This window comes from Clostridiales bacterium, from assembly GCA_030016385.1.
In the GTDB taxonomy this organism is placed as follows: domain Bacteria; phylum Bacillota; class Clostridia; order Clostridiales; family Oxobacteraceae; genus JASEJN01.
The window spans coordinates 1-57,671 of record JASEJN010000011.1; the positions used below are offsets into that span (position 1 = coordinate 1).

The 57,671-nt window shown below is 37.1% G+C and carries 70 protein-coding genes and 2 tRNA genes (1 of these 72 running past the window's edge); 67 read left to right on the forward strand and 5 right to left on the reverse strand.

The features are described from left to right. Positions 1–185: transposase (locus QME45_04095; protein MDI6617846.1), on the reverse strand; the 185-nt coding region annotated here is incomplete at its 3' end. 476 nt (positions 186–661) lie between these two features. On the opposite strand from QME45_04095, the gene QME45_04100 reads away from it, so the two are divergent. Together QME45_04100 and QME45_04105 are read left to right on the forward strand one after the other, a co-directional pair. Beyond that, entirely contained in the window at positions 662–796 is a 135-nt protein-coding gene (locus tag QME45_04100) for a hypothetical protein (GenBank protein ID MDI6617847.1), read from the forward strand. 186 nt (positions 797–982) lie between these two features. Next, positions 983–1,579 (forward strand): hypothetical protein, encoded by a 597-nt coding sequence (locus QME45_04105; protein ID MDI6617848.1) that lies wholly within the window; start codon positions 983–985, stop codon positions 1,577–1,579. Positions 1,580–1,589: 10 nt separating this feature from the next. Here QME45_04105 and QME45_04110 read toward each other — a convergent pair whose 3' ends face one another. Beyond that, on the reverse strand, positions 1,590–2,783 hold the full coding sequence (locus QME45_04110; GenBank protein ID MDI6617849.1) for an AraC family transcriptional regulator: 1,194 nt from the start codon (positions 2,781–2,783) through the stop codon (positions 1,590–1,592). A gap of 665 nt (positions 2,784–3,448) precedes the next feature. Between QME45_04110 and QME45_04115 the strand changes: the two genes are divergently transcribed. From QME45_04115 to QME45_04175, 13 genes are all read left to right on the forward strand, one after another. Then, entirely contained in the window at positions 3,449–4,744 is a 1,296-nt protein-coding gene (locus QME45_04115; GenBank protein MDI6617850.1) for a sugar ABC transporter substrate-binding protein, read from the forward strand. A 72-nt stretch (positions 4,745–4,816) separates the two neighbouring features. Then, positions 4,817–5,710, forward strand: a complete 894-nt coding sequence (locus QME45_04120) for a sugar ABC transporter permease (GenBank protein ID MDI6617851.1) — start codon at positions 4,817–4,819, stop codon at positions 5,708–5,710. A gap of 47 nt (positions 5,711–5,757) precedes the next feature. Then, complete coding sequence (locus QME45_04125) at positions 5,758–6,582, forward strand: carbohydrate ABC transporter permease (GenBank protein ID MDI6617852.1); 825 nt, start codon at positions 5,758–5,760, stop codon at positions 6,580–6,582. A 16-nt stretch (positions 6,583–6,598) separates the two neighbouring features. After that, positions 6,599–7,594 (forward strand): BadF/BadG/BcrA/BcrD ATPase family protein, encoded by a 996-nt coding sequence (locus tag QME45_04130; GenBank protein ID MDI6617853.1) that lies wholly within the window; start codon positions 6,599–6,601, stop codon positions 7,592–7,594. 17 nt (positions 7,595–7,611) lie between these two features. After that, positions 7,612–8,880, forward strand: a complete 1,269-nt coding sequence (locus tag QME45_04135) for a neutral/alkaline non-lysosomal ceramidase N-terminal domain-containing protein (GenBank protein ID MDI6617854.1) — start codon at positions 7,612–7,614, stop codon at positions 8,878–8,880. A gap of 17 nt (positions 8,881–8,897) precedes the next feature. Then, on the forward strand, positions 8,898–10,019 hold the full coding sequence (locus QME45_04140) for a M20 family metallopeptidase (protein ID MDI6617855.1): 1,122 nt from the start codon (positions 8,898–8,900) through the stop codon (positions 10,017–10,019). Then, positions 10,020–10,751 (forward strand): SIS domain-containing protein, encoded by a 732-nt coding sequence (locus QME45_04145; protein MDI6617856.1) that lies wholly within the window; start codon positions 10,020–10,022, stop codon positions 10,749–10,751. Between the two features lie 144 nt (positions 10,752–10,895). Continuing rightward, entirely contained in the window at positions 10,896–12,374 is a 1,479-nt protein-coding gene (locus QME45_04150; protein MDI6617857.1) for a family 10 glycosylhydrolase, read from the forward strand. Between the two features lie 114 nt (positions 12,375–12,488). After that, entirely contained in the window at positions 12,489–14,606 is a 2,118-nt protein-coding gene (locus tag QME45_04155; GenBank protein ID MDI6617858.1) for a family 10 glycosylhydrolase, read from the forward strand. Between the two features lie 71 nt (positions 14,607–14,677). Further along, a complete protein-coding gene (locus QME45_04160; protein ID MDI6617859.1) occupies positions 14,678–16,258 on the forward strand; it encodes a glycoside hydrolase family 3 protein in 1,581 nt (526 codons plus the stop codon). A 102-nt stretch (positions 16,259–16,360) separates the two neighbouring features. After that, entirely contained in the window at positions 16,361–17,215 is an 855-nt protein-coding gene (locus QME45_04165) for a sugar phosphate isomerase/epimerase family protein (GenBank protein MDI6617860.1), read from the forward strand. A 1-nt stretch (position 17,216) separates the two neighbouring features. Beyond that, positions 17,217–18,242: a Gfo/Idh/MocA family oxidoreductase gene (locus QME45_04170; protein MDI6617861.1), complete on the forward strand. Its 1,026-nt coding sequence runs from the start codon at positions 17,217–17,219 to the stop codon at positions 18,240–18,242. A gap of 137 nt (positions 18,243–18,379) precedes the next feature. Further along, positions 18,380–18,455: transfer RNA gene (locus QME45_04175), tRNA-Arg, on the forward strand. 94 nt (positions 18,456–18,549) lie between these two features. Here QME45_04175 and QME45_04180 read toward each other — a convergent pair. From QME45_04180 to QME45_04190, 3 genes are read right to left on the reverse strand one after another with little or no spacing between them, the layout of a single operon-like run. After that, positions 18,550–19,740 (reverse strand): site-specific integrase, encoded by a 1,191-nt coding sequence (locus QME45_04180; protein MDI6617862.1) that lies wholly within the window; start codon positions 19,738–19,740, stop codon positions 18,550–18,552. Positions 19,741–19,751: 11 nt separating this feature from the next. Then, the gene (locus QME45_04185; GenBank protein MDI6617863.1) at positions 19,752–20,093 is read right to left on the reverse strand and encodes a hypothetical protein; all 342 of its coding nucleotides are present in this window, start codon (positions 20,091–20,093) and stop codon (positions 19,752–19,754) included. 16 nt (positions 20,094–20,109) lie between these two features. Beyond that, positions 20,110–20,508 (reverse strand): helix-turn-helix transcriptional regulator, encoded by a 399-nt coding sequence (locus tag QME45_04190; protein MDI6617864.1) that lies wholly within the window; start codon positions 20,506–20,508, stop codon positions 20,110–20,112. A gap of 162 nt (positions 20,509–20,670) precedes the next feature. Between QME45_04190 and QME45_04195 the strand changes: the two genes are divergently transcribed. From QME45_04195 to QME45_04450, 52 genes are all read left to right on the forward strand, one after another. After that, entirely contained in the window at positions 20,671–20,910 is a 240-nt protein-coding gene (locus QME45_04195) for a helix-turn-helix transcriptional regulator (protein MDI6617865.1), read from the forward strand. Then, positions 20,910–21,134: a helix-turn-helix domain-containing protein gene (locus QME45_04200; GenBank protein MDI6617866.1), complete on the forward strand. Its 225-nt coding sequence runs from the start codon at positions 20,910–20,912 to the stop codon at positions 21,132–21,134. Before QME45_04195 ends, QME45_04200 begins: the two co-directional genes overlap by 1 nt. 10 nt (positions 21,135–21,144) lie before the next feature. Beyond that, positions 21,145–21,468 (forward strand): hypothetical protein, encoded by a 324-nt coding sequence (locus QME45_04205; protein MDI6617867.1) that lies wholly within the window; start codon positions 21,145–21,147, stop codon positions 21,466–21,468. A 45-nt stretch (positions 21,469–21,513) separates the two neighbouring features. After that, positions 21,514–22,242, forward strand: a complete 729-nt coding sequence (locus tag QME45_04210) for an ERF family protein (protein MDI6617868.1) — start codon at positions 21,514–21,516, stop codon at positions 22,240–22,242. Continuing rightward, the gene (locus QME45_04215) at positions 22,243–22,437 is read left to right on the forward strand and encodes a hypothetical protein (GenBank protein MDI6617869.1); all 195 of its coding nucleotides are present in this window, start codon (positions 22,243–22,245) and stop codon (positions 22,435–22,437) included. A gap of 97 nt (positions 22,438–22,534) precedes the next feature. Beyond that, positions 22,535–23,287, forward strand: coding sequence for a PD-(D/E)XK nuclease family protein (locus tag QME45_04220; protein MDI6617870.1), 753 nt, complete (start codon positions 22,535–22,537; stop codon positions 23,285–23,287). 1 nt (position 23,288) lies between these two features. Further along, complete coding sequence (locus tag QME45_04225) at positions 23,289–24,143, forward strand: hypothetical protein (GenBank protein MDI6617871.1); 855 nt, start codon at positions 23,289–23,291, stop codon at positions 24,141–24,143. Continuing rightward, positions 24,140–24,667 carry a replicative helicase loader/inhibitor gene (locus tag QME45_04230; GenBank protein MDI6617872.1) on the forward strand — a complete coding sequence of 176 codons (528 nt, stop codon included), beginning with the start codon at positions 24,140–24,142 and terminating at the stop codon, positions 24,665–24,667. The genes QME45_04225 and QME45_04230 overlap by 4 nt, the downstream gene beginning before the upstream one ends. Further along, a complete protein-coding gene (locus QME45_04235; protein MDI6617873.1) occupies positions 24,667–24,936 on the forward strand; it encodes a hypothetical protein in 270 nt (89 codons plus the stop codon). The genes QME45_04230 and QME45_04235 overlap by 1 nt, the downstream gene beginning before the upstream one ends. Positions 24,937–25,085: 149 nt before the next feature. Then, positions 25,086–25,319 (forward strand): hypothetical protein, encoded by a 234-nt coding sequence (locus QME45_04240; GenBank protein MDI6617874.1) that lies wholly within the window; start codon positions 25,086–25,088, stop codon positions 25,317–25,319. Beyond that, positions 25,316–25,489, forward strand: a complete 174-nt coding sequence (locus tag QME45_04245) for a hypothetical protein (protein ID MDI6617875.1) — start codon at positions 25,316–25,318, stop codon at positions 25,487–25,489. Before QME45_04240 ends, QME45_04245 begins: the two co-directional genes overlap by 4 nt. 85 nt (positions 25,490–25,574) lie before the next feature. Continuing rightward, entirely contained in the window at positions 25,575–25,808 is a 234-nt protein-coding gene (locus QME45_04250; GenBank protein ID MDI6617876.1) for a hypothetical protein, read from the forward strand. Continuing rightward, entirely contained in the window at positions 25,805–26,191 is a 387-nt protein-coding gene (locus QME45_04255) for a hypothetical protein (GenBank protein ID MDI6617877.1), read from the forward strand. Before QME45_04250 ends, QME45_04255 begins: the two co-directional genes overlap by 4 nt. Next, a complete protein-coding gene (locus QME45_04260; GenBank protein ID MDI6617878.1) occupies positions 26,181–26,321 on the forward strand; it encodes a DUF2292 domain-containing protein in 141 nt (46 codons plus the stop codon). Before QME45_04255 ends, QME45_04260 begins: the two co-directional genes overlap by 11 nt. Positions 26,322–26,399: 78 nt before the next feature. Further along, positions 26,400–27,062, forward strand: coding sequence for a putative HNHc nuclease (locus QME45_04265; GenBank protein MDI6617879.1), 663 nt, complete (start codon positions 26,400–26,402; stop codon positions 27,060–27,062). Next, entirely contained in the window at positions 27,062–27,517 is a 456-nt protein-coding gene (locus QME45_04270; protein MDI6617880.1) for a transcriptional regulator, read from the forward strand. Before QME45_04265 ends, QME45_04270 begins: the two co-directional genes overlap by 1 nt. 251 nt (positions 27,518–27,768) lie before the next feature. Continuing rightward, positions 27,769–28,167 carry a hypothetical protein gene (locus tag QME45_04275; GenBank protein ID MDI6617881.1) on the forward strand — a complete coding sequence of 133 codons (399 nt, stop codon included), beginning with the start codon at positions 27,769–27,771 and terminating at the stop codon, positions 28,165–28,167. A 24-nt stretch (positions 28,168–28,191) separates the two neighbouring features. Beyond that, positions 28,192–29,508, forward strand: a complete 1,317-nt coding sequence (locus QME45_04280; GenBank protein MDI6617882.1) for a site-specific DNA-methyltransferase — start codon at positions 28,192–28,194, stop codon at positions 29,506–29,508. Beyond that, positions 29,495–29,854: an IS630 transposase-related protein gene (locus QME45_04285; GenBank protein ID MDI6617883.1), complete on the forward strand. Its 360-nt coding sequence runs from the start codon at positions 29,495–29,497 to the stop codon at positions 29,852–29,854. The genes QME45_04280 and QME45_04285 overlap by 14 nt, the downstream gene beginning before the upstream one ends. After that, positions 29,854–31,062, forward strand: coding sequence for a PBSX family phage terminase large subunit (locus QME45_04290; protein MDI6617884.1), 1,209 nt, complete (start codon positions 29,854–29,856; stop codon positions 31,060–31,062). The genes QME45_04285 and QME45_04290 overlap by 1 nt, the downstream gene beginning before the upstream one ends. Next, complete coding sequence (locus QME45_04295; protein ID MDI6617885.1) at positions 31,059–32,501, forward strand: phage portal protein; 1,443 nt, start codon at positions 31,059–31,061, stop codon at positions 32,499–32,501. The genes QME45_04290 and QME45_04295 overlap by 4 nt, the downstream gene beginning before the upstream one ends. Continuing rightward, positions 32,494–33,471, forward strand: a complete 978-nt coding sequence (locus QME45_04300) for a hypothetical protein (protein ID MDI6617886.1) — start codon at positions 32,494–32,496, stop codon at positions 33,469–33,471. Before QME45_04295 ends, QME45_04300 begins: the two co-directional genes overlap by 8 nt. A gap of 89 nt (positions 33,472–33,560) precedes the next feature. After that, a complete protein-coding gene (locus QME45_04305; GenBank protein ID MDI6617887.1) occupies positions 33,561–34,517 on the forward strand; it encodes a hypothetical protein in 957 nt (318 codons plus the stop codon). Then, positions 34,514–34,780 (forward strand): hypothetical protein, encoded by a 267-nt coding sequence (locus QME45_04310; protein ID MDI6617888.1) that lies wholly within the window; start codon positions 34,514–34,516, stop codon positions 34,778–34,780. The genes QME45_04305 and QME45_04310 overlap by 4 nt, the downstream gene beginning before the upstream one ends. Positions 34,781–34,886: 106 nt before the next feature. Then, positions 34,887–35,180: a hypothetical protein gene (locus QME45_04315; protein MDI6617889.1), complete on the forward strand. Its 294-nt coding sequence runs from the start codon at positions 34,887–34,889 to the stop codon at positions 35,178–35,180. A 237-nt stretch (positions 35,181–35,417) separates the two neighbouring features. Continuing rightward, positions 35,418–35,981, forward strand: a complete 564-nt coding sequence (locus QME45_04320; protein ID MDI6617890.1) for a phage scaffolding protein — start codon at positions 35,418–35,420, stop codon at positions 35,979–35,981. Positions 35,982–35,999: 18 nt separating this feature from the next. Beyond that, on the forward strand, positions 36,000–36,992 hold the full coding sequence (locus tag QME45_04325; GenBank protein ID MDI6617891.1) for a phage capsid protein: 993 nt from the start codon (positions 36,000–36,002) through the stop codon (positions 36,990–36,992). A 64-nt stretch (positions 36,993–37,056) separates the two neighbouring features. Further along, the gene (locus QME45_04330) at positions 37,057–37,722 is read left to right on the forward strand and encodes a hypothetical protein (protein ID MDI6617892.1); all 666 of its coding nucleotides are present in this window, start codon (positions 37,057–37,059) and stop codon (positions 37,720–37,722) included. 12 nt (positions 37,723–37,734) lie between these two features. Then, positions 37,735–37,914, forward strand: coding sequence for a hypothetical protein (locus QME45_04335; GenBank protein MDI6617893.1), 180 nt, complete (start codon positions 37,735–37,737; stop codon positions 37,912–37,914). Next, positions 37,886–38,146 carry a hypothetical protein gene (locus QME45_04340; GenBank protein ID MDI6617894.1) on the forward strand — a complete coding sequence of 87 codons (261 nt, stop codon included), beginning with the start codon at positions 37,886–37,888 and terminating at the stop codon, positions 38,144–38,146. Before QME45_04335 ends, QME45_04340 begins: the two co-directional genes overlap by 29 nt. Next, on the forward strand, positions 38,143–38,505 hold the full coding sequence (locus QME45_04345; GenBank protein ID MDI6617895.1) for a hypothetical protein: 363 nt from the start codon (positions 38,143–38,145) through the stop codon (positions 38,503–38,505). The genes QME45_04340 and QME45_04345 overlap by 4 nt, the downstream gene beginning before the upstream one ends. Further along, on the forward strand, positions 38,502–38,834 hold the full coding sequence (locus tag QME45_04350; GenBank protein ID MDI6617896.1) for a hypothetical protein: 333 nt from the start codon (positions 38,502–38,504) through the stop codon (positions 38,832–38,834). The genes QME45_04345 and QME45_04350 overlap by 4 nt, the downstream gene beginning before the upstream one ends. Beyond that, entirely contained in the window at positions 38,834–39,175 is a 342-nt protein-coding gene (locus QME45_04355) for a hypothetical protein (GenBank protein MDI6617897.1), read from the forward strand. Before QME45_04350 ends, QME45_04355 begins: the two co-directional genes overlap by 1 nt. 13 nt (positions 39,176–39,188) lie before the next feature. Further along, positions 39,189–39,731: a hypothetical protein gene (locus tag QME45_04360; protein MDI6617898.1), complete on the forward strand. Its 543-nt coding sequence runs from the start codon at positions 39,189–39,191 to the stop codon at positions 39,729–39,731. 32 nt (positions 39,732–39,763) lie between these two features. Further along, the gene (locus tag QME45_04365) at positions 39,764–40,195 is read left to right on the forward strand and encodes a hypothetical protein (GenBank protein MDI6617899.1); all 432 of its coding nucleotides are present in this window, start codon (positions 39,764–39,766) and stop codon (positions 40,193–40,195) included. Positions 40,196–40,199: 4 nt separating this feature from the next. Next, on the forward strand, positions 40,200–40,367 hold the full coding sequence (locus QME45_04370; protein MDI6617900.1) for a hypothetical protein: 168 nt from the start codon (positions 40,200–40,202) through the stop codon (positions 40,365–40,367). Between the two features lie 38 nt (positions 40,368–40,405). Then, a complete protein-coding gene (locus QME45_04375) occupies positions 40,406–40,975 on the forward strand; it encodes a hypothetical protein (GenBank protein MDI6617901.1) in 570 nt (189 codons plus the stop codon). A gap of 51 nt (positions 40,976–41,026) precedes the next feature. Beyond that, the gene (locus tag QME45_04380; GenBank protein MDI6617902.1) at positions 41,027–42,100 is read left to right on the forward strand and encodes a hypothetical protein; all 1,074 of its coding nucleotides are present in this window, start codon (positions 41,027–41,029) and stop codon (positions 42,098–42,100) included. Positions 42,101–42,168: 68 nt separating this feature from the next. Next, a complete protein-coding gene (locus tag QME45_04385) occupies positions 42,169–44,619 on the forward strand; it encodes a hypothetical protein (GenBank protein MDI6617903.1) in 2,451 nt (816 codons plus the stop codon). A 1-nt stretch (position 44,620) separates the two neighbouring features. Further along, positions 44,621–46,096: a phage tail family protein gene (locus QME45_04390; GenBank protein MDI6617904.1), complete on the forward strand. Its 1,476-nt coding sequence runs from the start codon at positions 44,621–44,623 to the stop codon at positions 46,094–46,096. Then, positions 46,096–48,522 carry a phage tail spike protein gene (locus QME45_04395; protein MDI6617905.1) on the forward strand — a complete coding sequence of 809 codons (2,427 nt, stop codon included), beginning with the start codon at positions 46,096–46,098 and terminating at the stop codon, positions 48,520–48,522. Before QME45_04390 ends, QME45_04395 begins: the two co-directional genes overlap by 1 nt. Before the next feature lie 15 nt (positions 48,523–48,537). Then, positions 48,538–48,981, forward strand: a complete 444-nt coding sequence (locus QME45_04400) for a hypothetical protein (GenBank protein ID MDI6617906.1) — start codon at positions 48,538–48,540, stop codon at positions 48,979–48,981. A 17-nt stretch (positions 48,982–48,998) separates the two neighbouring features. Continuing rightward, the gene (locus QME45_04405) at positions 48,999–49,253 is read left to right on the forward strand and encodes a hemolysin XhlA family protein (GenBank protein MDI6617907.1); all 255 of its coding nucleotides are present in this window, start codon (positions 48,999–49,001) and stop codon (positions 49,251–49,253) included. Between the two features lie 18 nt (positions 49,254–49,271). After that, on the forward strand, positions 49,272–50,435 hold the full coding sequence (locus QME45_04410; protein MDI6617908.1) for a LysM peptidoglycan-binding domain-containing protein: 1,164 nt from the start codon (positions 49,272–49,274) through the stop codon (positions 50,433–50,435). Between the two features lie 14 nt (positions 50,436–50,449). Continuing rightward, positions 50,450–50,791, forward strand: coding sequence for a hypothetical protein (locus QME45_04415; protein MDI6617909.1), 342 nt, complete (start codon positions 50,450–50,452; stop codon positions 50,789–50,791). Between the two features lie 918 nt (positions 50,792–51,709). Next, a complete protein-coding gene (locus tag QME45_04420; GenBank protein ID MDI6617910.1) occupies positions 51,710–51,862 on the forward strand; it encodes an aspartyl-phosphate phosphatase Spo0E family protein in 153 nt (50 codons plus the stop codon). Positions 51,863–52,391: 529 nt separating this feature from the next. Continuing rightward, positions 52,392–53,846, forward strand: a complete 1,455-nt coding sequence (locus QME45_04425; GenBank protein MDI6617911.1) for a ComEC/Rec2 family competence protein — start codon at positions 52,392–52,394, stop codon at positions 53,844–53,846. Positions 53,847–53,990: 144 nt separating this feature from the next. Then, positions 53,991–54,455 carry a tRNA adenosine(34) deaminase TadA gene (tadA, locus tag QME45_04430; protein ID MDI6617912.1) on the forward strand — a complete coding sequence of 155 codons (465 nt, stop codon included), beginning with the start codon at positions 53,991–53,993 and terminating at the stop codon, positions 54,453–54,455. Positions 54,456–54,487: 32 nt separating this feature from the next. Beyond that, positions 54,488–54,961, forward strand: coding sequence for a transcription elongation factor GreA (gene greA / locus QME45_04435; protein ID MDI6617913.1), 474 nt, complete (start codon positions 54,488–54,490; stop codon positions 54,959–54,961). 93 nt (positions 54,962–55,054) lie between these two features. Further along, positions 55,055–55,146 (forward strand) — tRNA-Ser (locus tag QME45_04440). A gap of 315 nt (positions 55,147–55,461) precedes the next feature. Beyond that, positions 55,462–56,757 carry a sugar ABC transporter substrate-binding protein gene (locus QME45_04445; protein MDI6617914.1) on the forward strand — a complete coding sequence of 432 codons (1,296 nt, stop codon included), beginning with the start codon at positions 55,462–55,464 and terminating at the stop codon, positions 56,755–56,757. A gap of 218 nt (positions 56,758–56,975) precedes the next feature. Then, a protein-coding gene (locus QME45_04450) for a sugar ABC transporter permease (GenBank protein MDI6617915.1) crosses the window boundary here: on the forward strand, positions 56,976–57,671 show its 5' portion. Its footprint extends 195 nt past the window's final position; the window shows 696 of its 891 coding nt (coding positions 1–696); the start codon lies at positions 56,976–56,978; its stop codon lies off the right edge, out of view.

Sequence of the window (57,671 nt, forward strand, 5' to 3'; positions counted from 1 at the left end):
TTCAATTTTTCTACTCTTTCGGTGAAGAATGCAATAGGATCATCATATTGTTTTTCGAGATTATCGAGATATCCAATCTTCTCAATGGTAACGGTTCTTGCGTGGCCCCTTTGTTTATCATAGAAGCCGTCGACGATTGACAAATAGATCCTGCCGTTTTTTTGTTTAGATTTTTTAAGATGCATGATTATTACCTCAAATAAAAATTATATATAGATTATACCATAATTCACCATATTTCGCAATAGGAAAAATATCAATCTTTGAAAAATTTTTATGCCTCAAATACACTAATAATCACCATCTCAGGCATTTACATTTGAAAAGTTACTGCAAAACTACGGGGAAATGGGTTCGCGAATTTGCCGTGCAATGGGTCCCTTATCCTGTTGCCTTTGTGTAATAAGTTGTATATAATATATAATAGAATAAAAAGTCATAGAGCATCATAAATATACAGCTAAGGGAATATTTTATATTAGGTTTCTTTATCTTTGCCTGTAAAGCGGATGTCCCAAGTCAGTGCTAATGAATATTATTGCTTAATATAACCTGTATTTTTAAAAAGTATAATTTTTAAAAGAATAAGTGCATATTATTTATTGTTTTATATAAAAATTATAGATATTATACCAAATTTTTTACAATAGGGGGGAAAGGCTTGAAAAAGAATAAAAAGCTTTTAAAGGTTGATGATGATAAAAAAAGCGGGCAGCCTGAAAAAGACAAAAGAGAGTCTGAAGATTTAGATGACTTTATTTTTCGGGAAGAAAGCCATAAACGTTCTGAAAAATAGCTTAGATAAAGGCAGCTGATGCTGCTTATTTTTTTATAAAATAAAGTTAGAATACATTCAAATCTTTTGAAGAATATTATCCAAATATAAAATATATGCTCATAAAGTTGTACAAAAAAGAAGGATTTTGAAAAGTTTTATATAATATTCTAATAGACTTTTTTCTGCAGAAAGGGCTGAGAAGATATGGAAAAGGAATTGATAATCGCCATATTATCGTGCGCAGCTTCGCTGTTTCTATTTTTGGGTATCATCAATGTCTTGAAACACCAGATCTATTTTGAAAATATTCCGGGATGGATTAACGCAATAATTGCGATAATAGTGGTATTTATATTGATAAATAAAAGAAAGTTCTTCTTTGGGACGCTGCCAGTGACAGGGGCTGTGGTAGGGTTTGTTTTGTCGATATTATGGAATATCAGGGATTCGATATTTATGCATGGTTTAATTAAATTAGTATTTTCTTTTAGATTTCTATTTTTTATCGCTTCGATATTAGAAGCCATAGCGAAAAAAACTGCTATAATGAGTTTCTGGCAATCGAATATAAAATATAGAACCCTTGGATTTAAAACTTTTATTATCCTGCTGACCATAATTGTATTTGCATCGGGTATTGTACTTTTACTGTTCCCTGACGCATACCTTGGGAAAAAGAGCTATGGTTTCAGTATGAGAAGGAAGACTCCTTTATTTTCAAGGTTGTTAGGTGGGGCTATTGGAATATTGCTGGTGTTTGCGGGTACCGCCCTTTCATTTCTTATGTTTTCGCTATCTTAGATCAAGGTATCTATTTCCTTATCGATTTAGCGTATTCCGTCGGGGTAATGCCGAACTTTGATTTAAAAAGTCTGGAAAAGTAATGTACGCTTTTAAATCCTGCTATTTGAGCAATTTGAGTGAAGTTATAGCCGGTGGAGCGTATAAGTTCCTTGCTTTTCTCCAGCCTGAAGTTATTTATATAGTTTATTATTGTAATGCCCATATTTTCTTTAAATATCGTTGACAGATATGATTTGCTTATGTGTATATGGCTGGAAATATCATCCATATTAATTTTTTTGTTTATATTTTCATTTATAAATTTTACTGTCTGAAGCACTAACGAATTCAGGTTATGCTGTTTCATATCCGTATTGAGGGATGCTGTAAAATTGCAGCTTTTGCGATTTCTAATGAGTTTTATAATTATCTCTTTAAAATAACAGATCATCAGATCGCTTGAGTAGTAGTTACGGCCGGCATTTCTGAACTCATATGTTATATCATCAACCAATTTTTTCAAACTATTATCGAACTGAAATACATTATTAGTGAGTATATCCGGATTTTCAAAATCCATGATAAACGATATAGTAACAAAACAAACGCCGTTTTCCTTGCCGGACCACTGGCTGTGATACTGGTTTTTTCCATAAAAAATTGCTTCTCCCTGTCTTAGATTATACAATTTGTTATCAATACTTGTATGCAATACGCCATAGTCTACATATGTAAACTCCCAGAAATCATGTTTTTCGCCTTTGAATTTGAATCCCTTTCCTTTATCCTGGTAAAACAGCGTAAGTATTTCTTTGATATCTATGCTTGGGGAAATATTATTGTATGAAATAGGATTTGGCAGAAAACATTTCATAAGGGTATATAGTTTGTTATGGGCTATCTGGATTTTGCAATATTTGTACATCGGGATAATATTGTAATACAGATTTTTGTTCAGGCAGACTGTTTTATCAAGCAAAAACAGGCTTATATCACAGGATGCAGGCTGTGTAAACACGCATAAAAGCGAAATGCCTGCTGAAGGATTAATGATTATATTCATGTCGCCTGTAAAATAAAAAAAGTCGAGAGAACTCGATGATATTTCGTATTCTTGAATATCTATATTTATAGGGTTGCCAAGATTGCAAAACTGGTTCAGATTGTTATTTATTATGGTGCCAAAATTCTTAAACGTAAGTTCATTTAAATTTTTAATCATATTATCACCATAACCGATTAAATATAAATTAAATATATTATATATGATGCATACAATTTTACAAGAGACAATAATTACGGTGATATTTTTCAAATAATCTGGATATACCCATAAATTATTAAGTTTTCCGATCTTTAAGACATCATGGGTTGCTCTAATACGGCTGTATTTCATAAATTTGCAAAATACGTATATATGTTGCTGAGATAATATTTTCCAAATATAAAATATGCACCCATCTATAAAACAATAGAATTGTGCAAATTGATTATAGAATTATGTAAATACATTTCTGCAGTTATGTATTAGTATAACATTAATGAAAGTATTATTTTTATAGTTGCGATCGATGTAATAAACTATTTTGTAATTTGGGGTTTTAGGACAAGTATAAGTTGTTCAAAACGTCGCATTTCATATTACAAATTTATGTTACAAAAAATGATGTTCCGTATTTACAATCTTTATTTTCTTGCCTGGCAGCTGACATTTTGATTCGAATGACTTTAAATTTATCACAATATATATGGGTATTGCCTTTTAAAACATTGTATCGAATTGCAAGATGTATTTTTATATTTGATAGAAACCGCATTAAGGTAAAATTACAAATAATACCCGGCGGTTCCATATATCATTAAAAAATTTAAAGGAGGGGTTTTACAATGAAAAAGGCATTATTACTGAGTCTGGTATTAATACTTATTGCTGGTTTATTTGTCGGATGTGGCAGCTCTAAAACTGCTACAAAGAATAATAAGGTTACAATAAGGTTCTGGCAGGCGGGGGGCGATGACAAAGCGTCCATTCCAAAGATGAAAGAAATAATAAAAAAATTTGAAAATGAAAATAAGGATATAGAAGTGGAGTTTCAAGCTACTCCATGGAGTGAAAATCCGCATGATAAATTTTCAACATCTATTGCTGGTGGTAATATAGCTGATCTTCTCATAGTAGGCAGCCCCTTTGATACAGTGCTGGCAAATAACGGAGCTGTAATTTCTCTTGACCAATATATAGATTCCAGCTTCAAGAGCGATATGATGGAGACATTTTTAAATCAGTCTGTATATGAAGGAAAGAGGGCTGAAATTAACAAAAAGATAATATCGCTCCCTATATATGGCTCTACAAGGACTATCATTTACAATAAAGATTTGTTAAAGGCAGAAAATATTCCTGAACCTGTAGATAAAGGCTGGTCAATGGATGATTTCAAAAAATATGCACTGGCTCTGACAAAGGATACGAATGGTGACGGGGTAATCGACCAGTATGGATTCGGGACGTCAGCTAAGTATACATCTCAGTTTTTACCGTTTATCTGGGATCTTGGCGGAGAAATATGCAATGCCGATATAACAAAGGCGACGACTACGACTCCTGAGTGGAAGGAAGGAATTTCATATTTTGTAGATTTAATTAAAAAAGCCAGCCCTCCGGGATCTGTCAACTTAGATCTCCAGGAAATTCAAAAATTATTCTCTCAGGGCAAGGTCGCTATAATGATCGATGCAATGGATTTTGCAAATAAAATAATAAACGAACCGAGCATTAAAGATAAAGTCGGCATAGGTCAGATGCCGATTGGTAAAAAACAGACATCTTTTGCAGGTGCGGATGTATTTGTAATTACAAAACAGTCGAAACATCCTGCCGAAGCATGGAAGCTTTTAAGATTTATATTGAATACCGATAACGAAAGCGAATATTGCAAGACTGTAGGATTCATGCCTGTATTGAAATCATCTGCCAGGGATCCATATTTTACAGGCGATATAGTAAGAAAGGGATATTCTCAGGCACTAACTTATGGAAAGTTTTATGTAAAGTCAGATAAATCAAGCGCTGTAACGACCATATTAAAAGCCGAAGTACAGAATATAATCGGCAATAAAAAGACTGTGGATAAGGCGTTGACCGATATACAAAACCAAGTCAATACAGCTCTGGCCCAATAGGAGATATATAAGCAGGTGTGTTGATTTTTAATACACCTGCTTGCTAAATTTTAAAATAGGCGGTGAAAGGTAATGATCGTATGCAGCAAAAAAGAAAAGATTAATTATTATTTTTTTTTAGTGCCGGCATTTTTAGTTTTTTCAATTTTTATATTCTGGCCTTTAATTCAATCGTTATATCTTTCTTTTTTTAAATATAACATTATTAATATAAATACACCTCAATTTGTAGGACTTAAAAACTATAGCTTTATACTCCATGACCAGATATTCTGGACCAGCATAGTCAATACTGTTATATATGTATTGGGTACTATTCCACTAAAACTTTTATTCGGATTGCTTCTTGCTCTGGCCGTAAATAGCAAGTTTATAAAATTCAAAACTTTTTACAGGACCAGCTTTTACATGCCGGTTATATGTTCAATGGTTGCTGTTTCTATAGTATGGTCTCTTTTATTCAATCCCGGGCCTAACGGCATAGTAAATATCATTCTTTCCAAGTTTAAGATAAATCCTCTTGGATGGGGTTCGGACAGTAATCTTTCCCTTTTAACCGTAATGCTTTTAGGTATCTGGAAAGAGATAGGTTATGTAATGATGATATATCTTTCGGGGCTTATGGCAATACCGCAGGATATATATGAAGCCGCATCCCTTGACCCTGTGAGTTCATTTCAAAAGTTCATGTACCTTACGCTTCCGCTTTTAAGGCCGACTACGATATTTTTGCTGATAACGGAAATGATAGGCTCATTTCAGGTATTTACGCCGATCTATGTAATTACGGGTGGCGGTCCTGGATACAGCAGTACGACTATAATAAATTATTTATATAATAAGGGGTTCCAGGAATATAGTATGGGCCAGGCTTGTGCGGTTGCATATGTTCTATTTGCAGTACTGTTACTATTGACGATACTTCAAAACAAGTTTTCAAAATCCGAAGAAGTGTCATACGATTAAGGCAATGTCATAATTTAAGTTAAAGTCGAAGGAGGGAATGATATTTGATGAAAAAAGCTTTGCTTTATATAGCTTTAACTGTCATTGCATTTTTCATGCTGACTCCCTTATTATGGATGCTCGCGACATCGTTTTCCCGGGATTCAGTAGTTGTATCTACAAGCTTGATACCAAAGAATTTTACATTAAAAAATTATATAGAGGCATGGAACTTTCCGAGAGTTTTTAGCGATGAGATAACCCTGGGAACGTTCTTCAAAAATAGCATTATAACCACTTTTTTTATAACTGCGCTCGGGCTATTCATCGATTCTCTTGCAGGGTATGTACTCGCGAGAAAAAGGTTTTTGGGGCGAAAAATATTTTTTTATTTAGCGCTTATAACGCTTATGATACCATTTTATGTGGTTGTTGTGCCGATGTTCTTGATCATGAAAAATTTGAGATGGATAAATACTTACCAGGGGTTAATTACTCCGTCCATAGCTTCAGGATTTGGAGTTTATATGTTTAAACAATATTTTCAGACAATACCCTATGAGCTTGAAGAAGCGGCTAAGATGGATGGATACTCTGATTTTAGAATATATTTTTCGATAATCATACCTTTGTCGATACCGGCCTTTGGTACTATGGCGATACTAAAATCCATGTGGGCATGGGATGAATTTTTCTGGCCTCTTATTATAACGACTGATATTAAGATGAAAACTCTCCAGGTTGCCCTGACTATGTTCAGAGGTCTCAATGTAACCCAGTGGGGGCTTTTGACCGCCGGGATGACTATGGCAACGATACCGATAATTATCATTTATATATTTTTACAGAGATATTTTGTATCCGGTTTGACTGCTGGATCACTTAAGGCTTGAAGAAAGGGTGGAACATATGAAAATTTTTGCAGGATATGATTGTGGCGGAACTAAGACGAAATGCGTTATAGCCGATGAGGATGGTAAAATACTCTCATGCGGCATAGGAGGCCCTTCCAATTTTCTCTCATGTGGTTATGATATAGCACAATGCTCTATAATGCAGAGTACAGCGTATGCACTTAAAAATGCAGGCCTCGAAATCTATAGCAAGATTCATAGCGCTTTCTTCGGATATGCGGGTATAGAGCTTTTTTCGAAGAATGAGAGGATATGGAATTTCCTCAAGAACTGTATAGATGTGGATCAAATAAATGTCAACAATGATGCTTATATAGCGTGGTATAGCATAACGTATGGGGAATCAGGCATTATATCGATTTCCGGTACCGGTGAAGTGACGGTTGGCATATGTGAAGACGGAAAATGGAAAAAGTGCGGGGGATGGGGATATCTTATAGGTGACGAAGGCTCAGGTTATGCTATAGGGAGAAAAGCAATCAATTATGCTGTAATGTCATATGACGGAATAATACCCAAAAACAGATTTGAAGATGAAATAATAAATTTCTATTCTTTGGATGCAATGAGGGATATCATACGCCTGATATATAAAGATCCAAGCAAATCCAACACATTAATTGCAGGTGCGGCGAAATGCGTATTCAAGCTCCTTTATGAAGGAGATGAAATAGCTGCGAGCATAATCGACGAGGCGACTTTGCATATCGCAAAATCGATTTTGACTGTACATTCAGCGCTGGATTTAGATAAACAATTTATAAGGATCGGGCTTTCAGGTGGAGTATTCAAATCCGGCGAAAAGATTTTTGATATAGTAAATAATAAACTGGATTCCATGGGGCTGGAAGATTACGAACTTGTTATCCCATCTATACCACCTGAAATATCAGCCCTCATACTATCCTATGGGCAGACGGATATCAGGATAAATAAGACATTAGGGCAAAACTTAATGGAACAATATAAAATACTGGAAACTTCTCGTTAACTGGCAGGTGTATTAAAATGATTTTAAAAAGCGGATATTCAAGAATGTTAATAACGCCGGAAAAGTCCATGTATCTTGCAGGATATGATAAGAGAGAGCAGAAATCCATGGGAGTTCACGATGAACTTTATGCAAGCTGTCTGATATTTCAATGCGCCGGCAAAAAGCTGGTATTGATTTCAATGGATATCCTCGGTGTCGATGAAATCTTAAGTTACAAAATAAAAAAAGCAATTTCAGATTTTGATAAAAGCATTGGCATGGGCTGTATATTTGTTTTTGCAACACATACTCATAGCGGACCTTCAACTGTTTTCTATGGAAGAAAAACTTACGATGAAGAGTATTGCGATTTTATAGCTTCAAGATGCAGGGATGCTTTTATAATGGCGATGGGGGATGCTAAAGATTCGGTTATACTATCGAATACAATGAATATCTATGGCATTGCGTCTAAAAGAAATATCCACAAAATTGAAGAAAATGATGAGGGAATAAAGTGCACCATCCTTAAAATAAAGAGGAATGGTTATAATACCATGCTCATAAATTTTCCCTGCCATATGACAGTACTCAATGAAAACAATTTGCTATATTCAAAGGATATGGTTTATGGCCTGCAAGATGCTTTATGTAAAAGGGGAATGTTCAATTTGCTGTATGCCAACGGAGCTGCAGGCGACATAAGTACGAGATTTTATAGAAAAGACGCTTCTTTTGCAGAAGTGAACAGGCTTGGAGCTATATTTGCAGATCAAATATTGAGTGCATGTGATTATAACAAGTTAAGTGCTGATGATATTCTATTCAAAAAGACTGGGTTTTTACTTAAATATAAGAGGAATCTTACAGATAGTGAGAAAGATGCCAAAAGAGATGAGATAAAAAGACATATTTCTAAAATCGGGGATATGAGATTAAAGAGGGATATGGAATCAGCCCTTCTCATACTTAACCGGCCTGATAAAAACTTCGACAACATTTTCGGCATTGTGAAAATGGGAAACGATTATTTCAAAAAAGTTGAAATACAATATGCTTTAATGGGTAGGATTGCATTTATTGGGATTCCGTTTGAAATTTATTATAGTACCGGAGAAAGAATAAAAGATATTTTAAAAATGAAATATGGGTGCGATACTGTTTTTCTGCTCGGATATTGTGGAGGATATTTCGGCTATCTTCCTCCTGAAAGTGATTTCTCAAGTATATGTTATGAGACAATTGCATGTCCGTTTGAAAAGGATGGAGAGGGGAAGCTTTTTTCAGCAGTCGAAAATTTATAAATCATCGGAGGATATTTATGGAAATCAATATAGATAATGCTTTTAGATTGTTAGGAGATTTTGTAAATATGGACAGCGGGAGCCATGATAAGGCCGATGTCGACCGGTTTGTGGATCGCGTTGAGAGGGAATTTAAACTGGCGGGCATGTATACAAAGAGGATAGCCATGAAAAATACCGGGGACTGCCTTCAATGTACTTTTGGGTCTGGAAGGCGGAAAATACTGTTACTCGGCCATATGGATACTGTATTTAAAACCGGCACTGCAGCCGTAAGGCCTTTTATAAAAAAAGGTGATATTCTTTGCGGACCTGGAGTCCTGGATATGAAAGGAGGGATCGTAGTTCTTCTTTACGCAGTCAAAAATGTAATGAATATGCTGCCGAAGGATACTGAAATTGTAGTATTTTTAAATTCTGATGAAGAAATAGGTTCTAATTATAGCAAAGGCAAAATTCAGAGTATAGCTCAAAATTGTGTGGCAGGTCTATCGTTTGAATCGGCAAAACCTGGAACTCTTACCACCGAAAGAAAGGGTATCATGAGCTTTGTTCTGGACGTAAGGGGTTTAAGCGCCCATTCTGGAGTGAATTATGAAAAGGGGAAAAGTGCCATAAATGAATTGGCCCATAAAATATGCAGTCTGTATTCTCTTTATGATAAGAGAAAGGAGATAACTGTAAATATAGGGACAATAACCGGAGGCGAAGGGATAAACATTGTAGCAGGCCATGCACAGGCAAGAGGCGAGATAAGATATTTTGACATGGAAGATGAAATACCGTTAAAAAAAGTCGTTCAAAAAATCACACGTGAACCATTCGTTGAAGGAACTACAACGGTACTCAGTTTTCTGTCGGACAGGCCTCCTCTTAAACAGGATATAAAAAGCGGCGAGTTATTTAATATAGCAAAATATGAAGCATTAAAGCTCGGAAGGGATTTAGTTGGAAGAAAGACAGGCGGAGGAGGAGATGTTTCCTTCGCAGCCTGTAAGGGCATACCTGTTTTAGATGGGCTTGGTCTGGAAGGGGAAAATTCACATACTGAGGAAGAATATGCGCTTGCCGATAGTTTCTATTTTAAGATAGAACTCGCAAGCAAAATAATACTCGATATTGCAAATGGAGGTATTTAAATGAACTGGAATTATGCTGGTTTCATCAGGAATATTATAGATGAAATTATGAATACGCAGTCAAATGTTATTGAAAAAGTATCGGATATATGCGCAAAGACAATTAAAAACGGGAAAATGCTTTACTTCTTTGGTACAGGGCATTCACATTTGATATGCGAGGAACCTTTTTACCGGGCAGGAGGTCTGGTTTCTATTTATCCGATCCTTGAACCGTCTTTAATGCTGCATGAAGGAGCGTATAAGAGCACTTTGATCGAAAGGATGGACGGTTTGGGCGAGATACTGCTCGATGAGAGCGGAGCATCAAAGGGTGATGCACTTTTCCTGATATCGAATTCAGGTCGGAATAATGCCGTTATTGAAATGGCGCTGAAAGCTAGGGATAAAGGAATTGTAACGATAGCTCTTACTTCCCTTAAGCATTCGAGAGGAGTTGAATCGAGACATAAAAGCGGGAAAAAGCTCTATGAAGTTGTGGATTTTTGTATAGACAACTGTGGCATACCCGGGGATGCTTGCGTGGAGTATGAAGGTTTCAACCAGAAAGTGGGACCTACATCCACTATTGCATGCACACTCATTGTAAATACGATTATCACAAATATCGTGGGAAAGTTACTTGATACGGGGATTACTCCTCCTGTATTCATGAGTGCCAATACTGATGAGGGAGATGCATTCAATAAAAAACTGCTTGCAAGATACAAATCGAGGATAAAGATTTTATAAAGAATAAAATGGATAGATAACCTGAAATATGTGCTGACAAAAGCCGATTCGAGAATGTTAAAAAATAATATAAATATGGAGGAGATATAAGGAAGATGCATACTTTTCAGTTTTAATCCAGAAATGACAGAAGGGCTTGAGAAAATGACAGTCCAGGGGTTGCTATGGGCGGCAAAATCCGATTCCGGCGAATTCAATGTAAAGTTCGGCGAAACAAAGGATACGAAAACCAAGGGGGTATGGCTCTGGGGAAGTACTGTATACAATCAAGGGGCAAATGGTGCAAAAACAGTAACTGATCAGATGAAACAATATGGATTTACGGATATTTTCCTGCTTGTAAAAGGCACAAGTGGTGCTGTAGGATATGACAGTAAAACAGCTCTTAAGGTTGCCCATACGGATAGGGATGTATTACAGGAAGTTATAGATGAAGCCCATAAAAAGGGAATTAAGGTTCATGCCTGGTTTTGTATAGATTGTGATGCTGCATGGGCCGCGGTTCATCCGGAAGATATGATGGTACACATTACAAAGGGACCGGACCCTAGCAAAAATAGAATATCGCCGCTTTCGCCTGCATACAGAGAATATACTGAAAATCTCATAAGGGAAGTTGTGCAAAATTATGATATAGACGGTATCCAACTCGATTATATAAGATATCCCCATATCGCATATGGTTTTAATGAAAACTATGAGATTGCAAAGGCAAAAGATGCCGGGATAAATGTAGACAATGTCAGGGATGTGATTAATCAGACATACTATAACACGGATAGCGACGGCAAGGCGATTTTTGAATCTTATGACCGTGGTGATAAAGATGTCGTCGGCTGGGTAAATCTCAGGAGGAATGCTGTGGACTCATTTGCCGGTGAGATTAAGGATATTGTAAAATCGGTCAGGCCCAAAATAAAGTATTCCGCAAGCTTAATGCCGGAAGGGGCCTATGATGCGACATTTCTTGTGGCTCAAAATGACTCGAAGACATTCGCCGAGGTGCATTACGGGCAGGATTACAGCGACGCAGCAAAAATTTACGATTTTGTAGTTCCGATGCTTTACTGGAATGATTATGGAAAATCGCCACAATGGGCCGATGCTTTATATAAAAATACGGTAAATATATTTGGAAGGAACAGGGTAATAGCAGGTATTCAGGCATACTCGCCGACAAAGAGTGCGGACCTTTGCGATACAGTTAATTATATAAGGGAAAGCAGCGGAGAGGGGATTGCACTTTTCAGATATGGTACATTTGGTTTAAGTTCCATTGATATAAAAGGTAAGGGATGCAAGGAAAATATCATGGATATAACAATGACCGACCCATTGAACCCTGATAATTCCGCCAATGTGGATATTACAAAGGTTGAGATAGATATGAAGGGCGGCATTACAGCAAGGAAGGTACTGGGGAATATCGATGGCTGTCAGATTAAACTATCAGATGATGGAAAGATGGTCACGATAACAGGAATGCCGTGTATACCTCAAAACGGCACATTAAAACTATCAGTTGTCGTTGACGGGAAAAATGATACGGGGCGTGAACCGGCACAGGTAAGATTCTATGTGACAAACAAGTATTCTGAAGTAAGAGTATATAACAAGTATTAATAAATGGGCACACCCTTTGTATCATATAAACAATATGAGCCCAAGGGATGTGCTTTTATTCGTGATTCAACATGGCGATAAATAAATGCAGGCATGAAGGAGGGAACAAATTGTATGAATACAGCAGTTCTATATGTTGTGGGAGCGACTTCACAAAACAGTTGTGGCAGAATAATTGATGTCTTTGAGGCTTATGGCATAAATGCACGGCAGATCACGACTGGAGAAATTTTGGATGGAAAATTGCATGGTTTCGATGCAATTGTAGTTCCAGGAGGAAGAGCGACAGGAATAGCTGAGGCCCTTGGCAAAGAAGGATGCAATGAAATCGAAAGCTTTGTTAAAAATGGAGGAGGATATGTTGGAATATGTGCAGGTGCATTCTTGGCAGCCCGGGGGTACAATGATCCCACATCGAAAGTTATGCTTGTAAATGCAGAAGCTTTAGATATAATGCACTGGGATAGGGGATCGGGGGATGTTCAGGTAAAAGTTATGGATTCGGATCATCCGGTAATGCAGGGTTATTCAGGGGCAATAACAGTGAACTATGAAAACGGGCCTCTTCTTATACCTGCAAAAGATGATGATATACCTCCATATATTGATCTTGCAGCATATATAAGCGATGTGCATCAAAATAAAGATGCCGCGAGAGGCATAATGCCCGGTTCGTCAGCCGTAACCGTATCTGGATATGGGAAGGGGAGATGTGTTCTTTTTAGTTTTCATCCGGAATCTACTCCCGGACTTGAAAGGATGCTTGTACATGGCTTTTTATGGGCGGCAAAGCGTTCATTGGATCATCATCTGTTGGGAAACGGAAAAATAAACACTTTTAAAGTTAAAGGTGCCTGGCTATGGGGTAGCACTGTTTATAACAACGGTCCGGACGGTGCGAAAATAATAACGGGGCAGATGAAACGATACGGTTTTACAGATATATTCTTGCTTGTAGATGGAGAAAGTGGTTCTGTCGGTTATAACAGCGAAATAGCCCTTTCAGTAGCTCATCCTGACAGGGATATATTAAAAAATATCGTTGAAGAGGCTCACAAAAAGAATCTGCGGGTTCATGCATGGTTTGTGATAAACTCCGACATGCAATGGGCGCATAATCATCCGGACGATGCTATGCGATATATAGATGGAAGGGCTGACGAGAGTGGGAAAAGGGTATCTCTTTTGTCAATATCCTACAGGGAATATGTTAAAAAACTTATATGTGAAGTAATAAGAAATTACGATGTGGATGGCATACATGTCGACTATATAAGATATATGGATGCTGAAATCTGCTTTAATGAAAGAAATGAAGTCTCAAGGGCAAAGGCGCTTGGAATAAATATGAAGAGAGTAAAAGAATTTATGGACAAGACATTTTATATAGAAAAAGATATGAAGTCCATATTTGAAGCGTATGATAATGGAGATAAGGATATTAGGGATTGGATAAATCTTAGAAAAGATGCCGTAAATTCTTTTGCAAGGGAAATCAGAGACATCGTAAAGGGGATGGACCCTGAGATAAAATATTCCGCAAGCCTTGTGCCTTGGGGAGCATATGATTCCAATTTTTTGGCAGCGCAGGAAAATTCAAATACATTTGCGGATGTGGAGTATGGTCAGAATTATAAAGATGCATCATCCATATATGATTTTATTATACCGATGACATACTGGAATGATTTTAAAAAATCACCCCAATGGGTAAGCAAGCTTTATGAAAATGCGAGGAGCATATTTGGAAAGGACAGGGTGCTTGCCGGAATTCAGGCTTATTCCACAGATAAAACCGGTGACCTATGCGATACCATTTACTCTATAGATGAAATAGGCGCAGATGGAGTGGTACTTTTTAGATATGGTGCATTTGGTTTGGGTTCAATATGTATGAAGAATATAGATGCAGATAAGAATATTTTAGATATTGTCATGACCAATACATTAAGTCCCGATTACGCTGCGGATACAGACATAACGAAGGTTGAAATATATATGATGGGAGGCCTTGCCATAAAAAAATTGCCCGATGTGATCAACGGGTGTGAAGTAAATATTTCTGATGATAAAAAAGTAATTATAATAACAGGCTCTCCCTGCATGGTCAGAAATGACAGCATAAGATTTTCTGCTTTTGTAGAAGGAGAAAATAAAACGGGACGTGAATGTGCACAGATCAAATTCTTTTTGGCAGATAGGTGCAGGGAGATAAGAGTGTTAACAAAATAATATTCTTCAAGTAATTTTGATTTATCCTATGGTTATGGATTCAGCCTGATAATTGGGGGAGGTTATTAGAGATGGATATAAAAAAATTGAGCCTTGATGAAAAAATAGGTCAGATGATTATGGCGGGTTTCCCATCGAAATATTGCGATGACCATTTTATGAAATTGGTACGGGAATATAACGTCGGAAATATAGATTTATTCGGACGGAATATAGGTTCGATTCGAGAAACGGTAAGTCTTACACATGACATTCAGGAAAATATGATAGAAAATATGGGGATACCGGCATTTATCGGTATGGATCAGGAAGGCGGAATGGTTTCAAGGATCAAAGAAGGAGCAGCTTTTTTCCCAGGGAATATGGCCTTTGGAGCAGCAAATATCAAGGGTGGTACTTTTGAAGAGGGGCGGATAATAGGGGAAGTGCTGCGCAATATGGGGATAAATTTGGATATTGCGCCTGTGCTTGATGTGAACTGCAATCCTGAAAATCCCATAATAGGTACCAGATCATATGGCGATAATCCTCTAAAAGTTGCTTCGTTGGGGATGGATTTTATAAAGGGTATTCAAAGCAGAAATGTTCTATCCGCCGCGAAGCATTTCCCGGGGCATGGTGATACATCTGCAGATACACATTTATCCATGCCTTATATCTCATATGGCATGGATAGGCTGAATAAAGTTGAGCTTTATCCTTTCCGGAAAGCAGTTAATGCAGGGGTCGACGGGATAATGACGGCTCATATAGTTTATACCGCTCTGGAGGATAAAGGACTTCCTGCGACTTTATCTTATAATATTCTTACCAGGCTTTTAAGAGAAGAAATGAATTTCAAAGGTATTATTATAACCGATTGTATGGAAATGGATGCGATCGCCAGGAATTATGGGATTGAAAAAGCGTCGGTAATGGCGGTAAAAGCGGGGGCAGATATGATATGTATATCCCATCATCTCGATGTGCAGATAAAAAGCATAGATGCCATTAAAAATGCGGTTTTAAAAGGCGATATTGCGGAGGATAGAATCGACGATTCAGTACAAAGGATAGTTGACATGAAAAACAAGTATAATATATTGAAAAATCCGTTCCCCGATATAAAAAAAGCTGAAGCCAGCTTGGAAAATCCGGTATATCTAAATTTCTCGAGGGAAATCAGCCAAAAAAGTATTACTCTTGTAAAAGACGACAACAATCTCATACCATTGAAGGGCGATGGGATTGTTTCCATCGCTCCTGAACCTCTGAGCCTGACAGGCGTTGAAGACGAGGAAAAAAGGAAGTATGCTTTTTCATATGCTGTAAAAGAAAAATTTGGAGGAAAAGCTTTTATAATACCATTAAATCCGGAAATGGATTTGATTCAGAAAATTTCAGCCGAGTGCAAAGATGCTTTTAGAGTAGTAATAGGTACATATAATGCCAACTCCAATCCGGGGCAGCTTGAGCTGATAGATAAAATAAAGAAATGCAACAAGAATGTAATCGCGGTAATTTTAAGGAGTCCTTATGATTTGCTGTCCATACATGGCATTTCCACATGTGTATGTACATACGAATATACACCGAATTCAGTCTCGAGTGTTTTGAAAGTGCTGGACGGCGAAATAAAACCATCAGGCAATCTGCCGATAAATATTTTTTAAAATTATGCAAATTTAGTGCACAATTATTTAAATACATTATAATAATATTGTATTATAATAATATTGATAAAAATACTAAATTATTTCATAGGAGGAAAAGCTATGAAAAAAGCTGTTAACATCTGGTCTTTTAAAGAAGGTACACCCATAAAAAAATGCATACTTGCTGCAAAAGAAGCAGGTTATGAGGGAATAGAGCTTGCCCTTAATGAAAGCGGGGAGCTTGGACTTGAATGCAGCGAAAGGGAACTTTTGGATATTAAAAGTTTTGCGAAGGAAGTTGGCATAGAGCTTCCCAGCTTTGCCACAGGATTGTACTGGAAATACTCGTTTACAAGCAGCGATAAAAGTATCAGGGAAAAGGCTAAATATATAGCTAAAAAACAGCTGGAATTTGCAGCGACTTTAGGCGCCGATACGATACTTGTCGTTCCCGGTGCGGTAGGTGTCGACTTTATCCCGGGTGCAGAAGTTGTAAGCTATGACAGGGCGTATGATTTGTCATTGGAGGCGATAAACGATTTAAAAGATGATGCCGAAAAATGCAACATCGCCATAGGAATAGAAAATGTATGGAATAAATTCCTGCTGTCTCCACTTGAAACGAGGGATTTTATAGACAAGATCGGGAGCGATTTTGTAGGAGTTTATTTCGATGTGGGAAATGTAATATATACAGGTTATCCTGAGCAATGGATAAGGATATTGGGTAAAAGGATTAAAAAAGTACATTTTAAGGACTTCAGAAGAAATGCAGGCAATATAGGGGGCTTTGTAGATCTTTTAGAGGGGGATGTAAATTTTGCAGAAGTTGTAAAAGCTCTCAAGGAGATCGGGTATACAGACTATGTAACCGCTGAAATGAGCCCGTATAAAAATGATAATGAAAATCAGGTAGTAATTAATACATCTTTATCTATGGATAAAATACTTGAAAGGAAAAAAGGGAGGATTTAGGATGTTAAAGGCAGGATTAATAGGTATAGGTTTTATGGGAAGGGGGCACCTTGATAATTATATACGTTTTGAAAAGGAGGGATTCCCTGTAAAGCTTGCGGCCATATGCGATATAGATCCGGACAAGTTCAAGGGCATATTTATAAAGGGAAACCTTAATGTAGGAAATAGCAAGTATGATTTTTCAAAATATCATCTGTATACAGATATCGACGAAATGCTGGATAAAGAAGATATTGATTGCGTGGATATAGCCCTTCCTACATATTTGCATGCAAAAGCTTCTGTAAAAGCTCTCAATAAAGGTCTCAATGTATTTTGTGAAAAACCTATGGCATTAAATCGCAATGAATGCAAAGAGATGATTGATGCTGCAAACAAAAATGGAAAGAGGCTTATGATTGGGCATTGCCTGAGATTCTGGCCTGGATATGAGTACCTGAAAGAATGTGTTGACAGCAAAAAATATGGAAATGTAAATGAAGCTTATTTCTTCAGAGGGGGCTCAACACCGAGCTGGTCCTATGGAAACTGGTTGTTGAAAGGAGAGCTAAGCGGCGGAGCCCTTCTTGATCAGCATATACACGACGTTGATGAGATAAACTGGCTGTTTGGAATGCCCTTATCGGTTTCAACATTTGGTAAAAAAGTCATAAAGGGCAGCGGCTTTGATATTGTATCTACCAATTATATTTATGATGACCGGAAAATCGTAACTGCACAGGATGATTGGACATTGAACGGGGATTTTGGATTTGAGGCGTCTTACAGGGTTGCATTTGAAAAAGCCAACATTGTCTTTGAAAGAGGAGCTTTGAAAGTAAACCCTCATAATGAAAAGGGCTTTACCCCGAATATAGAAAAGGAAAGCGCATACTATAAAGAAATGAAATTCTTCTATGAATCCATAATAAATAATACTTCAAATGAAATCGCACCTCCACAAAGTGCAATGGAGACAATAAAAATTGCCGAAGCAGAAATTAAATCCGCAAATGAAGGTGGAAAGCTTATAAGTGTAGAGTAATTCCGATTACCGACTGAAAGCGCGTCTCCGAGGGCGCATGAAAAGCAGGCATCTGTATCTTTGGGCTCTAAAATTTGTTTGACAACTGGAAGCAATGTGAGTATAATTTATAAGTGTCAAAAAAATATTATGAGTTTGCGCCTGTAGCTCAGGGGATAGAGCAACGGTTTCCTAAACCGTGTGTCGGATGTTCGATTCATCTCAGGCGCACCAAAAAAGGCTCTGATGCAAGCGGCATACAGAGTCTTTTATTTTGCCTATATAGTTTACATAATATTAAATTGGGGACAAATTGGGGACAGTTTTTTTATTTTGCGTCTGAAAGCAGAGTATTGATTTTTTCAGCCGCCGTTTTATTTGCCGTTTGCAGCGCATGTGCGTATATATTACCCGTAGTAGATATATTCGCATGGCCAAGTAATTTAGATACAGTTTTAAGGTCCATCCCAGAGCTTAACAGCATAGTGGCATTGGTATGCCGCAGCTGATGAAAGGTTATTTTTTTTAAGTTATGGCTTTTTAAAAATTTCGGGAACCAACGGCTAAAGGTATATGTGTTCATCGGGGACCCATTGCGCTGCGTAAATACAAAATCGGTATTATTCCACAGGCTACCCATTTTTAACCTATATTCATTTTGCTGCAATTTATAATTTTTTAGCATGGATAAGGTTATAGCAGGCAGCACAAGCACACGGTTAGATGTAACGGTTTTAGGACTTTTTTCAAATGTCCCCATTTTGGGCAGATATTGAGTGGCTTCAACTATACTAATTATGCCTGTTTGCATATTAATATGTCCCCATTTGAGGCCCATTAATTCACCCAAACGTAAACCGGTACTAATATCAATGTATACAGCAAGTTTATATTTCAATTTTGATTCCGGCAGGGTATCGAGAGCCGCTAACAATGCCTTAATATCAGCTTCCTCGTAAAATTTTGCTTCACATTTTGGGACCTTAGGCGGTTTAATATTGGCGGCAGGATTTACAGCCAATAAATCCCATTCTTTTACAGCCGTTTCAAATATTGCATGGATTAAGCGGTGGTGGTGTTTTATCGTTTGCGCAGATAAGCCGCCGGGCTTACCATCTTTCCTAATACCACTTTCCTGAAGATTTTTATAAAATTCCACCAAGTGCAGCGGTTTGATTTTTTCAATTTTCAGGTGGCCCATAGCCGGCAGTATACGGCTATTTAACATTTCTTTATAACGGAATAAAGTTTTTGGAGCAAGATTTGTTTCCCCATAATCTTTTATCCATTTAGTGCATAAATCATTAAAGGTCATTTTAGCAGGCTCGATGTAAGTATTTGAATCAACTTCAGCGACGAATTTTGCAAGTTCAATTTTAGCTTTCCGCATTTTAGCAGCTTCAGTTTTCCCATCAATCGTTATTGTTTTTTTAAACTTTATACGCTTCCCATTTGAGGACCCACCAGGGACAACTAATCGATACGTATTTATGCCTCGCTTTTCAATCGACCCGGACATCGTTCCACCTCCTATTTGATTAAGTAATGTAATATATTGCCAGCAATTTTATCCGCATTTTTCTCTAACCTTGAATACTGGGTATTTAGCCCGATGTAATAGCTTTTTTTAGGGCAATCGCATAAAACATGTTTTAATTCATGCAATAGAACCATACATTGCAGCTCATGGCTAATACATGTATTTAATATAATATGAATATGTCCTAAGCGGCTTATGTACGTAAACCCGTATATGGCGGCATCTATGTATGCGATAGATACTCGTATATCATATGCCGCCATAAGTTCGGTAAACGGGATATTGCCTTTTTTAAGGGATTCAATCAAATGCATGTCCAACATTTTATGCATTTTAATCACTCCTTTTTTACTCAGCACTTGCAGATTCTTCATCTTCAATTATTTTGATAATTTTGACAATTTGTTTTATGGCTTTGGGTGAAAGTTTCCGAGTTTGTTTGAAAAATAGGCGTAAATCTTCCCTTGCTCTTAAGGCATTCCAAAATTCCATCAATTCGGGATCCGATTTAATAGCGTTTGCAATTTCGTCAGCTGGTTTTTTCACGTCAGTAAGCCCAAGTATGTAATCAGTGGATACGCCAAAATAATCAGCTAATTGCTGCACAAATTCAGCTTTGGGCTCCCTCATATTATTTTCATACCGAGATAATGTTGCCTTTGTAGTACCTAATATATCCGCTAATTTTTCCAAGCTGATACTTTTTTCCTTCCTTAACACCCTCATTCGTTCCGAAAAAGTTGCCATTTATAACACCTCCTTACATGCCATTATAGCTATTTGTTGCCAATAAGGGAAGAATCGTTACCAAATATATAAGATTTTTTTAAAATACTATTGACAAGTAACCAAAAGTAGTCTATTCTAATAATCAGAAGGGTTACCAAATATATAACGGAGGTGAGAATAATGAAGAAAAATCCAAATTATAAATTGAAAGCATTAAGAGTAGAGCATAGGTTGACGCAAACGGATATGGGTAATTTATTGAATATAAGTAAGGTAGCCTATAGCTTTAAGGAAAACGGTAAAAGAGACTTTACCGAATCAGAAATAAGATATATTTGCAGTCACTTTAAGGCAAACCCAAACGATATTTTTTTTAATGATGTTACCGATGGGATAACACAATATGGAGGTGAGAAATAATGAATATAGCTCCAGTAACAATGTCCATGCAGGAGGCAGCAAATTATATCGGTATTAGCTATGAAATGTTAAGGCAGATGGCACTTAGGAAAGAAATACCATGTATATGCTGCGGGAATAGAAAGTTATTCAGACAAGCGACAATTGATGCATGGATGACTGAACAAGAAAAGAGTAAGGACAATATTGATGACAGCTACGGAAAATTAAGAAAAATATATTAGGAGGGATAAAATGCAGAATGCAACGGATATAAAAGTGGTAATAACAACAGGATTAAGCTGGGAGTTTGACGATGTACTAAAAGCAAAGTTTGAATTCAATACAGAGAACTTTGCTGAAATAAATAACGGAGTAATAACGCTGTATGCAGATAAGCCAAAATGTTTAACTACGGATATAAACAATATTTGCAGATATATAGACAAGGTTAAAAACGTTTATATGGAGAGCGGGATGCCGGCAGAGGCGGCGGATACACTTATGAAGGAGATAAATAAACAGAAGGAGGAGGATGCAAGGGAATGTTTAAAATGGTTGCGTATAAAGGAAGCATAAAGGATTTTAGGATATTTTTAAAGAGCATAAAAGGAGATGAACAAAATGGAACAAACAAAGCCAAAAAATATATATCAAAAATTGATTGAGGTGAGAAAAGCAGTTCCATATTTGCAGAAGACAGAGAGTGGAAACCAATATAAATATGTTGGCAGCTCAGGAGTATTAACAGCAGTAAGAGGGGAATTAGATAAACAAGGCCTATTACTTATCCCGAGGGTAAAAAGCGTAAAGGTGACAGGCGACACAGTAGAAAAAACAGATAACTACGGTACTAAGCATACTACAACATGGTTTACAGAGCTAACAATGGAGTACACATGGATAAATGCCGACAACCCGGAGGAAAAAATAGTTTGCGAATGGTATGGGCAAGGCGTAGATATAGCAGGAGAAAAGGGAGTCGGTAAGGCTTTAACATACGCAGAAAAATATTTCTTGCTTAAGTTTTTTAATATCGCAACAGACACGGATGACCCGGATAAATATCAGGAACTCGGCAACAATGAACTCCACATAAACCATGAACCAAAGCTGATAAGTAAGCCTGCTGGAGATACAATAACAGAAAAACAAGCTAAGCGGTTGTTTGCAATAGCAAAAGGCAACCAAGATTTAGTAAGGAATACAATCGGGAAATATGGATATGAACGCACATCTGAAATTAAAAAGGCTGAATATGAAAATATTTGTAACGAAATAAGCGATAACGTAAAAATGCAAATATATGATGATATCCCATTTATGGGCGATGCGGGAGGAGGAGAAAATTAAATGAGAAACATTTTAGAACGTATTTTTGACTGGCTGGACAGGCAACTACATGCGGAGACATATGACGCATTGGACAACGAGAATGTAAATCTAAGGATTAAAAATGCAGAGCTGGAAGATAGGCTTGAAAGTTACGAAGAAATAGAAGAGGCCCGCAATGCAGAAAAGCGGGCACATCAAGTGATTTGGTGGTAACCAAATCTTTTAATAAAAAAGCTGTAGGTATATTCTATCACTGCCAATAAAAAAAAGCAAATAGAATATACCTCAGGCCCTAAGGGGGAGGGAGAAAATGGACCATACATCAGTGTCACAGTTAAATATGTATTTACGATGCCCTGCGCAATACTATTACAGGTACATTGAAGGGCTAATTTTACCACCAAATGCAACAATTACAAGAGGTAAGACAGTACACAAAGGAATTGAAATAAATTACAAGCAAAAGATGAAAACACATGAGAACATGCCGCTGAATGACCTAAAGGATATCGTTGCCGAAGAATTCGATAGGGAGGCGGAGGATACTGATTTCAGGAATGATGACAGAGGCAAGACCAAAGATTCCGCTGTAACGCTGGCGGCAACATATCACACCAAAATTGCCGCAAATATACAACCCGTAGGCGTAGAGCAGGAAATAAATATCCCATTAGCCGGCACAACATTAAAGGGATATATAGACCTAATAGACAATGCCGGTTATATAAGGGACACAAAAACGGCGAGCAAGTCTCCAGCGAAGAATACAGCAGATAAATCAATACAATTAACCGCTTATGCGTTAGCCTATAGGCGCATTTATGGACAACCAGAAGCCGGAGTAATACTTGACTATTTAGTAGACGGCAAAGTACCAAAGGCGGCAACTTTAGCATCGAGCAGGACCGGGGCACAAATAAAGCGGTTTTGCAGCATCGCATACTATATTTGTAACGCAATAAAGGCTGGATGTTTTTACCCGAATATAAACAGCCTAATGTGCAGCCCAAAGTGGTGCGGCTATTGGGACAAGTGCCATAAGGACTTCGGAGGCGACATGTAAGATGGAAGGTTGGATAAAATTATACCGCAAGACATTAGAAAGCGATATGTATAAGGCCCTAACAAGCAAACAGAGAGACGTTATGATTAATTGCCTATTACTTGCCAACCATAAAGATGCAGAATGGAGATACAAAGGGAATATTTTCAAAACAATGCCGGGGCAGTTTGTTACATCTCTTAACAGCTTGAAAAAAAATTGCGCTAAAGACGTTACAATTAGAAACATTCGTTCAGCCATTGATATTTTAGAAACATGGGGATTTTTGACAAGCAAAGCGACAAAGACAGGAAGGGTAATAACCATAGTAAATTGGCGGCTTTACCAAGACGAGAAAATCCCAACTGACAAAGATACTGACATAGAAGTGACAAAGAACCGACAAAGAAGTGACAAAGAAGTGACAACTAACAAGAATGATAAGAATGATAAGAATGATAAGAATGATAAAGAAGATTATATATATAGTCAATCCTCCTCAGTGCCATATAAGGAAATAATAAAAATATACAATGAAACATGCAAATCATTAAGTAAGGTACAAACCGTAACGGATAAGCAGAAACAAAAGATAAAAACGCTTTGGGTCAAGGTAAACAAAAACATTACGGCTATTCAAAATATATTTAAACGGGCAGAAGAAAGCGACTTTCTTTCAGGAAGAAACGGGAAATGGACAAACTGCAATTTTGACTGGCTTATAAATTATAACAATTTTATCAAGGTACAAAAGGGGAATTACAATAACAGGGTGACGCCTGCTTCACATGCTAAAGTAAACGAGCCGAAAGGGTTTACTGTACTAAGAGGATTATACGACAAATACAAGCAAGAAGAGGAGGCAAAAGAAGAATGAAAAAAGTTGAAATTGTTAAACTATTAGCTATTTTAAATACAGCATTTCCCAACATGCAAATTAGTGATGCAACGGTTAGCCTATGGTATGAATTGCTTGGAGATATTGATTTTATAATAGCCCAAGCGGCAATTAAAAAATTGTTGTTAGAAAGTCCATACCCTCCAGCTATTGCAGATGTGCGCAAGCAAATTACTGAAATAATGGCGCCAAAAAATGGGCTGGAGCCTGCACAGGCTTGGGGAGAAGTTATATCAGCAGTTCAACATTTTGGCTTTTACAGGGAAGAGGAAGCAATAAAGAGTCTTAATCCCACGGTGGCAAAGGTCGTAAAATACATGAGTTGGAGAGAGATATGCCTAAGCGAAGAGCCGGGAGTTGTGAGAGGGCAATTTTTAAAGATGTATGAACAGGTGCGGAAAAGAGAACAACAAGATGCATTATTACCGGAAAATCTTAAAAGCATTATTGCGAAAATAGCAGAAAGGCACGACTTAAAAATGATTGAAGGAGGTAAAGAGTGATGTTATATAAATTGGTAATATATGATGAGATATACAAAAAAGATAGGCTTCAAGAGATAGGCAAGGCGGCATCAGAGGGAGGCTTTGATGAATTACGGGAATTATTTGATGAACTCGCAAGCGATGGGGAGTGTTTTACGTACAAAAAAGAAAGAATATACCTTGTAGGCTGGGCATTAGCGAGATGGTATCCAAGGTTAGATTTTGGCATATCGGATGCAGAAAAATGCCAAATAGATAACATAGATAACAATGGCAGGAAAATATAAAAAATAAAAAATGAAGGGAAGTGAACAACCTCCAACAAGATTCTACCACCTGCCGGTGGAATTAACTCGGAGTATATATTAATAGTAAATAAGTGCTGATTAGGGCGTACCGAGACGCTTTAAGCAGCGAGGAGGCTGAGAAATAAAAAATGAAAAAATTTGAGGTTATTGATACTAAAACAGGCAAGAAAGCAGACCCTATGCAAATAGCACTTAATGAAAACTGGGCAAAAGATTTGGTTTACTGCGACATGGAAGGGTTTTTCGTAGGTGAAAATGGCGAGATTATACTTGCTGATGAATGCGGACAATATGTTTATTGCGACCCGATAAGGTTTAAGGTAATTTGGCAAAGGCAAGGCAGAGAGGGGGAAGGGGAATGAAAAGATACGAAGATTTTAATAATACATTTAAGGAAAACAAAAGTGCAGAGAGGCAATCCTTTGAGATGATAGTGGCCTATTTGGAAGAAATTTATGGAGTAAATTTGGACTGGTGCCGAGAAAAATATGAAAACCAGTTAGAATGGCTAAGGGAGGAGAATAAAAAATGATATGGCTGGTAGGAATAATCGCTTTTTACGTGGGTTTTGGGCTTGCGGCATTACTCAAAGTAACTGATAAGGGAGGTGAAAAATAATGCGCATACCGGCGGATTGTAAGACGTGCCTAAAGCGGCATGGTAATAAATGTTTGGCTTTTGATAATATACAACATATAGGCAGATGCGCAGGATATATCGATGATATGGTAAAGATAAAAAAGCTGTATAGCGATATGATAACATACAATAAAAAGCATAGCAGGTCGCAAAAGACGATATCGCTGATTAAAGCCGAATATAACAAAATAAGCCGGAGGGGGACAATATGAGGCAATGGAGAATTACAATTCCCGGAGTGTTGCCGGGATTGAACGAATATATAAATGCAGAAAGAAAAAATAAGTATATGGCGGCAGCAGTAAAAAAGAAAATAGAGAGAGACATCATGTTGATAGCAAAGGCCCAATTAAAGAATACAACCATAAATAAACCGGTAACTATGGAATATACGTGGATTGTACCGGATAGAAGGAGAGACAAGGACAATATAGCATTTGCTAAAAAATTTATTCAGGACGCACTCGTTAAAACAGGGATTTTGAGAGATGACGGATGGAATGAAATAACTGGCTTTACGGACAAGTTTAAGGTAGACAGGGAAAATCCAAGCGTAGAAATTAATATTAGGGAGGCATGCGGAAATGGAGAATAAAGGGTTAGAGGAGAAAGAAAAAAGATTAATACAGTATATAAGAAAATTAAGATATGGAGAATTGGTAATAAAAGTACAGGACAGTCTTCCGATAGCAATAGAGAGGGCGAGGGAAAAAGTAAAGTTATAAAAACATAAGGGCTGACCGGAAAACCGGAGGCACTTCGAGAAAATCGAGGTGCCATTTTTATTATGGGGAGGGATATAATTGAAATTCAATTGTGAAATAGATAATATAAGGACTTTAAAAAAAGGCATGAAGGTTACGCTGTCGGTTGACGATGAGCAAACACGTAAAGTCATGGAATGTATATATAACTTTATGGATAAGCCGATAACAATAGAGTTTTTGGTTAATGATGCAGCACAAATTGAGAGACTAAAACAAATTAACGAGGACCAGCGGAAGAAAATATATGCGATATTGAAGGACATCGCAAATAGTACAGGCGATAGTCTCGAGAACACAAAGGACAATCTAAAAATAGAGTTTTTGCAGCATAGCCAATATGATATGTTTAGCTTAAGTAATTGCAGCAAAGAGTTAGCAAGTGATTTTATAGATTATTTGCTAAATTTTGCATTTGAAAATGGGATACCGATGTCAGAACACCCGTTAAAATATACCGACAATGTAGACAGATATTTACTGGCATGTATAAATCATAAGATATGCGCCGTGTGCGGGCAGCCGGGGGAAATACACCATTGGGATGCAATAGGTATGGGCAGGGATAGAAATAAATATGACGATTCACAAAACAAGAAAATATGTTTATGCCGTTTGCACCATACAGAGGCCCACACTATCGGCAATAAGGCATTTCAGGATAAATACTATGTGTATGGGATTAAGGAGGGCAAGCAATAATGAGCATACTAAGCAGGAAGATATATAAAGCTATTGAAAGGGAACTATATAGATATCCCATCATACAAGAAGAGGTTACAGAGGCAAGGGAAAGAATAATATACGGGAATAGCACTATGTATGGCAATGTAGGAGGAGGACAATCGCATCATTCAGACCCGACAGCGCTAAAAGGGATAAAATTAGCCGACCCTGAATTAGTAATAAAAGAAGCATGGATTAATGTTATTGATAAAGTTATAAAAAAATACAAAGGTACAGAAATAGGGAAATTAATGCAGCTTCAATATTTCGAGCAAAGAGGCCCTGCCTATATACAAAGGAAATTACACATAGAACGTACAACATGTTTTGCTTGGAGGAATGAAATAGTAATATCAACAGCACTAATAGCGCAAAAGTATAATTTAATAGATGTAGAGAATATAACATTAAATCAAAGTGATGCGTTATAATGTATATGGCGTGGCGGAATAGTAGACGCTGGCTCTATGGCATAAGTCAGGTATATAAAAGCCTAATACCATGCGAGGTGCAAATCCTCGCCGCCTGTTAAAATAGTATAAATATTACAAAAGTTCAGGACAAAAGTTCAGGACTAATTACGGTTTAAAATGTGATATGCTATAAAATAGAATAATAGATAGATAAAGCACTTGATTAAATTCAGGTGCTTTTTTATTTAATGTTTTAAAAAGAAGGGATAATGATGAGTGAATACGATAATTACGCACCAGCGGCGGCAAAATGGATATTGCCAGATGGGACTATAACGGACAAGTTACAAGTGGAATCAACACCAGCGGCAGGGAGTATAACAACGGAGATGTTTGCCGCTAATGCAAAGGCACCATATGCGGGGACAGCGGATAATGCTAATGCAGTGGCATGGGCGAATGTTTCAGGGAAGCCAAGTACATTTGCACCCTCTGCGCATACGCATGTGATGGCAAATATAACGGATTTAGCGGCGGTACTGAACGCAAAGCTAACAGCGACTAAAGCGGCGACACAGGCGGATTCAACGGCGACAGATATAGCAGGATTAGTCGCAGACTTTAATGCACTTTTAGCAAAGTTAAAAGCGGCAGGATTAATGGCATAAGGTTGCAGATTTAGGAGATGCACTATGGATATAGAAAAGGTTGACATAAATACAATAAACCCAGCACCATATAACCCGAGAAAAGATTTAAAACCCGGTGACCCAGAGTATGAGAAATTAAAAAAGTCGATATTAAATTTTGGTCTTGTAGACCCACTCGTTATGAATAAGCGGGGGAATGTTTTAATTGGAGGGCATCAAAGGTTAAAAATATTAAAGCAACTCGGATATAAAACAGTTGATGTATCGGTTGTAGATTTGGACCAGAACAAAGAAAAGGCTTTAAATATTGCCCTGAATAAAATACAGGGCGACTGGGATGAAGAAAAACTAAATGAATTAATAAGCGAGCTTGACGATGCAACACTCGAATTGACAGGCTTTGGGGCTAAAGAAATAGAAGAGTTGGCAAATGAATTCATAACTCCGGAGGATATAGATGAAGATGAAGTCCCAGTGATGCCAGAAAACCCGATAACGCAAGCAGGGGATATATGGATATTAGGAGGCCATAAATTAATTTGCGCAGATGCGACAGATGCCGAAACATATAAAGGCATAGAAAATATAGACTTATGCATTACGGACCCGCCATATAATGTGGACTATGTAGGCAAAACAAAAGACCAATTAAAAATAGATAATGATAAAATGGCAGGCACAGAGTATGAAGAATTTTTATGCACAGCATTTAAGAATATATATAATGTGTTAAGACCGGGCAGGCCAATATATATATTCCATGCTTCAATGGAAATGGTACATGCCGGGCAAGCATTTACTGCAGCAGGATTTAAAATGGCCCAAATATTAATATGGGTAAAAAACAATATAACGTTAGGCAGGCAAGACTATAAATGGAAACATGAACCCATTATATATGGCTGGAAAGAAGGGGCAAGCCATATATGGTATGGCGGATTTGACAAGCCGACTGTAATTGAGGATGACCCGGACTTTAGCAAAATGAGCAAAAGCGAAATAATCCATTATATAAGGGAAATGGAAAATACAGGCAATACAACGGTTATATATGAAGATAAGCCGATGAGGAGTACAGAGCATCCAACGATGAAACCCGTAAAACTTATAGGAAGGTTGATTTGTAATTCAAGCATGAAGGGCAATGTAATATTGGACACGTTCGCTGGCAGCGGAAGCACAATGATAGCGGCAGAGCAATTACACAGGAAAACAATTAATATTGAAATGGATCCAAGATACTGCGATGTAATAGTAAAGCGATTTAAGCAATTAAAAAATGACGACAGCCAAATATATTTAATAAGAGGCGAGAAAAAGTTAAGCGGCAAAGAGGTGTTTAACAATGCGACGACCTAAGCTAAATAGCGATATTGTAGAAAAGGTATATAAGTATGTTGCAGCAGGGAATTATATAGAAACCGTATGCCAGTACCTCAACATAAGTAAGCAGACATACTACAATTGGTTGAAAAAAGGGGAGAAGGCCCATAGCGGGCTGTATTTTGACTTTGTAGACGCAATAAAAAGGGCAGAGGCAGAGGCCGAAATGCGAAATGTAACATTAATTCAAAAGGCGGGCAGTACAACATGGCAGGCAGCGGCGTGGTACTTAGAGCGGAAGCATCCGGATAAATGGGGAAAGCGTGAACAAATGGACCTAACCCATTCCGGCGGGATAGAAATAAAGGTGGACTGGAAATAATGGTAATACACCCAGGGATGAACGAAGCATATAGGCCAATAGTAAGCGATAACCGACGGTTTAAGGTAATATACGGAGGCGCAGGAAGCGGCAAAAGCGTATTTGTTGCGCAATGGTTTGTATTAATGTGCATAGGAGAGGCAGGACATAGCTTTTTATGCGTTCGTAAAGTTGCAAGGACCCTGCGGTTTTCTGTGTTCCTATTAATCAGGAATGTTATAGGGGACATGGGATTAACGGATTATTTTGAAGTGAATAAAAGCGATATGACGATTACTTGTTTAGCAAACAGTAACCGTTTTTTATTTTTAGGATTAGACGATGTAGAAAAGTTAAAATCGATAGTTGGCATAACGGATATATGGATAGAAGAAGCAAGCGAAGTATCAAAAGAAGATTTTGAGCAAATTAACCTGAGGTTAAGAGGGATAACAAAGGTAAATAAACAAATAGTGCTAACATTTAACCCGATAATAAATACGCACTGGCTAAAGGCATATTTCTTTGACATAAAAAAGGACAATACAACAATATTAAAGACAACCTACAAGGATAATAAATTCCTTGATGATGAATATATAGCAGAATTGCAGGACCTAAAGAATAAAGATAAATACTTCTACCAAGTATATGCACTTGGCGAATGGGGACAGTTAGGCAACCGAATATATACGAATTATATAGTTGAGGATATCCCGACGGATGAAAACGGGTATAGTGCAATTTACTATGGGCTTGATTTTGGTTATAACGACCCATCGGCATTATGCAAAGTAGGTGTAAAAGACGATGAATTATATATATTAGATGAATTATACCAAACACATTTGGATAATTCACAACTTATAGATATATGCAAAGAGAAAATAACAAGAGATAAATGGATAATAGCCGATAGTGCGGAGCCTGCAAGAATACAAGAATTTAAAAAGGCAGGGTTTAAAATAAGACCATGTACTAAAGGCAAAGATAGTGTGCGGTTTGGTATTGATTTTGTAAAGCGCCATAAGATGCATATACATCCGTCTTGTATAAATTTTATTAATGAAATCCAATCATACAAATACAGAGAGGACAAAGATGGGAATGTATTAGATGAACCAGTGGACTTTAACAACCATTTATTAGATGCGTTAAGGTATGCGACAGAATTAATGAGAATGGAGAGAAGGAAAAGAAACTATTCAGGGAAGGGAGCGAGACAATGATTGATTATTCGCAACTATTAAAAGCCGATTTGCAAGGCCTTTTTATAGACCAATTGGAGCGTATAAACAAAATTAATAGATGGTATGATATCTATGATGGCAAGCAGGAATGGGAAACAAAGAGCGGTCTTGATTATGTGCCGACAAAAAAAATTACAAACAAAATAAAGGAATTAATCGACAAAAGGGCTCGCTTTATGTTTGGAAAAGAGATATATTTTAACATAAAACCAAAAGTGGCGGATGCAAAGGGAAGCACAGCAAATGCGGATAATGCGCAATTAAAAGAGGACGTTCTCTATAAAATATTAGATGCGAATAAATTCAATAGCAAATTACTAAAAGCATATAAAGATTATAGTATTGGCGGTAAGATCGCAATAAAGCTATGGGCGCAAAAAGAAATAGGATTAAAAATTATATTTTGCCCAGCGCAGGAATTTATTCCATTCTATGATATTGATGATATAGATAATTTGTATAAAGTTATATTTGTATATATGATACAAGACGCTATATTACCTAAAGAGCAAATCATTAAGAAACAAACATGGGAAATGATTAATGGTAAATGTATTCTTAATGAAGGTACTTATGACGGCACGGGCGCAGTAATAGAAACACCGTTCCAAGATTATAATACAGGATTAGATTTTATCCCGGTAATAATCATACAGAATGGCGGATTAACAGGCGAGACGGAAGGACGTTCAGACGTAGATTTATTATGGAGCAACCAAGATGCTTATAATAGATTGACGTCTGATGATATAGATGCACTTAGATTCCAGATGTTTGGGCAGAATGTCATAACGGATGCAAGCGAGGATTCAATTAAAAATATTGAAATAGCTCCAGGTGCAATGATAGATTTGCAAACAGACGCTGTTATGGATGGGAAACAGGCGACGGTGAGCAGATTGGAAAGTAGCTTTGGCTATAATGATAAGTACCAAGATACGGTGAATAGAATTAAAAATGATATGTATGATGCAATGTCAGTACCTAATATAGGGCTGGAGCAATTAAAAGGGCTTATGCAATCAGGTAAGAGCATGAAGGCGTTATATTGGGATATTATATCTGCATGCGAGGAAAGCTGGGGGGAATGGGGACCGGCATTAAATCAAATGGTAGATTATATCTTCAAAATGGTAGATGTATATAACCTTTATAACGCAAGAGATATCGTTAAATTTGATACTACTATGACAATAGAACATACATATCCGATACCGGAGGATGAAGCGGATCAGCAAAGGCTTGATTTGGAGAAAGTTGCTGCACAAGTTATGAGCAAAAAATCCTTCATAAAGAAATGGCAGGATGTGACAGACGTTGATGCAGAACTTGAGCAAATAATAACGGAAAGTGGCATGACGCAGGATAATTTCGTCCAGGCAGCAGCTAACGAATTAGGCGGCGGTACAAATGAATGACTATGAGTCATTAGTTATGGCAGCACGGAACAAAATGTTAAAGTTAACAATTGAGCAGCAAAAAGAGATAGCGAAAATTTACGAGGACTCCATAAAGGAATTAAGCGATAAGGCAGCAGCAGCAAAGGATAAATCATTAACGCAAAGATGGTATATGGACTATGCAAAAAACTTACAGAATGCAAGAGATAAACTTAATATATCACTAAGCGGAAAAATAAAAAATGCCATAAGACAAACAGGGAACTATGCAGTAGAGCCAGATGCGCAGATATTGAAAAATGCTTTTTATAAAATTGGTATAGATGTTGGCCCGCACTTCACAGATATGTTCTCGCAAGTGCCAGAAAATGTGTTGACTATCATGGAAAATGGAGATATATATAAAGATGATAAGGGGTTGAGCAATAGGATATGGAATATATCCAATGAGTATAAGCAAAATATTGATTATGTTATTAAAAAGGCTATTACAGAGCAAAAATCAGCATATGAATTAGCAAAAGACCTTGAGACATTTGTTAAACCGACGGCGCAAAGACCATGGAGCTGGGGAAATGTATATCCGAATATGCGGAATAAACAAATAGATTATAATGCTCAGAGGTTGGCAAGGACAAGTATTACTCATGGATTTAGGGAAGCACAGAATAAATCAGCAGAGATAAACCCATTTATTGAAGCCATGCACTGGGAGTTGTCATCACAGCATTACGAGAGACAAATCAAAAACTGGGGAGAAGATATATGTGATGAATATGCAAGACATGACGAAGGATTCGGGAAAGGCAATTTTAGGAAAGGTGAAGTGCCGGTTGGACACCCACAATGTTTATGCGTTACATATGCAATAATACCGCAGACGTATGATGAAATGGCAGATGAGTTAAGAGATTGGGCAGACGGTGAGAGTGATGATAAGCTTGATGAATGGTATAATAGATATAAGACATATTTGCAGACAATATAATTGATATTGACAAAGTTACGAAAAATGCAATTAATGAACGAATAAAATATTCATTTGACAGCAAAGGGAACTTTGATTATGCAAAGCATATGAGTTATATAAATACTTTAACAGATGCTGAACAGAGATATAATTATGTCATAGAAGTAAGCGATAAATTAATAGGAGATATGGTTAATGAGAATGTAGTAAATAATGCATTAGGCAAAATAGAATACAAAATAGAAGGAGACAGAATATCGGTTTTACCCAAAGATAGGCCTATTCATTTGGGAATAAATGAAGAGATATTGAAATACGTTAAACAATTTAATAATGCAAAAACAATTGGAGAACAAAGTGCGGCAGCGGATGGCTTAGCGGGTTTATATGAGACCATAAAAGACCCAATGTATAAAATACATGCATTAAGAGTATCGAATTTAATGGAAGATGAAATATACAATGGGATGATAAAAGGCAGGAAATTAGCATTTGCCAATTTTAAATTAGCAGAGTTTAACTTGACAGATGCGCAGAAAAAGAACTTAACAATTATCCCACCATATAAAATTAGAGCAAAAGCGTTAAATAATGCCTTAAATGAAGCAAACCAATGGCTGAATAAATATATAAATGGAAGGGATACACCGGTAAGAGGGATTAAATTAAATGTGTTATCAAAGGGCAGCAGAGCTTATGAGTCAGGAATATCTGATATTTACCTTCCAACGGATACAAGGACTAAAGATGCTATCCATGAATGTGGGCATGTCATACATGACGCAAATGTCGATATTAATGGATTTGTAAGGGTGTTTTTCAAAAAAAGGACGCAAGGAGAGAATTTAGAAAGAATATATGTAGGTAAAGATGAATTCGGATATAGGGATAAATTTTTTAACCACTATGTCGGGAAAGTATATGACTGGGAGAAAAACAATCCTAAAGGGACGGAAGTAGTAAGCATGGGATTGGCTGAAATGTTTGATGATCCAATTAGTTTTTATTTTTACGACAAAGAACATTTTAAGTTGATATATGCGATAATGGAGGGGATATATTGATAAAAGGCACAATTGATGGTTATAATTTTGAAATTGACTCTGGGAAAGTAATAAGTGATGATAAAGAATATAAGGCACTAATCGAGGAATTAAAAGGTATAGTTTTTAACCCAATAACCTATGAAACATATATGGCTAACATTAATAATGATATGGATGCATATTTACTTTTATGTGACCTTAAAAATAGGGTGAATATGGATATAAAAATCAATAAGGAAACAATTCCTATTTGGGATAATGAAGTAAATAAAACATACTAAACGCTGAAAGGCGTTTTTTTATTGGGAGAGCAAATATAAAAATATCCGGGAAAACTTCAATGGTCCGGCGATTGTCCTAAAAGTTATTGATTAAGGTGGTGCTATCGTGAACATACCAGATAAAATTAAGATAGGCTTTAAGGATTATGAAGTACAAAAGGTCAAAGGCAATGTAATAGATGATAAAGATATATGCTATGGAGTAATACATTATGATGATTGCTTTATAGAAATATCGACTATCTATAGTGACGACACACAAAAATGTGCTCTTATGCATGAGGTTATCCATGGTATTGATGATATTTTTGATATAGGGCTGGAGGAAAAACAGGTACAACAGCTGGCAAAAGGGTTATATGAAGTAATCAAAGATAACCCCGGTATTTTTAAAGAGTGAAGGAGGTGGTCCTGTCTAAGGAAGGCTAATCCCCTGCCAACCCTAAAAAAATAATTTGTCAATTATTTCGGTAAAGGCATGTAAAATCGTCAACCATAAGGCATAATTATATGTCTTATTTTTATGCCCTGGCACGGTTTAAAACTACCCGACGCGGTTTTAAAAGTTCCGTACAAAAACGCAAGCTATTGGTGGAGCCGACCACTATAAAAAGGTTAAATAGGGAGGAATAATATAATGGATTTAAAAGAATTATTAGGAGAAGAATTATACAATCAGTTAATGGCAAAATTGGGTGATAAAAAAATAGCAATAGTAAGTGATGGGAATTGGATACCAAAAGAAAAATTTGATACTACAAATGAGGAAAAGAAGCAATATAAACAGCAGGTAGAGAGCTTAAATAAGCAACTTGGAGAATTACAAAAAACCGTCAAGGATAACGAGGAAGCTGCAAATACTATAGAAGCACTAAAAAAGCAAATCACAGATAAGGAAACCGAATTGAATAATACAAGAAAGTTAAGTGCTATAAAACTTGAGGTATTGAAAGCTAATCCTAACGATGTAACGGATATTTTACCGCACTTAAAACAAGATGCAATCAATATTGCAGACGATGGTAAAATAACAGGGCTTGAAGAACAAATAAAGGGATTAAAAGAGAGTAAACCTTATTTGTTTAAAGAAGTACAGCCGACGGGCACAGGAGGAAGTTTGGGGAATGGTAGCAAAGGTAAAATACCACAACCGGCAGCAAGTTTAAAAGATGCTTTATCACAATTTTATAATAAAAAATAATAGGAGGAATGATTTAATATGCCAGTAACATTAGCGCAGGCAAAGGTAGGAATGGCGAATAAGGTAGACCAGCAGGTTATAGACGAATTTAGGAGGAGTTCATTATTATTAGACCAGTTAACATTTGATGATGCAGTTTCACCAGGGACAGGCGGAAGTACCTTGACTTATGGATATGTAAGATTAAAGACACCGGCAAAAGCAGGATTTAGGGATATAAATAATGAATATACTCCACAGGTGGCAGATAGGGAACCGCATACTGCTAATTTAAAGATTTTTGGCGGAGCATTTGATATTGATAGGGTAATTGCCGAAACAGCAGGAGCAGTAGATGAGGTTAATTTCCAGTTGCAGGAGAAAATAAAGGCTGCAAGCAATTTATTCCATTATACGGTTATAAATGGTGATAGTGCAGTAGACTCAAAAGCGTTTGACGGGCTTAATAAGGCTTTGACAGGAAGCTCTACAGAAATTGGCACGGCAACTTCTATAGACTTAAGCACAAGTGATAAACTTGACACAAATTACAAAGCATTTTTAGATGCACTTGATGATTTCCTTGCAGAGCTTGATGGCAGACCTTCATTTTTAGCAGGAAATTCAAAACTCATGACAAAAATAAAAGCTGTTGCGAGAAGGTCTGGTTATTTGACACCATCTGAGGATTCATTTGGGAGAAAAGTTGATACTTATGATGGAATTCCTTTATTAGACCTTGGCTATTATGTCGACGATTCAGGTCAGACAGTACCGACAGTACCAATTATTGATACACGTAAACCAGATGGCACCACTGTAGTAACAGGTCTTACCGATTTATATGCTATAAGACTTGGACTTGATGGTTTCCATGCTGCGACAGTTACAGGGAATAGAGTTATTAGAACATATTTACCTGATTTTACACAGCCTGGAGCAATAAAGAAAGGCGAAGTTGAGATGATTGCAGCTGTAGTCTTAAAATCGACAAGAGCGGCAGGAGTTCTTCGCAATATAAAAGTTAAATAGCAGAATGTAATCCAGTTGCTTTAGTAAATTAACCATGATATAATTATCTTAAGGAGGTTGTACCATGGTTAAAGCATTGGATTTAACAGGAGAAAAATTCAACAGGCTCACAGTAATTAAAAGGGTTAAAAATGACAAATGGGGTAGTGCTAGATGGCTATGCGAATGTGAATGTGGCAATGAAGCTATCGTAAGAACTAATGATTTAAGACGCGGACATACAAAATCTTGTGGGTGCTACAATATGGAGAAAGTAATAGAAAGATGTCCTGATACAAGTAGGCACATGCAATCTAACACAAAATTATATGCTTCGTGGGTATCAATGAAAGATAGATGCTACAATAAAAATAATAAAAGTTACCTTGATTATGGTGGAAGAGGAATAAAAATCTGTGATGAATGGCTTATACCTGATAATTTTTTCAATTGGGCTTTAAATAATGGTTATTCGGAAGAGTTGACAATTGACAGGGTAAATGTAAATGGTAATTATGAGCCAAATAACTGCAGATGGATATCTATGAAAAGGCAAATAAGGAATAGAAGGAATACTTTAAAAGTTGAATATCAAGGTAAATTTATTACGCTAGGAGAACTATCTGAAAAAACAAATATTCCTTATGCAACATTACATTGGAGATATAAACAAGGATTTTCTACTGATAGATTAGTAGAACCTGTTAATCCCCATAAGAAATATGAAAAGAGAAACATTAAAGTTAAATAGGGGGTACTATATATGGCTAAAATATATGCACCTAATGAAGAATATACCGGCTATTCGGCCGGTATATTCTTTAATAATGGGATTGGATATACAGACAATAAATGGCTTATAGAATGGTTTAAAGAACAGGGTTATACAATTAAGAAAGTAGAGGCGGTTAAAAATGTCAGACCTCGAAAATCTAAAAAATAATTTGCTTGAAGATAAATTCCCATATTTTACAGATATAGATTTGCAAAACTTATTAACTCAATTCAATACAGTGCAAGAAGCGAGTTACCAAGGGTGCCTTATAAAAGCGCAAGACGATAGCGTTAAGTTGGGACCTATTAATACAGCCTCAAACGAAAAATTCTGGGTTAGAAGGGCTAAACTATTCAGGACAAATATGACAGGTAATATGAAAAGAGCTGATGATGCTTGATAAATATTGAAAGAATAAAAAATCAAGTTCAAAGAGCTATCGATACTTTGCCAGTACAAATAAATCTCAAGAGATTGCATGTAATTGATGATGGCTATGGCGGTAAGATAACGAGTGAGATAAATGTTGCCACGTTTAACGGTTTTTTGGAAGATAATGCATTAAATCCGGCAATAACCATAAATGATGCAGGTACGATACAAACTATGAGGAATATAAATTTAACTGCGGTAATAAATGAGGGTTATACTATAGAAACGGGAGATTATTTTACAGTAAATGGGACTAAATATATAGTTCAATATATATCTAATCAATATAATATATTCTGGTTATGCAATTTAGAGGTAGAAAAATGAACGATATAAAAGGGAATATTGATTTGAATGGAGCAGCAAACAAAATAAAAGCAGCATTAAAATTATATGCTGATACTGCGGCAAAAAAACTTGAAGCCGAAGCAAAGAGTAACGCACCATGGACAGACAGAACAGGCCACGCAAGGCAAGGATTAAATGGTTCTTCGGGATGGGACGCAAACAAATTGAAAGTGGTATTAAGTGGTGGCATGGAATATAGCGTATACCTTGAGCTGGCGCATGAAAAGAAATATGCAATATTAGAGCCAACAATTCAAAAGAATGCAAAAGCGATATTAGAAGGATATCAAAAGTTGGTGAAAGATTAATGTGGCAGATTATATATGATAAGTTAAAATCATGGGATTTAAATCCATATGCGCCCGGGCAACATGAAGGACTATGTGAAAATAATTATTGCGTTATAAGAGAAGAAGAGCAATCGGGAATGATCGGTACGAATAAGGTTGGCTATAGATTAGTAGACTTTATTTTATTTGTACCGATTGCAAGCTATATTCAGGTTGAGCCCTATATAAACAGCATAAAGGCGGCAATGAAGGAATTACCGCAGTTAAAAAAGACAGGAAATGAAACACCTGTTATTGTAGATGATGAAATACAGGCCTATACAACATCAATTGAATATCAAATTTTAAAGAAATTATAATGGAGGTAATATTATGTCTGACATAACAGAATTTGCACTTGCAAATATTGCAAGAGTGGATATTACAACGGAAGAAACTACGCCGGTAAACTATACACTTATAAATGTAGCAAGTGAAGCAGATATCAAAGCGTATATTAGTGCCGGTGAAGAAAAATCATTAAGGGTTAAAAATGTCATTAAGGCTCAGAATAATACAGAAGATATTGTTATGGGTTATGATATTACATTAACGAGTGTAACTGCTCAGCCGGAATTGTTGGCGCTTATTGATGGCGGTATATGGGAAACAGCAACGAAAACTTATACTGCACCAGTTGTTGGGGTACCAGTCGAAAGAAAGAAATTTATACTTAAAATTTATACGGAAGATAAGGATATAAATGGCGATATAAAGGGATATGTAGAATTTGACTATTTACATTGTTCAGGAAAACCAGTCAATTATAATATTAAAGATGGAGACTTTTTCAGTGAGCAATTGGAGGCAAAATCAAGACCGGCAAGTGGTGAATCACCGGTAACATTTAAATATTTGACCGAACTCCCGGCATAATCACCGGGAGTCTTTATTTTGGAGGGATAATAATGGGAACTATTACTGAGCAATGGCATGGAAAAGCCATAAAGATAATTACAATACCGGGATTTGAATCTAATGAAACTATGACAGTAAAATTAAAAAGGCCTAACCTGCCGCAGATGGCAGCTCAAGGCAAAATACCTAATCCTTTATTGAGTGCTATAATGGACCGTATTCCAGGGGTACCCAAGGATCATAAAAGTAAGGATGATACACCTGCATTAACGAAAAGCGGCCAAGTACTTGAATTTTATTGTAAGGCTTCTATGGTAGAGCCTACTTATGAAGAAGTTCAGGATATTATAACAGATGACCAGATGTATGCAATAATGGATTGGTGCCTTACGGGGGTAGTACAGCTAAATTCCTTTCGTACAGACAAGGCGAATGGCACAAGTAATAATGATGGCAGAGCATTACCAGAAAAGGCCAAGTGAAATAATGGATATTGATGATCCTTATATAGCTTTCTGTTTTGATGAAGTAGCTTTTTTATTGCTAAATTATGCAACTGATGATAAAGGCCAGATAAATTGGAACAGGATCAGGTGGAAGGGCGAAAAGCAAAATAGCAATCAGGAATTCATCGACTTTATAAAAGATAAGTAGTAAAATATTGGTATAAATATAAGGGAGATGAATTAATCTTGAGTAAAAAATCAATTATTATAACGATTCTTATTGCATTTTTTACTTTTATTGCAGGATATTTTGTTGGTGATGCATCAGCAATAAGAAGAGTAAATAAAGCAATAGATAGTGTATCTGGTAAGGTACAAGATACAGAAGATAAGCCGGCATCAACACCATCAGAATTGTCTAAGGAAGTAAAAACTTATAACATTGGTGATATAATTAATATCAATAATCAATACACTGTTACTATTAATAAAGCATTTTTAACAAAAGACAGGAATGAATTTTCAGATCAAAAGGCATCAAAGGTTGCTGTGATTGAATATACTTATAAAAATTTGAACTGTGATAAGGGTATAGGGATATTCGATACGGATTTCAAAGTATATGATGAAAAGGGTAACGTACTTGAGACATATCCGGCAGGAGCAGAAAAGAATCCTCAGCAAATAGCAAAGGGGAAACAATGCACTGCTGAAATGGCATATGGATTCAATGAAGGCAATAAATTAGAACTCGATTTCTATGATAATATATTTAGTGGCAATTCCAGTGCAAAAATTATAGTTGATGTTAAGTAAAAAAACATAAGTAAAAAATATGGTATAATATTCCTCAGGGGGGGATGTTATATGAATATATTGATGATGATACCTGGTTTTAGGAGCGGAAAGTTATGGAAGAAAATTATAGCAATAGTATATTATGCTATAACAATCATCAGTCTTTTTTCTTTAGGCTTCGGCATTTTTTTAATTTTGTTTTCTTTACCCTTTTTAATTTTTTATACTATAGATTTAATTGGTAAAATTATACCAGCTAAGAAAGCATTACCCGTTGTTTTGGCAGGCATCATTCTAATGGTGATAGGTTTCAATATGCAAAGTCGTATAAATAATTCAAAGTCAGATAATAAAACTGCAGTATCTACACAGGAGGAAAATACAAAAACAGAAGGCATAAAAAATGAGAGTAATGAAACAAAGTTAACAACATCTGATTTGAAATTGCTGAAAGGATCATATAAAAATTTTGAAGAAGAGCAAAGGACCCAATTTGCAGAAATAGAAGAAAAATATGATAAATTATCTGAAAATGATAAAAATAAAATTAAAGATGATTTTGACAGATTATCTAAGGAACGCGATAAGCAAGTAGCTGAGTGGCAACAAGAGGAGAAGAAGAGAACAGTTAAAGGCACAGCTACTAATTTAGGCGCAGGAACTTTTACTGCTGGTAAGGATGTTCAGACTGGAACTTATGATGTAACGGCAACATCAGGATCAGGTAATTTTATTATTCATAGTGATGATGGCACATCAATAATTAACGAAGTTTTAGGAAGCCCAGGAGTAAATAAAGTGAGAGTAGTTTTGCCTGATAGCGCAAGAATACAAATATCCGGCATAAATAAAGTACATTTCACACCCGTTACAAGTGATTATGTAACCGATAAACAGCAGGTTATTTTGTATAGTAGATATTGGTTAGTAGGACAGGATATTGCTCCCGGCAGATATAAGGCATGTAATAATAAAAGTAGTTCATCAAATCTTATAGTTTATGATAGCTCAGGTATGTCAAAGACGAATGAAATAATATCTAATTCAAGTGATATTGGGGTAAAAGAAGTCACGTTTGATTTAGAAAATGATGACCTTATTACCATTGGGGGTTCGAACGGAATAACATTTATGCCACAATAATGGATTCAATTTAAGTAGTACTTACATTTGTAAGTACTTTTTTTATTACTATAAAGTGAGGTGAAAATATGGCTATAAACGCAGGGACAGTATATAGTGAACTCGTGCTTGACTCAAGCAAATATGACTCAGCTATTGATAAAGCAGCTAAAAAGATGAGCAATTTACAGAAGAAAATGGAGGAAATGGGCAAGAAGATATCTGACAGCGGGAAAAAGTTTTCAGATATGGGCGGCAAGTTGACTACTTTTGTCAGCGTCCCACTTGCAGGCATTGGTGTCGCAGCGACAAAGATGGCTATGGATGCCGTTGAGAGTGAAAATCTGTTTGAAGTTTCAATGGGGAGTATGGCAAATTCTGCAAGAGCATGGAGCGAAGAAGTATCAAAAGCTCTTGGATTAAATGCATATGAGGTGCGTGAAAATGTAGGTACATTCAATGTTATGCTTACATCAATGGGAGAGACAAAAGAGCAGGCATTGAGTATGTCCGAGGGTTTAACACAGCTTGCCTATGATATGGCATCCTTTTATAACTTAAAACCTGAAGAAGCTTTTGAGAAGCTTAAGGCCGGTATAAGCGGAGAAACAGAACCCTTAAAATCCCTTGGGATATTGATTAACGACACTGCGGTTGAAACATACGCTTTAACAAACGGTATTATAAAGCAGGTACCAGCACTTGATAAACATGGTAAAGTGGTAAAAGACTCTTCAGGAAAAATAAAAATGCAAAAAACCGAAATGACCGATGCACAAAAGGTTGCAGCAAGATACGGTCTTATTATGCAGGCTACAGCCAAGGCTCAGGGGGACCTGGGCAGGACCATGGATAGTCCAACAAATAAACTTAGGACAATGACAGAAAGAATTAAACAGGCCGGTATAGAATTCGGGCAGAAACTAATTCCGCTGGTTGACAAGGCTATGGATATGGCAAAACCTTTTATAGATAGGCTTAATAATATGTCTGATGCTGAGCAGGAGCATTTAATAAAGATTGCTGCAATAGTAGCTGCAGCAGGGCCAGCGATGACTATTATAGGAAAAGCAACAACGGGTATAGGCGGTATAATAAGCATGGCTGGTAAATTTAACGCTGCAATGACTGCTGTAACAACTGCTACCAAGGCAACCACAGCAGCGACTGCAGCAACAACGGCGGCTACGGGCGGTTTTAAAGCTGGATTGGCAGGACTATCAGGGCTAATTGGTCCTGGCGGATGGGTAATAGCTGGATTGACGGGAATTACTATTGCAGGGATAGCTCTTTATAATCATTTTAAAAAAGAGTCTATTCCACAGGTACAATTATTTGGCAAGGAAACATCAAAAACTACTGAGCAGGCAGTGGGAGCATTTTTAGATCTTAACGATAAAGCTACTAAAGCATTAGATCAGTTAAATTGGTCTGGACAAAAGGTTACTAAGGATATGGCAAATTCTATATCAAGTACTTTTGACGATATGGGGAAACAAATAATTGCTGGGCTTGAAAAACATAATTCAGAATCATATTCAAAAATGCAGACTTTTTTAAGTCAATCCAATGCACTTACTAAAGATGAAGAGACCAAAATACTTGCAGAAATGGTTAAGGGTAATAATCAAAAGCAACAAACTGTCGAAGGTTACCAGGCAAAAATAAAAGAAATATTGCAAACAGCTGCCAATGAGCATAGAGCATTAACGAAAAAAGAGCAACAAGATATAAATAAAATTCAGCAGGATATGGTTAATGTTGGCATACAGGCACTTTCACAATATGAAATTGAAAGCAAAGCTATTATGGATAGAATGAGAGTGCAAAATACAGTTATATCTGCAAGGCAAGCTGCTGATGTGGTGAAAAATAGTAATGATCAAAAGAATAAAGCTATCATGGCCGCAGAGGAACAATGCAATGCAGTTGTTCAGGAGATAGTTAGGCAAAGAGATGAAGCTCATAGTATTACATCGAGCCAGGCAGATAAGCTCATAGCTGATGCAATAAGGCAGAAAGATAAAACAGTTGAGCAAGCACAGCAAATGCATAATGGAGTTGTTAGTCAGGCTAAGGCCCAAGCGAGAGAGCATGTTAATGAAGTGAACTGGGAAACAGGGCAAGTAAAGACAAAATGGCAAAGACTTCTGGACTGGCTTGACACACATACTGCAACTTTAAAAGTCAGGCAAATACTAACTGGGAACTTTAGCTCAGGCAATTCTTACGGCGTCGGTGGTGGCAGCTTTGGTGGTTTTGCAGAGGGCACTGATGATGCGCCCGGTGGATGGAGCTGGGTTGGTGAAGAAGGCCCGGAATTGGTTTATCTTCCGCAGCATAGTAAAGTTATCCCTAATGATGATAGCGAATCTATTACCAAAAATGCACAAGAGCAGCCGCAACCGAATGTTACTGGTAATCTAACGGTAAATATAAACATCGATGGTAAACAAGCAGCGCAGGCGGTTATTCCATACCTTGATTTATTGATGGAAAAGAAACGCATAGCAACGAATAGGGCATTAGGGGTGATATAATATGGCTTTTATAATACCGCAGCAAATAGGCTATTTACATTTCACATACGACGGCATAGACAATGAGCAGTATTGTATAGTATCGAATGCAAAACGTGTTATGCTGCCGACAATTACGGACTATGCGGTACAGGTTCCCAAAAGACCGGGACAATACTATTATGGCGGGAACTACGGGGCGAGAGAAATAGACGTAGATATAAATATAGTTGGTGCCGATGAAACAGATTTGCAAGGCAAGATTCGCGCCATAGCCCAATGGCTTGACACCGGAGAGGATAAACCGCTAATATTCAGCGACGAACCAGATAAAGTTTATTATGCACATTTAAATGGGGCAACCGATATAACGCAGTTTATACGACTCGGACAAGGCACGCTTAAATTTATCTGCGATGACCCATTCGCATATAGTACACAGGATACGGTTATACAGGCTGTAAATGATATAGTGCAAATAACCAATAACGGGACAATGCCTGCATATCCAATAATAAAGGGAACAATTAGGGCGCCGGGCACATTTTATGCGGCAGTTATGGCGGACAAATACGTAATGCTGGGGCAGCCGCAAAGCGTAAACCAGGCGCCCATTAAGCCAGAGGAATTAGTTTTAGATGATGGATGCGGCGATTTGGCACCGTGGCAAACAGGCGGGGCAGTAGACGGTACAGATAGTATAGCTGGCAACGTGGCGGAATATGGCAATTACGCTTTTAATGTTGGCAGTTACGGGACCGGTAGTGGATGCCATGGACCAGCGATAAAGCGCAGCCTGGCAAACCCAATACAGGATTTTAAAGTCGATGTACTATGCCAAGTCAAAAACACCTACCAAGGCATGGGGAAGCTATCAATTATTTTGCTTGATGTAAATGGCAGCATAGTAGGACAACTGACCGTCGGCGACTATTGGGCGGCAGATGCAGAGAATACGGTTAGAGCAATGGCAGGGCGTACAGGCAGCGGTGTAAAATTTTTTGAAACGTATGGATTATGGCATGGATATTTTAACGGCTTTCAGGGCTTGATACGGCTGGAGCGTAAAGGCAATAGATGGCACTGCCTATTCAACGAAATGGATAATTACGAAGTTTTCGGAAGATTGAATTCAAGACGGGATGAGAAATACTGGATAGATACAAGCAATGCCTATAATGCACCAATAGCGCAAGTAGAAATTTATTTTGGTGCATACGCAAGTTATCCAACAATAATTGAACAGGTCGACGACATAAAAGTATATAAGTTAAACGATGTAAATGCAGACACGCAGCAGGCGCAAATATTCCAATCCGGTGATACGGTGGAAATTGATTGTGCAAAGGCATGCATAAGGAAAAACGGAGAAATACAGATGGATTTATTGGACTTAGGCAGTACATTTCTATCACTGCCGCCGGGAAATAGCGAAATAGATATTATCCCGCAAGGAATGGCGGACACAGAAGTTAGTTTCCAGCAGAGGTGGTTATAATGTTATTTATTTTTGACAAAAAAACACAGAAATTGAAGCAGGTACTAAATAATGATAGCCCAGAAGCAGTTCCATTTTGGAACGATGAGCATTACGAACGATTGAGTGATGGGTTACTAACTTATAAATTCGATACGGATGTAATAGCAGATATTCAGGGCAATGATTTGGTGGCATTGCAGGATTACGATGGAAATTACGTGCTATTTATTGCGACAGAAGTTAATGACGAGCATAATGGCCCAGCGATAAAGCATGTCAGCTGTGAAAATGCCGCAATGGAGCTTAATGGCAACATGATAAGACCCGAAAAGTTAAGCGGCATAACTGCCCAAGCCGCACTTGCAAACGTATTGCAAAACACCGAGTGGCAGGTTGGAATCGTAGAGTGGCTGGGCACGCAAGATGTAGAATTTAAGGATTATATTACTGTAATTGCAGCCGTGCAACAGATGGCAAAGCAATTTAGCGGGGAATTTAGGTATAGAGTAACGCTTCAGGGCGGCAGCATAACAGGAAAATATATAGACCTATTATTGCAGCGTGGAAGCGACACAGGCAAGCGTTTTGAGTATACAAAAGATATAAAGGATATACAGAGGATACAAAACACACAACAGGTTGTAACAAGCCTAATAGGATTAGGCAAGAGCGATGCAAACAATAATAAACTAACCTTTAAAAATGTTGTATGGAGTAGAGCTAACGGCAAACCAGCCGACAAACCCGCCGGGCAGGACTGGGTTGGCGACGATAACGCTCTTCAGGTATGGAGTAGGACCGGGCGTAACATAGAAGGTATATTCGAGGACAATAACCAAGACGACCCGTCAAGGTTACTGCAAGAAACATGGGATGCGCTGCAGGAAAGAAAAAACAGCGTATATTCGTATGTTTTGGATGTTGCATTGCTGGAGAAAGTTGCAGGATACGAACATGAGAAGGTAAGGCTTGGCGATAATGTAAGGGTAATTGATAGAACATTTAATCCCGCTTTATTCTTAAATGCTCGGGTGGTTGACTTGACGATATCCTATACAGACCCTGCCAAAAGCAAATGTACACTTGGCTATTTTTACCCTACGTTTATTCAAAAATATCAAATCATAGACCAGATTCAACAGAAAATTAGTCTGAATGAAGGCCTATGGAATTCCAATAAAACGGCATACTACATGAAACTGAATATTGCAGCAATAAATAAAGATGTAAACGGTATTTACACACCGAATAATTTTACTGCATCAGGTAAAACCCAAAAGGGAGACGCGCTGCCGGAGGATTACGCAGGCAGATTCATTATTTCCGAATCTACAGACGGAAACACGTATACAGAGAAATATAGAAGCGCTGCCGACGAAACAAACAAAATATACAATATTAATACCGCTAACTTACAAATAATTGATATAAAGTTTTACCAAGCAGGCGGATTTACAGCTCTGCTTGACGAACAAATCATACCGATAGTTTGCGATGGTGCGCAAGGACCACAAGGACCACAAGGACCTAAAGGTGATACAGGCCCACAAGGTGCAACTGGCCCACAAGGGCCTCCTGGCCCAATTTTGGACTGGGTGCAAAACTGGGATGGCACAAAAACGGTAATTAAAAATCAATCCATTGTAACACCGAAGATTTTTGCCGGTGTAAACGGCGGCACAGCGGCAAACCCAGTTTTGACAGGTGTTGCTATGGGCAGAGATGTTTTAGGCGGCACGAATAATGCTATAGGTATAGTTGCCTACAATAACAATATTGCCACGATACAGATTAAAACGGATGGAAGCGCCGTATTTGGCACGCAGACAGGAAAACAATTTATTGTTCATCCCGATGGTTCGGTTACAACGCCAAAGGTCAGCGCGGATGATATAGACGGTGGTACGCTTACACTAGGCGGCAGCAATAATACAAGCGGAATTGCAATAGTCAAAGATACAAATGGGAATAATGCTATTACTTTAGACAATACTGGAATGAGTATTTTATGCAGTAAGGCAGTCCCAGGCGGGGTTAAAGTGACAGACATAACAAGCGGAATTTTATTATTTGCAGCCAGTGGGGACGGTGTAAAATGTACAAGTCTTATGGCCAATAGCGGAATTACCGTCGGGGGGACTGGCATACAACACCCAGTAATAGATATGGATGAAGATGGCAATATAATAGCAAATGGCAAAGTAACCGCCAAAGGAGGATATACAAAGCTTGGCAGTATTCCGGCATTTACGTGGAGCGGCACAATCAATATGAATACCAGTGTATATATAACGCATAATTTAGGCTACAACCCAATTATTGCGACAAGCGGCACAGTTGGGAATGTACAATTAACGTTTGCGTATAGTAATAGCAACACATTAAGAGTTAATAATTACAATGTCAGCAGCAACAACTGGACAGGAACGATTTATTTTTGGTAGAAGGGAGGCATAAATATGGTAGGATTTGCTTTTGTGAGGAAAGATTGCGGCAACGTAGACTATATAATTTCGTGGGCCAATGTAACAGAATTGCCGGAGAACTACCCATACGATGCGAACACTTATACAGTAGTTAAAATCACGGACTATAAGGGCGACTTTCAAAATTACGAATGCTATAATTCCGCAGATAAGACCTTTAACAAGCGATTGACAATTACAACGGATAAAGCACGCACACTCGCAGGCGGTACAGTGAATATAACTATAACCTATCCCGATGCCGTAAACGAAACAGCACACTTGAGCATAGACGATACAATTGTACAGGATGTTTTAGCTGTAAACGGCAGCGCAAATATAAGCACGGGACTAACGGTTGTAGGATTTAACAAGATAACGGTAACAAGTACCACACATTACGGCACAAATTCCGCAAGTGTAGAAGTGCTAAGTTAAAAGGGGGCAGACGTTAAATGAATGAGGCAGTGTGCGATGAGCGGCATAAAAGGGTAAATGAACGGCTTGACAATCACGAAAGCAGGCTTAACAACCATTCAATGCGATTAGATAAACTTGAACAAAATAGCGTAGGCCTACAAAAAGATTTAAAGCATTTATGCGAGAACTTAAAAGCGCTCACATCTACAATGTGGTGGTTTATAGGAATCCTAATTACAAGTTTTATAGGGTTCTTTTTTTACGCAGTTCAAAGAGGATTATTTAAGTAGTAGAGGAGATGTAAAACAATGGGTTATATAGTAGACATAAGCAAATGGCAAGACCCGAGTAAAATAGACTATGATACTTTTTGTAAGCAGCTTGATATGGCAATAATACGTGTACAGTATGGCAGTTTGAAAATTGACCCGTGCTATACGCAACACATAGCGGAAATGCAGAAGCATAAAGTGCCATATGGAGTATATGCGTTTGTGCGCGGCATATCAATAGCAGATATGGCACAGGAGGCAAGGGACTTCTATTGTAGGGCAAAAGATTATAACCCCGCCTTTTATGCGTTGGACGTTGAGGAACAGAGCATGGAAGATATGCGCAGCGGCATAAATGCCTATATAGCTGAGCTAAGAAAATACACGGGGAATAAAAAGATTGGCATTTACGTGGCCCATAATCGCTATGAAATTTTTAATTTGGATCTCAGCAAAGCTGACTTTGTCTGGTTGCCGCACTATGGAGTTAATAATGGGCAGATAAGTTCTACACCAGCCTATTATTGCGACTTGCACCAATACACCAGCGTGGGACGTATAAGTGGGTATGAAGATAATTTAGATTTAGACAGGCTTATGAATGGCAGAACAATTGAATTTTTTACTGGCACAAAGGCTGCGCCAAAGCCAATAACACCGCCGCCTGCGCCAAAGCAACAACCCAAGCCTGCAGAGTCGACAACTCCAGATATATATATAGCGCAGGCAGGGGATACATTAAGCGGTATTGCCGCAAGGTTTAATATTTCAGGTGGCTATAAAACGCTTGCGGAAATAAATAATATCGCTAACCCGGATATAATTAAAGTAGGGCAGCATATAAGGCTCAAGGCAGCGTATAATCCGCCTGCGGATATAAATATATATTATACCGTTAAACCGGGCGACACGCTAAGTGGAATAGCGGCAAAATACCATGTTAACGGCGGCTATAAAGAGTTGGCAAGGATTAATCAAATACCCGACCCAAACAAAATTTATACAGGACAGAAAATAAAAATAGACAATATACCAGTACATGACACATCCGCACCAGCATTTTACACGGTAAGGGCAGGAGATGTATTAAGCCGTATAGCAGCACGCTATAAAACAACCGTGAATAATTTAATGAAGCTTAATTCAGATATCAAAGACCCGAACAAAATTTACATCGGGCAGAAAATAAAAATAAAATAAATGGAGGCATAATTATGCAGAAATATGTTTTAATAGCAATTTTAGTGGTGGCAGTAGTAGTATATCTTTATATTGTATACCGCAAGCAGGGCAAGGCGGCAGTATTGGCGACCATAAGGGAGGCAATATACAAGCTGATGCTAACAGCCGAGAAGAAATTCGGCAAAGAGGCAGGAGAGCAGAAGCTAAGTTTTGTATTGACTGCGTTATATGACTATATCGCACCCGATATAGTACGCAAGTTTATAAGTGACGAGGATTTAAAAAGTTATATACAAAAATTGTATGATGAATATTACGTAAAAGCAAAGGACTATTTGGATGATGGCAAAATAAATGGAAGCGCAACCGAATAGAAATAATAAAAGACCTCGGGCATAAACCCGGGGCTTTTTTATTTTTCCCTATCTAATATTTTTTAAGCCTATCTATATCTATTTTTCTGCCTCACTATGCGTCTAAAACAATATTTGAAGGTATAATATGTCTACCATATTGCGATTTGCCCTTTTAACGCTCATATAGGCCCATAGACGCATTATGGTAATATTTAGGGTAAATAAAAATATAGCAGCTTACTATTTTAAGTAAAACTGCTATTTTTTAATTTAAAGTGTTAAAAAAGAGGTTTCAATCCCTTATAGGTAATCTAACCTGTCTTAAGACATATTAATAAATTTTTCCATCCCTCATAGGTAGACTAAAAATGTCTTAAGACATATTGCATAACGCTATTCAGCAGATTAAAAGTTTTTAGTTGCTATATTTATAGTATACTACGCAAAATAAAAATGCAATAACTTTTTTAAAAAAGTCTTAAAATATTTTTACTTTTCAATGGGGACAGTTTGGGGACGGATTTCATATAAAATATTTTTTTATATTGTATATATGCAAATAATAGCTTAAAATATATGCATATATACAATAAATAGTATAAATTTAGTTGACATAAAGGAGATAAACAGTTTCCTAAACCGTGTGTCGGATGTTCGATTCATCTCAGGCGCACCAATATAAAGCCCTGAATGTCAACATATTCAGGGCTTTATATTTATATTCTTTAACGGCAGAGCAATTGTTACTCTACTATTTAACCTATTGCACCGGTTAAGCTTGATAATGGGGATCAAACCAAACCGGTACAACAAATTAAATTTAGCTGAAGGGCAAATATATATATTTTTTTGATAGAGAATAACACAAATATTACTTTTTTAACATATTCTTCAAAATAATATGATATAATTAGCCCTACATAGGGGGGAACAATATTGGAGAACAATCTGGAAGAAAGAACAGAACTTCTGAGGAACATTTTAAAAAAATTATTAACAAGCAAACTAATGACTGATCGTGAAGTAATAAAAGTCAGCAAAGAACTGGACAAGGTTATCAATGAATATTATTATGACAAAATAGTGTAATGTGGCTTGTCACCTTTATTAACTTTTATTTAGATAAGTTGTAAACATATAAAGCCGCAAATGTTTACAACTTATTTTTTATAAAAGCATAAAACTTTGCTGCCTAAAAATCGCGGCTTCCACATCGAAGATCTTAGGTCTTTGGCAGACTTTTGCTATATTTTTTTAAAAAAATTATATAAAAAATCAAACAGAATTACAGGAAGAAATATAAGTAATGATAGTCCTATGGAATAAATTAATCCTGAAATATTATTAAAAGAATTTTTAATTTTCATAAATAGTCCCCCCATAACCTGAATAATATTTCATGTATCTTTTTATATATTATAGACGTATAAATCACATATTTTGTTCTATGAAAACACAAATTTTTTAAGAAAAAATTAAACTATTTTATAAAAATGATAATAAGTGATTTTCTAAAGGATATTTCTACAAAAAAATATATGAATAAGTTATCCTGAATATTTATTGAAGGGAAATAAGTTATTTTCATAGAATAAAATATCTAAAGGGGATGACGACTTTGAATTTTATTATGTTTTTTATTTATATTGCATCGGCATATTTTACATATTATCATTCGCAGAAATATAAAAGCAATCCTTATATCTGGACGGCTGTGGGACTGTTGGTTCCTTATGCCGGGGCCGTTATATGCTATCTGGTTCACAGGAAAAAGAAAGTAGTGGATAAAAGGCCAAATTTATTTCCGCTGGGTTTTAGAAGAAGAAAACCATTGAATATGGTTATAGCTTTAATTGCGTATTTGCTGTTTTTTTCGACTGCGTATGCTATCTTTTCCGGCGGATCGACATATTCTTTGCTGCAAAAGCAGGATGATATTAAAGCAAGCAGCACTATAAAAAGTGAAGTAGACAGCGAAAATACGGATAAAACAGATATAGAAAAGACTCAAACTGGTAAAACAAGTTTGGATACTGTTAAACCGGAATCCGTGAATCGGAATAAAACAAACGGTAATATTAAAATAAGCTATATAAATGTGGGACAGGCAGACAGCATACTTATACAGCAGAATGGCAAAAATATGCTGATTGATGCCGGAAACAATGGCGATGCACAAACAATAGTAAATTATTTAAGGCAGCAGAATGTTTCCAAGCTGGATTATTTTATTATGACTCATCCCCATGAAGATCATATAGGAAGCGCGGATACCATAATAAAAACATTTGATACGGCCAAAGTTTATATGCCTGAGGTGACTACAAATACTAAAACTTTTAGTGATGTGATAAGTACAATAAAAAGTAAGGGATTAAAGATCACTAAACCGGTCTCCGGAAGCTCATTTAAACTTGGAGACGCAAACTGTATGATTTTATCCCCCAATAGAAGCAAATACGACGATTTAAACAACTATTCTATTGTCATAAAAATAGTATATGGATCCAATAAATTCATATTTGAGGGCGACGCTGAAAAAATTTCCGAGGATGAAATACTGGCAAGAGGATTCGACATATCGGCCGATGTCATAAAAATCGGGCATCATGGCTCCGATAGTTCAAGCAGCCGGGAATATATAAGCAAAGTAAAACCTAAATATGCGGTTATCTCTGTCGGGAAAGATAACGATTATGGCCATCCTTCAGCATCCGTAATGGAAAGGTTAAGGGCCATGGGCATTAAAGTATATAGAACTGATGAAAATGGAACTATTGTCTGCATGTCGGATGGTAAGAATATTACATTTAACTGTAGTCCGGGAAGTTATGCTGCCGCTTCAAAAGGAGGGGTAAGTGGCAGCGGGGTCCAGACTTCAAAGGCAAAATCTGCACCGCAGAGTTCAACAGGCCAGGACGACAGGATAGTTTATTATACTCCTGGCGGACACTCGTACCATTATGATAGAAATTGCTCAACGCTCAAAAGAAGCAAAACCGTAAAATTGGGTAAGCTTAAGGATGTTATAAAACTTGGGAAATCCGATCCCTGCAATATATGTGTAAAATAACAGCAATAATATATAGTAAGCAAAGGTGTATCCAAATATAAAAATATGCATCTGTAAAAGCAAGCAGGCCTACGGGGTTTGAACCTGAACTTGTTTTAATTACCATGATAAGTCGCTTACAAAGTTTGAGAGGTGCCGTATAATATGGATTGTATGAAGAGCGATGAAGATTTTATGAGGTTTGCACTGCTCGAGGCAGAAAAGGCGTCAAAAGAAGATGAAGTCCCTGTAGGGGCGGTTATAATAAAAGATGGCAAGGTTATCTCTTCAGCCCATAATGAAAGGGAGAACAGAATGGATCCTACCGCTCATGCTGAGATAATAGCAATAAAGAAGGCATCCGAAGCCATAGGCAACTGGAGGCTTACAGGCTGTGATTTATATGTTACAATAGAGCCGTGCCCGATGTGCGCGGGAGCGATAGTACAATCGAGGATCAGAAGACTGATATATGGCGCATCGGACTTAAAAGCAGGAGCATGCGGCTCTATAATGGATGTTATAAACAATGCCCACTTATGCCATAAAGTTGAAGTTCATAAGGGCATACTGGAAGATGAGTGCAGTATTATTATAAAAGACTATTTTAGAAATAAGAGAAAAAAGTAAAGTAATAACTGTATTGGAGGCCTGGCAGTAAAATGAACAATTATCTTACACAAGAGGCAATAGACAAGCTGAAAAAAGAGATAGAATACAGAAAAGTAGTACTTAGATATAAAATACTTGATGATGTTAAAGAAGCTCGCGCGCAAGGAGATTTAAGCGAGAACTTTGAGTATAAATCTGCAAAGAGGGAAAGGGGAAAAAATGAAAGCAGGATACGCTATCTTGAGAAGCTGATAAGAACTGCAAAAATAATAAAGGATACTACAGAAGATGATGAAGTCGGCCTGAATAAAACTGTTTCCATAAGATTTATAGAAGACAATGAGACGGAAAAGTTCTTTATTGTTACGGCAGTTGAGGTCGATCCGTTAAATAACAAGATCAGCATAGAATCACCTCTTGGTAAGGCTATATATAAACATAAAATAGGAGACGAAGTCAAAGTTAAGTCCGTCGATGGAGAATATACCGTAAGAATAGAGGATGTGAGCAAAGATACTTTTTAAATATAAGATATATGCACTCTGGTGCAGTAATCGCAGAAATAAGCCTGTTGATTTATGGCTTCGGATTTAGTATAATAATTAATGGCTTTCTATGGAGAGGTGTCCGAGAGGTCTATGGTGACGGTCTCGAAAACCGTTGTGCAGGGTAACCCGCACCGTGGGTTCGAATCCCACTCTCTCCGCCACGTCGTCGCGGACTTTGTATCGTTCGCGACGACTTTTTTCAAAAGTCATCATTGATAAACTCATTATGAGTGAATAACAGATTGTGTATTTTATTTATAAGTCTATACCATGAGGGTAGGGCAAATTGCTCTACCCTTTTTATTATGGTAGATTCATATGATCTTGAAAAAGCTTCAGTAAGAATTAATTTTATCAAAGGAGATAAAATGTAATAAATGTTCAAAAAAGTTTGAAAAAAAGGAGGAATTTTTCATTTAATATAGAATAACATTTAATATAAGAACAATGTATCCCAAAAATAAGGAGGAAGTTTTATGTTAAAGCAAAAGCTTAATGCTAGAATTTTGGCAGTCACTATGGTGTTATTAATATTAGCATCTACTCTGTTAGGATGTGGCAGAGGCAATATTTCAAAGACATCGACTACTGCTGACGAGCAAAAGCCGGTAACACTTAAGTTCTGGACAATCTCCTTGCAGCCGACATTTACAGATTTTTTCAATGGCTTGATTGCACAGTATCAAAAGGAACACAAAAATGTAACAATCCAATGGACTGATTTACCTTATGATGCTATTCAGAGCAAGTTGATTACATCTGCTGCAGGCGGAACTTCACCTGATGTTGTCAATTTGAATTCAAGCATGGCACTTATGCTTGCAGGAAAAAATGCCCTTGTAGACCTTAACAAGGAAGCAACGGATGCACAAAAGAGTATATATATACCTTCTCTTTATAATTCGACGAAACTCGGGAATTCCGTATATGCATTCCCCTGGTATGGTGCCCCCACAGTAATGATATATAACAAGGATTTATTCCAGAAGGCCGGAATACAAAATCCTCCTACAACATTTGATGAAATGTTCGATGTGGCGAAAACTATGAAGGACAAAACTGGAGCTTATTTGTATATACCTGGTAATATTACACAGATATTATTTGAAGAAGGGATACAATTAATAAATAACGATAAGACGAAGGCCACATTTAATATTCCTGAAACTCTGGCGCTGTTGCAAAAGTATAAAAAAGCAGTTGATGATGGCATATTGCCAAAGGATGGTTGGGGTGTATGGGACAAGATGTTGAAGCAGTTCTCGACTGGAAAGCTTGCAATTATTAATTCGGGAACACAATCGATCAAGAGGATAAAGGACGAAGCGCCGAACATATATAAGAATGTTGAGGTTACACAGCCCATGGTTGGTAAAGCGGGAATAAGCCTCAATCCTCTTATGAATATCGTAGTCCCTGCAGCCAGCAAGAACCACAAGAGTGCTATAGATTTTGCCAACTATATTACAAACGATGCGAATCAGCTTGCCTTTTGCAAAAAAGTAGCGATATTCCCGTCAACAAAAAAAGCTTCAGAGGATTCCTTCTTTAAATCCGATACAAGTACTATAGAAAAGAAAGCTATATCGATTGCTGCGGATGTACTTCCCAAAACGGCAGATTTTACCCTTGGTTTAGCGGAAGGAAGCAACATATTTACAGAAGTAAACAAGGTTTATGAGGCATCGATTCTTGGTAATACCGATCTGCAGCAAGCATTGAACAGCTCGGAGAAAAAGGTTAACGAAATACTTGCAAATAAGAAGGATTGATTAAAACCACAAATTTTGTGGGTAAGATTTTAGTTTATGCACTGTAATACTCCAATTTTACAGTGCATAAAACATAAAATGGTATCCAGTTTTTATAAAAACACTATTTCAATTTAAGTTAGGCGTTTATACTGGGTTGCTTACAAAGATCGCATATCTATGTCTTTAGGTAAAAGAGTATCCAATTTGTTGAAGATAAGGGAAAAGGGAGTATCATTATGACTTTTAGAAATAAGAAAATAAAGGATACAATGGTTGCATTTGCATTTATGGCACCAGCTTTAATACTTCTTATTGTTTTTCTATTTTATCCGATAATATATAGTTTGCCGCTTGCATTTTATGATTATTCAATAGTCGGTCAGACCAAATTCATAGGATGGGATAATTTTACAAGGGCACTCCATGACAATGAATTCTGGATTTCAATTAAAAATTCCGTTACGTTTGTTCTTGTCGTGCCGCCGATACAAATACTGTCTATTTTGCTTGCCATTCTTGTAAATAGAAAACTGCCGGGGATAAAATTTTTCAGGGCACTTTTCTATATACCTGTTGTAACTTCAATGATCGCCGTATCCATAATATGGGGTTTCCTTTTCGATCCGGATGGAATAATCAATGGTTTTATGATATCCCACGGATGGATAAATGAGCCTATTTACTATCTTCAAAATCCCAGTTTGGCTATGCCATCAATTATGTTTATAACATTATGGCAGGGGCTTGGATATTATATGATGCTCTACCTTGCAGGACTCCAATCGATACCTGCTGAGATAGAAGAAGCGGCATTGGTCGACGGGGCAAACAAATTTAAAACGTTTTTTAAAATTAAAATACCTTTGTTGAAACCATATGTATGGTTCTGCACATTCATTTCGCTGCTTTCTGCAGTCGGAGTATTCGATATA

Coding starts and splice junctions, on each gene's coding strand:
- QME45_04145 (MDI6617856.1), top strand. CDS start 10,020: ATGAACTGGAATTATGCTGGTTTCATCAGGAATATTATAGATGAAATT.
- QME45_04150 (MDI6617857.1), top strand. CDS start 10,896: ATGACAGTCCAGGGGTTGCTATGGGCGGCAAAATCCGATTCCGGCGAA.
- QME45_04370 (MDI6617900.1), top strand. CDS start 40,200: ATGGATATTGATGATCCTTATATAGCTTTCTGTTTTGATGAAGTAGCT.
- QME45_04355 (MDI6617897.1), top strand. CDS start 38,834: ATGTGGCAGATTATATATGATAAGTTAAAATCATGGGATTTAAATCCA.
- QME45_04380 (MDI6617902.1), top strand. CDS start 41,027: ATGAATATATTGATGATGATACCTGGTTTTAGGAGCGGAAAGTTATGG.
- QME45_04235 (MDI6617873.1), top strand. CDS start 24,667: ATGTTATATAAATTGGTAATATATGATGAGATATACAAAAAAGATAGG.
- QME45_04340 (MDI6617894.1), top strand. CDS start 37,886: ATGTCAGACCTCGAAAATCTAAAAAATAATTTGCTTGAAGATAAATTC.
- QME45_04335 (MDI6617893.1), top strand. CDS start 37,735: ATGGCTAAAATATATGCACCTAATGAAGAATATACCGGCTATTCGGCC.
- QME45_04115 (MDI6617850.1), top strand. CDS start 3,449: ATGAAAAAGGCATTATTACTGAGTCTGGTATTAATACTTATTGCTGGT.
- QME45_04395 (MDI6617905.1), top strand. CDS start 46,096: ATGTTATTTATTTTTGACAAAAAAACACAGAAATTGAAGCAGGTACTA.
- QME45_04190 (MDI6617864.1), bottom strand. CDS start 20,508: ATGGCAACTTTTTCGGAACGAATGAGGGTGTTAAGGAAGGAAAAAAGT.
- QME45_04220 (MDI6617870.1), top strand. CDS start 22,535: ATGGACCATACATCAGTGTCACAGTTAAATATGTATTTACGATGCCCT.
- QME45_04290 (MDI6617884.1), top strand. CDS start 29,854: ATGGTAATACACCCAGGGATGAACGAAGCATATAGGCCAATAGTAAGC.
- QME45_04225 (MDI6617871.1), top strand. CDS start 23,289: ATGGAAGGTTGGATAAAATTATACCGCAAGACATTAGAAAGCGATATG.
- QME45_04130 (MDI6617853.1), top strand. CDS start 6,599: ATGAAAATTTTTGCAGGATATGATTGTGGCGGAACTAAGACGAAATGC.
- QME45_04120 (MDI6617851.1), top strand. CDS start 4,817: ATGATCGTATGCAGCAAAAAAGAAAAGATTAATTATTATTTTTTTTTA.
- QME45_04325 (MDI6617891.1), top strand. CDS start 36,000: ATGCCAGTAACATTAGCGCAGGCAAAGGTAGGAATGGCGAATAAGGTA.
- QME45_04125 (MDI6617852.1), top strand. CDS start 5,758: ATGAAAAAAGCTTTGCTTTATATAGCTTTAACTGTCATTGCATTTTTC.
- QME45_04155 (MDI6617858.1), top strand. CDS start 12,489: ATGAATACAGCAGTTCTATATGTTGTGGGAGCGACTTCACAAAACAGT.
- QME45_04300 (MDI6617886.1), top strand. CDS start 32,494: ATGAATGACTATGAGTCATTAGTTATGGCAGCACGGAACAAAATGTTA.
- QME45_04445 (MDI6617914.1), top strand. CDS start 55,462: ATGTTAAAGCAAAAGCTTAATGCTAGAATTTTGGCAGTCACTATGGTG.
- QME45_04165 (MDI6617860.1), top strand. CDS start 16,361: ATGAAAAAAGCTGTTAACATCTGGTCTTTTAAAGAAGGTACACCCATA.
- QME45_04210 (MDI6617868.1), top strand. CDS start 21,514: ATGGAACAAACAAAGCCAAAAAATATATATCAAAAATTGATTGAGGTG.
- QME45_04390 (MDI6617904.1), top strand. CDS start 44,621: ATGGCTTTTATAATACCGCAGCAAATAGGCTATTTACATTTCACATAC.
- QME45_04160 (MDI6617859.1), top strand. CDS start 14,678: ATGGATATAAAAAAATTGAGCCTTGATGAAAAAATAGGTCAGATGATT.
- QME45_04170 (MDI6617861.1), top strand. CDS start 17,217: ATGTTAAAGGCAGGATTAATAGGTATAGGTTTTATGGGAAGGGGGCAC.
- QME45_04250 (MDI6617876.1), top strand. CDS start 25,575: ATGCGCATACCGGCGGATTGTAAGACGTGCCTAAAGCGGCATGGTAAT.
- QME45_04135 (MDI6617854.1), top strand. CDS start 7,612: ATGATTTTAAAAAGCGGATATTCAAGAATGTTAATAACGCCGGAAAAG.
- QME45_04400 (MDI6617906.1), top strand. CDS start 48,538: ATGGTAGGATTTGCTTTTGTGAGGAAAGATTGCGGCAACGTAGACTAT.
- QME45_04180 (MDI6617862.1), bottom strand. CDS start 19,740: ATGTCCGGGTCGATTGAAAAGCGAGGCATAAATACGTATCGATTAGTT.
- QME45_04330 (MDI6617892.1), top strand. CDS start 37,057: ATGGTTAAAGCATTGGATTTAACAGGAGAAAAATTCAACAGGCTCACA.
- QME45_04240 (MDI6617874.1), top strand. CDS start 25,086: ATGAAAAAATTTGAGGTTATTGATACTAAAACAGGCAAGAAAGCAGAC.
- QME45_04305 (MDI6617887.1), top strand. CDS start 33,561: ATGAGTTATATAAATACTTTAACAGATGCTGAACAGAGATATAATTAT.
- QME45_04260 (MDI6617878.1), top strand. CDS start 26,181: ATGGAGAATAAAGGGTTAGAGGAGAAAGAAAAAAGATTAATACAGTAT.
- greA (MDI6617913.1), top strand. CDS start 54,488: ATGAACAATTATCTTACACAAGAGGCAATAGACAAGCTGAAAAAAGAG.
- QME45_04185 (MDI6617863.1), bottom strand. CDS start 20,093: ATGCATAAAATGTTGGACATGCATTTGATTGAATCCCTTAAAAAAGGC.
- QME45_04245 (MDI6617875.1), top strand. CDS start 25,316: ATGAAAAGATACGAAGATTTTAATAATACATTTAAGGAAAACAAAAGT.
- tadA (MDI6617912.1), top strand. CDS start 53,991: ATGGATTGTATGAAGAGCGATGAAGATTTTATGAGGTTTGCACTGCTC.
- QME45_04105 (MDI6617848.1), top strand. CDS start 983: ATGGAAAAGGAATTGATAATCGCCATATTATCGTGCGCAGCTTCGCTG.
- QME45_04230 (MDI6617872.1), top strand. CDS start 24,140: ATGAAAAAAGTTGAAATTGTTAAACTATTAGCTATTTTAAATACAGCA.
- QME45_04405 (MDI6617907.1), top strand. CDS start 48,999: ATGAATGAGGCAGTGTGCGATGAGCGGCATAAAAGGGTAAATGAACGG.
- QME45_04415 (MDI6617909.1), top strand. CDS start 50,450: ATGCAGAAATATGTTTTAATAGCAATTTTAGTGGTGGCAGTAGTAGTA.
- QME45_04275 (MDI6617881.1), top strand. CDS start 27,769: ATGATGAGTGAATACGATAATTACGCACCAGCGGCGGCAAAATGGATA.
- QME45_04295 (MDI6617885.1), top strand. CDS start 31,059: ATGATTGATTATTCGCAACTATTAAAAGCCGATTTGCAAGGCCTTTTT.
- QME45_04285 (MDI6617883.1), top strand. CDS start 29,495: ATGCGACGACCTAAGCTAAATAGCGATATTGTAGAAAAGGTATATAAG.
- QME45_04255 (MDI6617877.1), top strand. CDS start 25,805: ATGAGGCAATGGAGAATTACAATTCCCGGAGTGTTGCCGGGATTGAAC.
- QME45_04270 (MDI6617880.1), top strand. CDS start 27,062: ATGAGCATACTAAGCAGGAAGATATATAAAGCTATTGAAAGGGAACTA.
- QME45_04365 (MDI6617899.1), top strand. CDS start 39,764: ATGGGAACTATTACTGAGCAATGGCATGGAAAAGCCATAAAGATAATT.
- QME45_04140 (MDI6617855.1), top strand. CDS start 8,898: ATGGAAATCAATATAGATAATGCTTTTAGATTGTTAGGAGATTTTGTA.
- QME45_04360 (MDI6617898.1), top strand. CDS start 39,189: ATGTCTGACATAACAGAATTTGCACTTGCAAATATTGCAAGAGTGGAT.
- QME45_04110 (MDI6617849.1), bottom strand. CDS start 2,783: ATGATTAAAAATTTAAATGAACTTACGTTTAAGAATTTTGGCACCATA.
- QME45_04215 (MDI6617869.1), top strand. CDS start 22,243: ATGAGAAACATTTTAGAACGTATTTTTGACTGGCTGGACAGGCAACTA.
- QME45_04385 (MDI6617903.1), top strand. CDS start 42,169: ATGGCTATAAACGCAGGGACAGTATATAGTGAACTCGTGCTTGACTCA.
- QME45_04350 (MDI6617896.1), top strand. CDS start 38,502: ATGAACGATATAAAAGGGAATATTGATTTGAATGGAGCAGCAAACAAA.
- QME45_04410 (MDI6617908.1), top strand. CDS start 49,272: ATGGGTTATATAGTAGACATAAGCAAATGGCAAGACCCGAGTAAAATA.
- QME45_04280 (MDI6617882.1), top strand. CDS start 28,192: ATGGATATAGAAAAGGTTGACATAAATACAATAAACCCAGCACCATAT.
- QME45_04200 (MDI6617866.1), top strand. CDS start 20,910: ATGAATATAGCTCCAGTAACAATGTCCATGCAGGAGGCAGCAAATTAT.
- QME45_04320 (MDI6617890.1), top strand. CDS start 35,418: ATGGATTTAAAAGAATTATTAGGAGAAGAATTATACAATCAGTTAATG.
- QME45_04205 (MDI6617867.1), top strand. CDS start 21,145: ATGCAGAATGCAACGGATATAAAAGTGGTAATAACAACAGGATTAAGC.
- QME45_04195 (MDI6617865.1), top strand. CDS start 20,671: ATGAAGAAAAATCCAAATTATAAATTGAAAGCATTAAGAGTAGAGCAT.